Annotated in this window: 56 protein-coding genes and 1 tRNA gene (2 of these 57 only partly in view); 23 read left to right on the top strand and 34 right to left on the bottom strand. The window is 70.8% G+C overall.

Annotated elements, in window-relative coordinates:
• From EYW49_RS06955 to EYW49_RS06980, 6 genes are all read right to left on the bottom strand, one after another.
• Window positions 1-1,083, bottom strand: partial view of an AAA family ATPase gene (locus EYW49_RS06955; protein WP_131307583.1) — the 5' portion only. The gene continues 174 nt to the left of window position 1, outside the view; only the first 1,083 of its 1,257 coding nucleotides appear in the window; it begins with the start codon at window positions 1,081-1,083; its stop codon lies beyond the left edge, outside the window.
• Window positions 1,083-1,820, bottom strand: coding sequence for a CpaD family pilus assembly protein (locus EYW49_RS06960; protein ID WP_131307584.1), 738 nt, complete (start codon window positions 1,818-1,820; stop codon window positions 1,083-1,085). The genes EYW49_RS06955 and EYW49_RS06960 overlap by 1 nt, the downstream gene beginning before the upstream one ends.
• A gap of 14 nt (window positions 1,821-1,834) precedes the next feature.
• Window positions 1,835-3,367, bottom strand: coding sequence for a type II and III secretion system protein family protein (locus tag EYW49_RS06965; protein ID WP_131307586.1), 1,533 nt, complete (start codon window positions 3,365-3,367; stop codon window positions 1,835-1,837).
• Between the two features lie 63 nt (window positions 3,368-3,430).
• Window positions 3,431-4,240, bottom strand: a complete 810-nt coding sequence (cpaB, locus tag EYW49_RS06970) for a Flp pilus assembly protein CpaB (protein ID WP_165498162.1) — start codon at window positions 4,238-4,240, stop codon at window positions 3,431-3,433.
• Window positions 4,241-4,395: 155 nt separating this feature from the next.
• A complete protein-coding gene (locus tag EYW49_RS06975; protein WP_131307590.1) occupies window positions 4,396-4,929 on the bottom strand; it encodes an A24 family peptidase in 534 nt (177 codons plus the stop codon).
• Between the two features lie 113 nt (window positions 4,930-5,042).
• The gene (locus tag EYW49_RS06980) at window positions 5,043-5,198 is read right to left on the bottom strand and encodes a Flp family type IVb pilin (RefSeq protein WP_407695465.1); all 156 of its coding nucleotides are present in this window, start codon (window positions 5,196-5,198) and stop codon (window positions 5,043-5,045) included.
• A 404-nt stretch (window positions 5,199-5,602) separates the two neighbouring features.
• On the opposite strand from EYW49_RS06980, the gene EYW49_RS06985 reads away from it, so the two are divergent.
• From EYW49_RS06985 to EYW49_RS06995, 3 genes are all read left to right on the top strand, one after another.
• Window positions 5,603-6,067 carry a pilus assembly protein N-terminal domain-containing protein gene (locus EYW49_RS06985; protein ID WP_131307594.1) on the top strand — a complete coding sequence of 155 codons (465 nt, stop codon included), beginning with the start codon at window positions 5,603-5,605 and terminating at the stop codon, window positions 6,065-6,067.
• Between the two features lie 135 nt (window positions 6,068-6,202).
• A complete protein-coding gene (locus EYW49_RS06990; protein ID WP_131307750.1) occupies window positions 6,203-6,775 on the top strand; it encodes a TadE/TadG family type IV pilus assembly protein in 573 nt (190 codons plus the stop codon).
• Entirely contained in the window at window positions 6,769-7,386 is a 618-nt protein-coding gene (locus EYW49_RS06995) for a TadE/TadG family type IV pilus assembly protein (protein ID WP_131307596.1), read from the top strand. Before EYW49_RS06990 ends, EYW49_RS06995 begins: the two co-directional genes overlap by 7 nt.
• Here the strand turns inward: EYW49_RS06995 and EYW49_RS07000 are convergent.
• The 4 genes from EYW49_RS07000 to upp form a co-directional block, all read right to left on the bottom strand.
• Entirely contained in the window at window positions 7,331-8,317 is a 987-nt protein-coding gene (locus tag EYW49_RS07000) for a phosphate/phosphite/phosphonate ABC transporter substrate-binding protein (protein ID WP_165498164.1), read from the bottom strand. The two genes, EYW49_RS06995 and EYW49_RS07000, sit on opposite strands and share 56 nt — an antisense overlap.
• 166 nt (window positions 8,318-8,483) lie before the next feature.
• Window positions 8,484-9,047: a retropepsin-like aspartic protease family protein gene (locus EYW49_RS07005; protein ID WP_131307600.1), complete on the bottom strand. Its 564-nt coding sequence runs from the start codon at window positions 9,045-9,047 to the stop codon at window positions 8,484-8,486.
• A 127-nt stretch (window positions 9,048-9,174) separates the two neighbouring features.
• Window positions 9,175-10,092: a PfkB family carbohydrate kinase gene (locus EYW49_RS07010; RefSeq protein WP_131307602.1), complete on the bottom strand. Its 918-nt coding sequence runs from the start codon at window positions 10,090-10,092 to the stop codon at window positions 9,175-9,177.
• A gap of 22 nt (window positions 10,093-10,114) precedes the next feature.
• Window positions 10,115-10,750 carry a uracil phosphoribosyltransferase gene (gene upp / locus EYW49_RS07015; RefSeq protein ID WP_131307604.1) on the bottom strand — a complete coding sequence of 212 codons (636 nt, stop codon included), beginning with the start codon at window positions 10,748-10,750 and terminating at the stop codon, window positions 10,115-10,117.
• 225 nt (window positions 10,751-10,975) lie between these two features.
• Between upp and thiM the strand changes: the two genes are divergently transcribed.
• The 3 genes from thiM (at window position 10,976) to EYW49_RS07030 (ending at window position 13,881) form a co-directional block, all read left to right on the top strand.
• Entirely contained in the window at window positions 10,976-11,833 is an 858-nt protein-coding gene (gene thiM / locus EYW49_RS07020) for a hydroxyethylthiazole kinase (RefSeq protein WP_131307606.1), read from the top strand.
• Complete coding sequence (thiE, locus tag EYW49_RS07025) at window positions 11,830-12,471, top strand: thiamine phosphate synthase (RefSeq protein WP_228259533.1); 642 nt, start codon at window positions 11,830-11,832, stop codon at window positions 12,469-12,471. Before thiM ends, thiE begins: the two co-directional genes overlap by 4 nt.
• A 147-nt stretch (window positions 12,472-12,618) precedes the next feature.
• The gene (locus EYW49_RS07030; RefSeq protein WP_131307608.1) at window positions 12,619-13,881 is read left to right on the top strand and encodes a URC4/urg3 family protein; all 1,263 of its coding nucleotides are present in this window, start codon (window positions 12,619-12,621) and stop codon (window positions 13,879-13,881) included.
• A gap of 3 nt (window positions 13,882-13,884) precedes the next feature.
• Here EYW49_RS07030 and EYW49_RS07035 read toward each other — a convergent pair whose 3' ends face one another.
• The 8 genes from EYW49_RS07035 to EYW49_RS07070 form a co-directional block, all read right to left on the bottom strand.
• Window positions 13,885-15,114: a phosphopentomutase gene (locus EYW49_RS07035; RefSeq protein ID WP_131307609.1), complete on the bottom strand. Its 1,230-nt coding sequence runs from the start codon at window positions 15,112-15,114 to the stop codon at window positions 13,885-13,887.
• 27 nt (window positions 15,115-15,141) lie between these two features.
• Window positions 15,142-16,452, bottom strand: coding sequence for a thymidine phosphorylase (gene deoA / locus EYW49_RS07040; RefSeq protein ID WP_131307611.1), 1,311 nt, complete (start codon window positions 16,450-16,452; stop codon window positions 15,142-15,144).
• Between the two features lie 82 nt (window positions 16,453-16,534).
• Window positions 16,535-17,341: a purine-nucleoside phosphorylase gene (locus EYW49_RS07045; protein ID WP_131307613.1), complete on the bottom strand. Its 807-nt coding sequence runs from the start codon at window positions 17,339-17,341 to the stop codon at window positions 16,535-16,537.
• A 6-nt stretch (window positions 17,342-17,347) separates the two neighbouring features.
• Entirely contained in the window at window positions 17,348-17,767 is a 420-nt protein-coding gene (locus EYW49_RS07050; protein WP_131307615.1) for a cytidine deaminase, read from the bottom strand.
• 18 nt (window positions 17,768-17,785) lie between these two features.
• Window positions 17,786-18,772 carry an ABC transporter permease gene (locus EYW49_RS07055; protein ID WP_131307617.1) on the bottom strand — a complete coding sequence of 329 codons (987 nt, stop codon included), beginning with the start codon at window positions 18,770-18,772 and terminating at the stop codon, window positions 17,786-17,788.
• 10 nt (window positions 18,773-18,782) lie between these two features.
• Entirely contained in the window at window positions 18,783-19,889 is a 1,107-nt protein-coding gene (locus EYW49_RS07060) for an ABC transporter permease (protein ID WP_131307619.1), read from the bottom strand.
• Entirely contained in the window at window positions 19,886-21,451 is a 1,566-nt protein-coding gene (locus tag EYW49_RS07065; RefSeq protein ID WP_131307621.1) for an ABC transporter ATP-binding protein, read from the bottom strand. Before EYW49_RS07065 ends, EYW49_RS07060 begins: the two co-directional genes overlap by 4 nt.
• Window positions 21,452-21,587: 136 nt before the next feature.
• Window positions 21,588-22,583, bottom strand: a complete 996-nt coding sequence (locus EYW49_RS07070; RefSeq protein ID WP_131307623.1) for a BMP family lipoprotein — start codon at window positions 22,581-22,583, stop codon at window positions 21,588-21,590.
• A 314-nt stretch (window positions 22,584-22,897) separates the two neighbouring features.
• Here EYW49_RS07070 and EYW49_RS07075 point away from each other — a divergent pair, with 314 nt between their 5' ends.
• Window positions 22,898-23,941: a glucokinase gene (locus EYW49_RS07075; RefSeq protein WP_131307625.1), complete on the top strand. Its 1,044-nt coding sequence runs from the start codon at window positions 22,898-22,900 to the stop codon at window positions 23,939-23,941.
• A 57-nt stretch (window positions 23,942-23,998) separates the two neighbouring features.
• Window positions 23,999-24,286, top strand: a complete 288-nt coding sequence (locus EYW49_RS07080) for a DUF3303 domain-containing protein (protein ID WP_131307627.1) — start codon at window positions 23,999-24,001, stop codon at window positions 24,284-24,286.
• Window positions 24,287-24,292: 6 nt separating this feature from the next.
• Here the strand turns inward: EYW49_RS07080 and hrpB are convergent, their stop codons facing one another.
• Complete coding sequence (hrpB, locus tag EYW49_RS07085; RefSeq protein WP_206365410.1) at window positions 24,293-26,767, bottom strand: ATP-dependent helicase HrpB; 2,475 nt, start codon at window positions 26,765-26,767, stop codon at window positions 24,293-24,295.
• A gap of 230 nt (window positions 26,768-26,997) precedes the next feature.
• Between hrpB and EYW49_RS07090 the strand changes: the two genes are divergently transcribed.
• Complete coding sequence (locus EYW49_RS07090; RefSeq protein ID WP_131307632.1) at window positions 26,998-27,348, top strand: MarR family winged helix-turn-helix transcriptional regulator; 351 nt, start codon at window positions 26,998-27,000, stop codon at window positions 27,346-27,348.
• 3 nt (window positions 27,349-27,351) lie between these two features.
• Here the strand turns inward: EYW49_RS07090 and EYW49_RS07095 are convergent, their stop codons facing one another.
• Genes EYW49_RS07095 through fmt form a run of 3 tightly spaced genes read right to left on the bottom strand, consistent with a single transcriptional unit; the run spans window position 27,352 to window position 29,526 of the window.
• Complete coding sequence (locus EYW49_RS07095) at window positions 27,352-27,804, bottom strand: low molecular weight protein-tyrosine-phosphatase (RefSeq protein WP_206365415.1); 453 nt, start codon at window positions 27,802-27,804, stop codon at window positions 27,352-27,354.
• A 52-nt stretch (window positions 27,805-27,856) separates the two neighbouring features.
• A complete protein-coding gene (truA, locus tag EYW49_RS07100) occupies window positions 27,857-28,594 on the bottom strand; it encodes a tRNA pseudouridine(38-40) synthase TruA (protein WP_131307636.1) in 738 nt (245 codons plus the stop codon).
• A 5-nt stretch (window positions 28,595-28,599) separates the two neighbouring features.
• Window positions 28,600-29,526 (bottom strand): methionyl-tRNA formyltransferase, encoded by a 927-nt coding sequence (gene fmt / locus EYW49_RS07105; RefSeq protein ID WP_206365416.1) that lies wholly within the window; start codon window positions 29,524-29,526, stop codon window positions 28,600-28,602.
• Between the two features lie 211 nt (window positions 29,527-29,737).
• Here fmt and EYW49_RS07110 point away from each other — a divergent pair, with 211 nt between their 5' ends.
• Window positions 29,738-30,439 (top strand): acid phosphatase, encoded by a 702-nt coding sequence (locus EYW49_RS07110; protein ID WP_131307640.1) that lies wholly within the window; start codon window positions 29,738-29,740, stop codon window positions 30,437-30,439.
• 52 nt (window positions 30,440-30,491) lie between these two features.
• Here EYW49_RS07110 and EYW49_RS07115 read toward each other — a convergent pair whose 3' ends face one another.
• The 7 genes from EYW49_RS07115 to ubiT form a co-directional block, all read right to left on the bottom strand.
• Window positions 30,492-30,707 carry an alkylphosphonate utilization protein gene (locus EYW49_RS07115; protein WP_131307642.1) on the bottom strand — a complete coding sequence of 72 codons (216 nt, stop codon included), beginning with the start codon at window positions 30,705-30,707 and terminating at the stop codon, window positions 30,492-30,494.
• Between the two features lie 102 nt (window positions 30,708-30,809).
• A tRNA-Lys gene (locus tag EYW49_RS07120) sits at window positions 30,810-30,885 on the bottom strand.
• Window positions 30,886-31,095: 210 nt separating this feature from the next.
• Window positions 31,096-32,706 carry a 2-isopropylmalate synthase gene (locus EYW49_RS07125; protein ID WP_131307644.1) on the bottom strand — a complete coding sequence of 537 codons (1,611 nt, stop codon included), beginning with the start codon at window positions 32,704-32,706 and terminating at the stop codon, window positions 31,096-31,098.
• Window positions 32,707-33,077: 371 nt separating this feature from the next.
• Window positions 33,078-34,151 (bottom strand): acyltransferase family protein, encoded by a 1,074-nt coding sequence (locus EYW49_RS07130; protein WP_131307646.1) that lies wholly within the window; start codon window positions 34,149-34,151, stop codon window positions 33,078-33,080.
• 94 nt (window positions 34,152-34,245) lie between these two features.
• Window positions 34,246-35,172, bottom strand: a complete 927-nt coding sequence (gene ubiV, locus EYW49_RS07135) for a ubiquinone anaerobic biosynthesis protein UbiV (protein ID WP_131307648.1) — start codon at window positions 35,170-35,172, stop codon at window positions 34,246-34,248.
• Window positions 35,169-36,173 carry a ubiquinone anaerobic biosynthesis protein UbiU gene (ubiU, locus tag EYW49_RS07140; protein WP_131307650.1) on the bottom strand — a complete coding sequence of 335 codons (1,005 nt, stop codon included), beginning with the start codon at window positions 36,171-36,173 and terminating at the stop codon, window positions 35,169-35,171. Before ubiU ends, ubiV begins: the two co-directional genes overlap by 4 nt.
• Window positions 36,170-36,733, bottom strand: a complete 564-nt coding sequence (gene ubiT, locus EYW49_RS07145; protein ID WP_131307652.1) for a ubiquinone anaerobic biosynthesis accessory factor UbiT — start codon at window positions 36,731-36,733, stop codon at window positions 36,170-36,172. The genes ubiU and ubiT overlap by 4 nt, the downstream gene beginning before the upstream one ends.
• Window positions 36,734-36,953: 220 nt before the next feature.
• Between ubiT and EYW49_RS07150 the strand changes: the two genes are divergently transcribed.
• Together EYW49_RS07150 and EYW49_RS07155 are read left to right on the top strand one after the other, a co-directional pair.
• A complete protein-coding gene (locus tag EYW49_RS07150; RefSeq protein WP_131307654.1) occupies window positions 36,954-37,778 on the top strand; it encodes a DeoR/GlpR family DNA-binding transcription regulator in 825 nt (274 codons plus the stop codon).
• Between the two features lie 37 nt (window positions 37,779-37,815).
• Window positions 37,816-38,985: an MFS transporter gene (locus tag EYW49_RS07155; protein WP_206365411.1), complete on the top strand. Its 1,170-nt coding sequence runs from the start codon at window positions 37,816-37,818 to the stop codon at window positions 38,983-38,985.
• 10 nt (window positions 38,986-38,995) lie between these two features.
• Here the strand turns inward: EYW49_RS07155 and EYW49_RS07160 are convergent, their stop codons facing one another.
• From EYW49_RS07160 to EYW49_RS07175, 4 genes are all read right to left on the bottom strand, one after another.
• A complete protein-coding gene (locus EYW49_RS07160; protein WP_131307656.1) occupies window positions 38,996-41,353 on the bottom strand; it encodes a Tex family protein in 2,358 nt (785 codons plus the stop codon).
• Window positions 41,354-41,462: 109 nt separating this feature from the next.
• Window positions 41,463-42,410, bottom strand: coding sequence for a sugar-binding transcriptional regulator (locus EYW49_RS07165; RefSeq protein WP_131307658.1), 948 nt, complete (start codon window positions 42,408-42,410; stop codon window positions 41,463-41,465).
• A 110-nt stretch (window positions 42,411-42,520) separates the two neighbouring features.
• Complete coding sequence (locus EYW49_RS07170; protein WP_131307660.1) at window positions 42,521-43,213, bottom strand: D-lyxose/D-mannose family sugar isomerase; 693 nt, start codon at window positions 43,211-43,213, stop codon at window positions 42,521-42,523.
• 45 nt (window positions 43,214-43,258) lie between these two features.
• Entirely contained in the window at window positions 43,259-44,761 is a 1,503-nt protein-coding gene (locus EYW49_RS07175; protein WP_131307662.1) for a sensor histidine kinase, read from the bottom strand.
• 498 nt (window positions 44,762-45,259) lie between these two features.
• Here EYW49_RS07175 and rpmH point away from each other — a divergent pair, with 498 nt between their 5' ends.
• From rpmH to argB, 5 genes are all read left to right on the top strand, one after another.
• The gene (gene rpmH, locus EYW49_RS07180; protein WP_131307664.1) at window positions 45,260-45,394 is read left to right on the top strand and encodes a 50S ribosomal protein L34; all 135 of its coding nucleotides are present in this window, start codon (window positions 45,260-45,262) and stop codon (window positions 45,392-45,394) included.
• Between the two features lie 205 nt (window positions 45,395-45,599).
• Window positions 45,600-46,031, top strand: coding sequence for a ribonuclease P protein component (gene rnpA, locus EYW49_RS07185; protein ID WP_131307666.1), 432 nt, complete (start codon window positions 45,600-45,602; stop codon window positions 46,029-46,031).
• A complete protein-coding gene (yidC, locus tag EYW49_RS07190) occupies window positions 46,028-47,884 on the top strand; it encodes a membrane protein insertase YidC (protein WP_131307668.1) in 1,857 nt (618 codons plus the stop codon). Before rnpA ends, yidC begins: the two co-directional genes overlap by 4 nt.
• Before the next feature lie 113 nt (window positions 47,885-47,997).
• Window positions 47,998-48,639 (top strand): GTP-binding protein, encoded by a 642-nt coding sequence (locus EYW49_RS07195; protein ID WP_228259534.1) that lies wholly within the window; start codon window positions 47,998-48,000, stop codon window positions 48,637-48,639.
• 32 nt (window positions 48,640-48,671) lie between these two features.
• Entirely contained in the window at window positions 48,672-49,574 is a 903-nt protein-coding gene (gene argB, locus EYW49_RS07200; protein WP_131307672.1) for an acetylglutamate kinase, read from the top strand.
• On the opposite strand, the gene EYW49_RS07205 is transcribed toward argB, so the two are convergent.
• Window positions 49,564-50,103: a GNAT family N-acetyltransferase gene (locus EYW49_RS07205; RefSeq protein WP_131307674.1), complete on the bottom strand. Its 540-nt coding sequence runs from the start codon at window positions 50,101-50,103 to the stop codon at window positions 49,564-49,566. The two genes, argB and EYW49_RS07205, sit on opposite strands and share 11 nt — an antisense overlap.
• A gap of 146 nt (window positions 50,104-50,249) precedes the next feature.
• Between EYW49_RS07205 and EYW49_RS07210 the strand changes: the two genes are divergently transcribed.
• The 6 genes from EYW49_RS07210 to dapE all read left to right on the top strand — a co-directional run.
• Window positions 50,250-51,005: a pyrimidine 5'-nucleotidase gene (locus EYW49_RS07210; RefSeq protein WP_323052983.1), complete on the top strand. Its 756-nt coding sequence runs from the start codon at window positions 50,250-50,252 to the stop codon at window positions 51,003-51,005.
• Window positions 51,006-51,102: 97 nt separating this feature from the next.
• Window positions 51,103-51,960: a 2,3,4,5-tetrahydropyridine-2,6-dicarboxylate N-succinyltransferase gene (gene dapD, locus EYW49_RS07215; RefSeq protein WP_131307678.1), complete on the top strand. Its 858-nt coding sequence runs from the start codon at window positions 51,103-51,105 to the stop codon at window positions 51,958-51,960.
• Window positions 51,961-52,076: 116 nt separating this feature from the next.
• Complete coding sequence (locus tag EYW49_RS07220; RefSeq protein ID WP_131307680.1) at window positions 52,077-52,652, top strand: DUF805 domain-containing protein; 576 nt, start codon at window positions 52,077-52,079, stop codon at window positions 52,650-52,652.
• 111 nt (window positions 52,653-52,763) lie between these two features.
• Window positions 52,764-53,396, top strand: a complete 633-nt coding sequence (locus EYW49_RS07225; protein WP_131307682.1) for an FMN-binding negative transcriptional regulator — start codon at window positions 52,764-52,766, stop codon at window positions 53,394-53,396.
• Between the two features lie 231 nt (window positions 53,397-53,627).
• Window positions 53,628-53,972 carry a TM2 domain-containing protein gene (locus EYW49_RS07230; protein WP_131307684.1) on the top strand — a complete coding sequence of 115 codons (345 nt, stop codon included), beginning with the start codon at window positions 53,628-53,630 and terminating at the stop codon, window positions 53,970-53,972.
• A gap of 52 nt (window positions 53,973-54,024) precedes the next feature.
• Window positions 54,025-54,844, top strand: the 5' portion of a protein-coding gene (gene dapE, locus EYW49_RS07235; RefSeq protein WP_131307686.1) for a succinyl-diaminopimelate desuccinylase. 362 nt of this gene lie beyond the right edge of the window; only the first 820 of its 1,182 coding nucleotides appear in the window; it begins with the start codon at window positions 54,025-54,027; the stop codon falls past the right edge of the window.

A 54,844-nucleotide genomic window follows, 5' to 3' on the forward strand; every position in this document is an offset into this window, starting at 1 on the left:
GAACAGCGCCGCGTCGAACGGCACCGTCGCGGTGATCGGCAGATCGAGCGCCTTGGCGAATTCGTCGAGCTTGATCTCCGGCCGCTTCGGCATCCCGACCATGTTGAACACAAGCCGCGGCGGCGCGTCGTTGGGCCGCGACGAGCGCAGGCCGTCGACCAGATTCTTGGCGTTGCGCAAGTTGGCGAGATCGGGGGCGGCGACCACCACCACTTCGTCGGCCTCGCGCAACTGCCGTCGGGTCCAGCCGCTCCATTGGTGCGGCATGTCGATCACCACCACCGGCACGCTCGACCGCGCCACCTCGATCAAGGGATCGAACGACAGTTCCTCGAAGTCGTAGATCCGATCGAGCAGCGCCGGCGCGGCGAGCACGCTCAAGCGGTCGGAACATTTGGTCAGCAGGCGGTCGAAGAAGGTCTCGTCGACCCGCTCGGGCGAGGTCAGCGCCTCCAACGTGCCCTGGGTCGGGTCCTGGTTGAAGTCGAGCGCCGCGGTGCCCCAGGCGAGGTCGAGGTCGGCGACCACCACGTCGTTGTCCCAAGTCGTGGCGATCGACCAGGCGACGTTGTGGGCCAGCGTCGAAGCGCCGCAGCCGCCCTTGGCGCCGATGAAGGCGATCGAGCGGCCGACCGGCGCCGCTTCCGGCCGGTGATAGAGGTCGCCGATGGTGCGCAGCACGTCGAACAGATCGAGCGGCGCCACCACATATTCGCTGACCCCGCGGCGGATCAGTTCGCGGTAGAGCAGAACGTCGTTGATGTGGCCGATCACCAGCACCTTGGTGCCGGGATCGCAGACGTCGGCCAGTCCGTCGAGATGGCCGAGGATGTCCTCGCCCTTGCCCGAGGATTCGACGATCACCAGGTTGGGCGTCGGCGCGCTACCGTAGAACTCGACCGCCGCGGCGAGCCCGCCCATCTGGACCTTGACGTGGGCGCGCGACATGCGCCGGTCGGCGGCGGCCCCTTCGAGCGCCGCCACCACGGCTTCCGTCTCGCAGAACGCCTGGATGGCGATGCGCGGGATGTGGCGGGCGTCGCTGGACGGGGKGTGCACCGGTCTCTCGGGGTTACGGGTCATCAATCGCCTCCGGAGGACGAGGTCTTGGTCGACGCCAGACCGAAGTCGGACTTGGTCTTCTGACCCTTGCGGTACTTGTCGATCACGTTGACCGCGCGCGTGGTGTCGGCCGGGCCGATCTCGGCGGGCGAGATCAGATCGGTCGGCTCGGCCACTTCCGCGGCGAGATTGGCCTGGGTGGCGCAGCCGAAGTTCCAGTAGCTGCCGTTGTCGAAGCCGGCGAACGACCCGACAACCTGGTCCGGCCACTGGCCGCAAGGGTGCGCCACCCGCGCCACCACCCGCGGATAGGTGAGGCGGATCGGCGCCGCGTCCTGGGCGCCGAGCGCCCCGTAGGGCCGGCGGGTGATCGCATGGGCCGGCAGGCCGGCCCGCTGCAGCGCCGCCGACACTTCCGCTGCGGCGTTGCGCGCCGCCACTTCGTTGGTGGAACCGCTCGGCACCAGAATGGTGATGCCGCTCGCCCGCCGCTCCAGCGCGGCGCGGCCGAAACTCTCGACGGTCCGCGCCATGCGCGGCGTCAGATGGGCGACGTCGATCCCGACCGGCAGATCGAGCGTCTCCTCGCCCTCTTCGACGATGATCGGGTGACGTTGGCGATAGCCGTCCTGATCGATGCTGCCGGTGGCATCGGGATCGGTCCGGGTCGCGCAGCCGCCGAGCGTGGCGATCGCGGCGAGGCCGAGCAGCAGCGCCGGGACGAGGCGCGACCGGGACGGGAGGGGCGTCGGGCTCATGGCGTGGGGTTCCCTCACTCGTAGATGTAGCCGACGCGGCCCCGGTAGGAGCCGCCGGGCGTGCGATCGGCCGCGCGGTAGATGCGATTGAGCCGGCCCAGGAAATAGCCCGCGGCGTCGTTGGCCGGCTGGAAGTTCTGGTCGGGTCGCTGCAGCTTGGAGGCCGCCACCGGCCGCACCAGGACCGGCTGGATGAAGATCGCCAGTTCGCTCTGCGACTGCTGAAAGTCGCGCGATCGGAACAGGGTGCCGAGAATCGGGATGTCGAGCAGGCCCGGGGTGCCGGAGATCGCCTGTTTGACGTCGTCCTTGATCAACCCGCCGAGCACCATCATCGCGCCCGACGGCATCTCCAGGGTGGTCGAGGCCCGCCGGATGCGCAGCGCCGGGATGGTGATGCCGCTGACCGTCACCGCGCCGTCCGAGGTCAGTTCGGAGACCTCGGTCTTCACCGTCAGGCTGATGCGGTCGTCGGCCAGCACCACCGGCTGGAAGTTGAGGGCGATGCCGTAGTTCTTGAACTCGACGGTCATGGCGTTCTGGGTGACGATCGGCACCGGATATTCGCCGCCGACCAGGAACTGCGCCTGCTCGCCCGACAGCGCGGTCAGGTTCGGCTCGGCCAGCGTCTTCATCAGGCTCGCCTGTTCGAGCGCCTGAAGCCGGGCCCGCAGCTTGAAGCCCCCGGCATCCCAGCTGAACCGCTGGTCGAGCGCGGTGGTCACCCCGGAATTGATCGGGAAGGAATTGGTGGTCACCGCATTGGTGCCGAAGTTGCCCGACGATCCGAGCAGGCCGGTGAGCAGGCCGTTGGCGGCGGTGCTCTCGGCGGTGCCGGTGTTGGTCAGGTTGATGCCGAGCATCTTGACCGCCTGGCGCTGGACCTCGGCGATCGTCACCTTCAGCATCACCTGGTCTTTGCCGCGGATGGTCAGCGTGTTGACCACCTGCACCGTCGACCCGGCCGAGCTGCTGCCGCCGGTGGTGGCGCTGCCGCCGCTCGCCGCGCCGCCGCCGGAATCCGGCTGATTGCCGACGAAGCGCGTGGCGACTTCGTAGGCCTGGACCGCCTCGCTGGCGCTGCCGACCGCTCCCGACAGCACCACCGTTCCGGCGACCGCTTCGGCGCGGATGTCGCTGCGCGGCAGGAGCCGCTTGAGCAGGCCTTCGAGGCTGCGGGTGTCGAGCTGGACCTGGAGTTCGATGTTGGCGATCGGCCGCCCGGAGGCGCCGAACACCACGATGTTGGTGGTGCCGAACTTGTTGCCGATCAGATAGAGGCGGCGCGACGAGCGCACCACCGCGTCGGCGATCTTCGGGTCGGAGACCAGCACGTCGCGGATCTCTTCGTCGAAGTCGAGCACCTGCGACTTGGACAGCGGCAGCTGCACCACCCGATCGCCGCGGGGCAGCGACGCCTGGGTGCGATCGAGACGCACCGCGGCGGCGGGCTCGGCCGCCTGGGGCGCGGGGACCGCGAGGCACGCCCCGACCATCGCCGCCACGGCGAGGGCAGTTCTGCGCAAGTGGACCAGACTCCCGGACATACCCAAATCCTCGACATTCGCACCTGCGCCACGTCGGTGGCGCTCGAGTAGAGCTGCGCCGCGTCAGCGGCGCATGTTGACCGTCGACGACACCCCGTAACGGACCATCTTGACCGAGCCGCCGGCCGCGGCCTCCGGTTCGTCGACCACCGGGCCTTCGTGATCGCGCAGGGCCCGAAGCGCCAGCGACACCACCCCGAGCTGCTGCGACTGGGCCATGGTCTCGGCCTGATGCGGCGTCAGCTCGAGGGTCACCGTGTCCTTGACCAGCATCGAGGCCTCGCCCTTGGATTCGGAGACCTGCTGATCGACCGCCAGGACGCGGATGTTGGTGAGGATCGTGTCGCTGACATAGGCGTCGTTGGCGCCGGCGCCGCCCTTCGGGGCGGCCCGGGTGAGGATCACGTCGACATGATCGTTGGGCAGGATGAAGCCGCCGGCGGTGCCGGCCGCCTTGACCTCGACCGCCGCGGCCCGCATGCCGGGGGTCAGGATCACCGACATGAAGCCGCGTTCGGCGCGCATCAGCCGCTGTTCGCGCACCGGCTCGCCGGTCAGGAACGGCGCCCGCGCCACCATGCCGACCCACTCCTCGGCCGCCTTGGGGCGGGCCGCGCGGATCACATAGGCTTCGACGACACCGGATTTGGGGAAGGCCTGCCAGGCGAGATCGCCGGCGATCAGCCGGGTGCCGGTCTGGATGTCCCGGGCGGCGACCAGTACGTCGACGGTGTCGAGGCGCGGGGCCTCGGTCGGCGTCGCCACCACGACCGGCGGCGGCGGCTCGCGATTCGACATCTTCACCGCCAGCAGCGCGGCGACGATGCCGGCGCCGAGCGCGATGGCCAGAACGAGAAGACGGGTGACCTGCATGACCTCGATCCGAACTGCGCAAGGAACGTCCACGACGTCCATGGCATCGGAGTTTCGGGCACGAGTGGTTCAGGTATGGTTAACGAGATCTCTGCAAATGCGGTGAAGGGATCGTGAAGACCGTCGCGACGACGGGTTTTCGCCCGTCGGACACCTCACAGAAACACCCGCATCCAGTCGCTCTGGGAGAAGATCTGCAATCCCGCCGCCGACAGGGCGATGCCGTAGGGCACGCGGCGATGTTCGTGGAAGCGCGCCAGGAAGCCGAACTTCAGCACCGGCAGCGGATCGAGCAGGCGGTCGGAGGCCAGCACCAGGAGCGTCAGGCCGCCGCCGAAGATCGACACCGCGAGGCCGAAGTCGAGCATGTGCGGCCAACCCAGCCAGAAGGCCACGGCCGCCGCGAACTTGACGTCGCCGCCGCCCATCCAGCCGAAGGCGAAACAGGCGAAGCCGATCGCGAACACCACGCCGGCCGCCGCGAAATGGGCACCGACCTCGGCCGGCGACCCGGCGGTCAGCGCCACCGCCGCCAGACCCACGGCGAACAGGCCGATCGACACCCGGTTGGAGATGGTCATCGAGAAGAAATCGGTCACCGCCGCATGGACGACGAGCACCGGGAACACCGCGGTCACCACAGCCGGCAGTACCTGCATCAGTCCCTCCTCGCGCAGCGATGCGATCACGATGGCGCATCGTCCCTGAAGGCGGCGTAAACGCCGGGTTGGGCGCCGCCGCAAACGACGAGAGGCGGGAACGCCGGTCCCCGCCTCTCGAATTCGGTCCGCGTGGAACCCGCTCACTTCATGTTGGCGGCGAGGTTCGTGAAGGTGCGGTTCAGGTTGGTGCCGAGCGCGGTGGCGCCGGTGATGATGGCGACGGCGACCAGCGAGGCGATCAGGCCGTACTCGATGGCGGTGGCGCCGGACTCGTCCTTGAGGAAGCGGGTGAACATGGTCATCTGTCTAGCTCCTTGGTATTCACACGGGTCAACAGAGCTTCGGTGCACCGATCCTTCTGGCTGCTCGAAGTCTGATCCGACCATAGCGCCCGCCTTCTAAGACCCGGTAAATTTGATTGGTTATCATTGTGTCTATCGCTGGAACTCCGGCGATGCCTAACGATCCGTGACCCCGATCGTCGACCGACGGCGAAGCGGGAGCTCGGCCGAGAACTTTTCCGTGCCCGCACTTTCCTCGATGGCAAGCGGTACTGACATGTCCGCGCGCCTCGCCGTCGAGCCTCCGCAACCGCCGCCTGCCGTTGCGTCGCCTCGCGACCCCGCCGCCGGCCTTTAAGCGTTCCTTCACCAAACCCGCACAACATGCCGGGACCGATCTCCGACGGAGTGTGCCTGCCGTGTCGCAATCAACCGCCATCCTCGCCGGCCTGATCTTCGCCGCCGCCGCGACGGTGTCGGGCACAGGCCTCGCCAAGGATCCGATCTCGGTCACCATCGACCGCGCCAAGGTGATGCGCATCTCCGCGCCGGCCGCCACCGTGGTGATCGGCAATCCGGCGATCGCCGACGCCTCGATCCAGGACCGTCAGACCCTGGTGATCACCGGCAAGGCCAGCGGCATCACCAATCTGGTGATTCTCGACGGCAAGGGCCAGCTGATCGCCGACGAGACGATCAACGTCGAGAAGCCCCAGGTCGGCTATGTCACGGTGCAGCGCGGCGGTGCCCGCTACACCTATTCCTGCACGCCCAACTGCAATGCGGCGATCGAGCCGGGCGACACCGCCGATTATTTCGGCGCCGCCAACTCGCAGATCACCACCCGCAACGGCTTCGGCCAGCAATCGGCGGGCACGCCCTGACGGCGGTGACCGCTGCGCGCCGAATCTCTTGAACCGATTCTTCAGGCTTTTCCGCGAAGCTCTCGGTCACGGCCGCGGCGGCCGGCGGCCACAGGGTCGTGGCGCCCGCCCCGGCAGAGGGAGTGCGTGACCGGAATGACGCGCGACGTCGATCCCCAGCGACTGCCGACCCCCCGGAGCGGCCCGCGACGGTGGCTCCTGCGCGCCTTCCTCGCCGATCGGCGCGCCTCCACCGCGGTCGAATTCGCCATCATCGCGCTGCCCTTCCTCGGTCTGCTCGGCGCCATCTTCGAATCCGCCATTGCCTTCCTGGCGGGGCAGATCCTCGACACCGCGGTCGCCGACGCCGGCCGCCTGATCCGCACCGGCCAGGCCCAGCAGGCCGGCTACAGTTCGAGCGCCTTCGCCACCCAGGTCTGCAATCGCCTCTATGTCCTTTTCGATTGCAGCGGCCTGACCATCGATTCGAAGGTCTATACGAGCTTCAGTTCGGTGGTGACGACCTCGCCGATCGATGCGAGCGGCAACTTCGTCACCACCGGCTTCACCTTCAACATGGGTGGATCGTCCGACATCGTGGTGGTGCGGGTGTTCTACCAGTTCCCGGTGACCTTCAACTATCTCGGCCTCAACCTCGCCAATCTCGGCAACGGCAAGCGCCTGATCTCCGGCGTCGCCGCCTTCCGCAACGAGCCCTTCCCATGGTGACGGCGCCGCTCCCCGCTCCCGCGACCCCCGTCCGCGCTTCGCTGGTCGCCCGCGGTCGCGCCGCGCTGCGGCGTCTGGTCGCGGATCGGCGCGGCGTCTCGGCGGTCGAGTTCGCGATTCTGCTGCCCTTGATGCTGACCCTGTTCATCGCCGGCAACGAGGTCTCGCAGGCGATGACGATCTATCGCAAGATCAGCCACACCGGCGCCACCCTCGGCGACCTGGTGTCGCAGGTCAGCTCGATCAGCTCGTCGGACATGACCAACATCCTCGCCGCCGCCAATGCGGTGATGGCGCCCTATGACGCCTCTCAGGCCAAGCTGGTGGTCTCGGCGGTCAACTACACCACCTCCGGCGGCTTCGTCACCGCCTGGAGCGTCGCCAGCAACACCACCGCCTGGACGGTCGGCTCGACCCCGCCGATCACCATTCCCTCGGGTCTGGTGACCAACGGCCAACAGCTGATCGTCACCCAGGCGCGCTACGACTACGTCTCGACCTTCTCGACCTTCATGGCCGACATCTGGGGATCGGGCACGATCACCCTGAAGGACGTCACCTATCTGCGGCCGCGCGTGTCGACGACGGTGGCCTATCCGTCTCCGAACTGACCGCTCCTGCCGGCACCGCCCCGGTGGTCGCAGCCGGCGCCGGGGGCGGTTCGATCAAATCGAGATAGGGCGCATAGGCCGAGGCGCCGATTCGCAGAAATCCGCCGCCGTGGACCGGTTCGATCGCCTCGTAGGCGGCCGGATCGACGTCGGCGAGATCGATCAACATCTCGCCGAGCGCCCGCCGCCGTGCCTCGTCGAGGCGGCTCTGCACCACCTGCGGCCCGTGCGGCAAGACCGGCGACGTCCAGATCACCCGGAGATCGGCCATATTGGCCTCGCCGGCGGCCACCGCATAGTGCAGCGTGCCGCGGCCGTAACCTTCGGTGACGTCGCCTTCGAGCGTCGACCACACCATCGCCGCCTCGACCCGCCCGGCGATCAGCGCGGCGAGCGCGGCGCGCGGCCCCTCGACCGTCTCCAGTCGCGGCGTCACCGCCGATCCGGCGTCGCGGGTGAGCAGCGCGGTGGCGAGCCTCCGCCCGACGATCGCCCGCTCGCCGGCGACCGCCAGCCGTCGTCCGTCGAGGTCGCGGGGCGCGGTGATCGGCGAGCCGGTGCGCACCACCACCACGGCGTGGAAACCGGCCGAGCCGTCGGCGGCGCGCGGCACCACCAGCGGTTCGACGCAGCCGCAGGAGCGCCGCGCGGTGGCATAGCCCGCCCCCGACAGGCCGGCCTGATCGATCCGTCCGGCGACCAGGGCGGCGACCAGCGCCCGCTCGTCGGGCAGCCGTTCGACCCGCGCCTCGACACCCAGGACCTCGCCGACCCGTCGCCGGTAGGGCTCGAGCCGGTCGAGCGCCGCGTCCGAGCGGGCCGGCGCGACGATGCCGATGCGGAAGGGTTGCGGCGGCCGCGCCCGCGGCTTGCCGCGTTCGATCGCCGCCACGCCGACGGGGCCGCCGACGAGCGCCAGGGCGATCGCCACGACCGGAAGACGGCGTCGGAGGGAGGCGTGCGGCATCGGCGAGGCGGCCCGAGACGGGGAGGGGGCGACGGTCGGCGACCGCCGCACATCGATTCGCCGGCAGGATCGACCGCGGCGCGTGGCCGTGCAAGGCCCGCGCGGCCGTCCGTCGTTCAACCGGCCTCGATCATTCGTGGAAGGTCAGGCGGCTGCCGACCATTTCGACGTTCGACAGGCGGCGAATGAAGCTCATGCCGAGCAGACTGGTACCGAGCGACTTCTCCGGCATTACCAGCGCCTCGACGTTCTTGACCCGCACGTCGCCGATCCGCACCTCGTTGAGGGTGACGCGGGCGGCATGCGCGGTGCCGTTGGCGGTGGCGATCGGCACGGTATAGGCCGACGGCAGCACAGGGCGCAGGCCGAGGCGCATCAGATCTTCCTGGCGCAGCGCCACCGAGGTCGCGCCGGTGTCGACCATCACGTCGATCGCCCGGCCGTTGATCGTCGCCTCGGTCTGGAAATGTCCGCGCGGATCGGCGCGCAGGGTCACGCTGCGACCGGAACTCTCGGCCGCCCGGCTCGGCGCGCCGGCGCCTTCCTCGACCCGGTAGCCGACGGCCCTCGTATCGACGGTCACCGGCCGTTCGGTCACGAAGGCCACCACGTGCAGCAGCGCCGGCATGTAGGCCGGCGACATCAGCACCAGGAGGCAGAGCAGCAGAGCCGCGCGCAGCGTGTTCCTGAACATCCGTCCCATCCCGTCGAAGCGGGAGAAGGATACGGACTTCGCGCTAACAACCCTTGAAGGCGAGGGCGTGGATTCGCGCTTGCGCTCCTTGCCGGCGGCGGGACGACGGGGGCTGCGGCGCTTCGGCTCAGGCATCGCGGGTGAGCACCGCGCGCGTCGCCGCGTCGCGGATCGCGGCGAGGTCGGCCAGTCCCGATTGGGCGCCGCTCTCGCGGCAGGCCAGAGCGCCGGCCGCCAACCCTTCGCAGAGCGCCGTCTCGAGGCCGTCGCCGCGGTCGAGTGCCGCGGCGAGCGTGCCGCAGAAGGCGTCGCCCGCCCCGGTGGTGTCGATTGCCGTGATCGGCGGCGGCGTGCCGTGCCAGGCCCGTCCGTCCGGGGTCGCCGCGACCAGACCGGCGCCGCCCAGCGTCACCACCGTGACCGCGTCGAAGCGGACCGCGAAGGCCCGGGCGAAGGCGGCGGGATCGGCGGGAAGGCCGAAGCGCACCGCGAGCTCGCGGGCCTCGTGCTGGTTGACCACCACCACCTCGGCCGAGGCGAAGCTCGCGTCCTCGGTGCCGTGGACCGGGGCGGCGTTGAACAGGATGCGCGCGCCGGCGGCTTTCGCCGCGGCGATCGCCGCGGTGACCGCCTCGGGGGACAGGGAGTTCTGGGTCAGGAACACCACGCCGGGGCCGAAGGCACCGTCGAGCTGAGCCGCAGACGCCGCCAGATTGGCCGAATCGGCGCCGATCATCATGTTCTCGGCCGACGGATCGACGGCGACCATGTGGGCCCCGGTGGCCATCTCGACCACCGCCACCCGGGTCAGGTCGACCCCCGCCGCCGCGACCCCGGCGAGCGCCAGCGTCGCGAAGGGATCGTCGCCGACCGCCCCGACCAGCGCCACCCGCGCTCCGGCGCGCACCGCGGCGAGGGCCTGATTGGCGCCCTTGCCACCCGGCGCCAGCCGGTAGCTGCGGCCCTTGACCTCTTCGCCCGGCCCCGGCAGGCGCGGCACGCGGGTGACCATGTCGACGTTGATGGTGCCGAACACGACGATCACCGGCCGCTCCCCCGCCGACGGCTCATTTGGTGCCGTAGATGCGGTCGCCGGCGTCGCCGAGCCCGGGCACGATGTAGCCGTGGTCGTTGAGGTGGTCGTCGATCGCCGCGGTGATGATCGGCACGTCGGGATGCGCCGCCCGCAGCCGCGCCACCCCTTCCGGCGCCGCCAGCAGGCAGACGAAGCGCACGTCCTTGGCCCCGGCCTGCTTCAGCCGTTCGATCGCCGCGGTCGCCGAATTGGCGGTGGCCAGCATCGGATCGAGGACGATGACCATGCGGTCTTCCATGTCCTCGGGCGCCTTGAAGTAATATTCGATGGCGGTCAGCGTCGCCGGGTCGCGGTAGAGCCCGACATGGGCGACGCGGGCCGACGGCACCAGATCGAGCATGCCCTCGAGCAGGCCCATGCCGGCGCGCAGGATCGGCGCGAACACCAGTTTCTTGCCGGCCAGCGTCGGCGCCTGCATCGTGGTCAACGGCGTCTCGATCTCGATCGAGGTCAGTTCGAGGTCGCGCGTCGCCTCGTAGGCGAGCAGCAGGGCGATTTCGCGCAGGAGCTGGCGGAAACTCTTGGTCGAGGTGTCCTTGCGACGCATGATCGTCAGCTTGTGGGCCACCAGCGGGTGAGCGATCACCGTGACGCCGTCGGAAGACATGGCTCGAAACTCCGGTACGAGGGAACGAAAGTCGGACGCCGAACTTAGCCGACCACGAGCGTCCCGCAAGCCGCCCCGGTGCGGATCGCCCGCCCCGTAGCCCGATTGCCGTCGCTCGTCCACCGTTCTATTGTCGCTCCCGCTCCTGGGGTGCCCGCTTGGTGCGGGCTGAGACGATACCCATGGAACCTGGCCGGCCCTGCCCGGCGAAGGGAGACGAGCACCATGACCACCGATCCGACTTCCATCCCCGCCATCCCGGCGGCCGCCTCCGACGTCGCCGCGATCGGCGCCGACGTCGGCCGCCGCCTCGCCGCGCTGCGCCTCGCGCGCCCGCTGGTCCACAACATCACCAACTACGTGGCGATGGATCTCTCCGCCAACGTCCTGTTGGCGATCGGCGCCTCGCCGGCGATGGTCCATGCGATCGAGGAGGTCGAGGAATTCGTCGCCTTCTCCGGCGCCCTGGTGATCAACATCGGCACGCTGTCGGCGCCGTGGATCGACGCCATGGTCGCCGCCGCCGCCGCCGCCCGCCGCAAGGGCATCCCCTGGGTGCTCGATCCGGTCGGTGCCGGCGCCACCACCTTGCGCGATCGCGCCGTCGCCCGCCTGATGGCCGAGAAGCCGACCGTGGTGCGCGGCAACGCCTCCGAGATCCTGGCGGTCGCCGGCGCCGCGGGGGCCGCCGCCAAGGGCGTCGACAGCGGCAATTCCTCCGACGAGGCCCGCGCCGCCGCCGTGGCGTTGGCGCGAGCCAGCGGCGCCGTGGTGGTGGTCACCGGCGCCGTCGACGTGATCACCGACGGCACGCGTCTGGTGGCGCTCGCCGACGGCGATCCGCTGATGACCCGGGTCACCGCGACCGGCTGCGCCCTGTCGGCGGTGGTCGCCGCCTTCCTGGCCGGTCCGTCCGACGCCTTCGCCGCGGCGGTCGCGGCGGTCGCGGTCTACGGCGTCGCCGGCCGCCTCGCCGCCTTCGACGCCGACGGCGGCCCCGCCACCTTCCGCACCGCCTTCGTCGATCGCCTCGCCCGCATCGGCGCCGAGGAGGTGGCGTTCGCCGTCACGGTGGTGCCGTGACCGCCCCGCGCCTCGCGCCCGCGGCGCTGCGCCTGATGCTGGTCACCGATCGCGACATGATCGGTGCCCGCTCGCTCGACGTCGTGGTCGACGCCGCGGTGTCGGGCGGCGTCGGCTCGGTGCAATTGCGCGAGAAGAGCGCGCCGACCCGCACCTTCGTCGATCTCGCCCGGGCGCTGGGCGCTCGCCTCGCCGCCCGCGGCGTGCCGCTGTTCGTCAACGATCGCGTCGACGTGGCGCTCGCTGCCGGGCTCTCCCATGTCCATGTCGGCCAGTCCGACATGCGGCCGGCCGACGTGCGAGCGCTGATGGGACCGGCGGCGGTGATCGGCCTGTCGATCACTGCGCTTTCCGACCTCGATGCCGACGATCTCGCCCGGGTCGACTATCTCGGCGTCGGCCCGGTCTTCGCAACCGCCACCAAGCCCGATGCCGCGCCCGCCCTGGGGCTTTCCGGCCTCGCGGCGATCCGGGCGGCGACGTCCTTGCCGATCGTCGCCATCGGCGGCGTCACCGCCGACACCGTGGCGGGCTTGCGGGCCGCCGGCGCCGACGGCGTCGCTGTGGTCTCGGCGATCATGACCGCCGCCGATCCCGCCGCCGCCGCCGCCGCCTTCGTGCGGGCCTTCGGCGCCTGACCCGGACCGCGACGTAGGACACCCGCGTGCGGTCCGCTCGACCCCTGTCGAAAAGAGCGGCAGACTCGCACGCGAGGGCTGCGCTCGACCGATTCGCGCCCTTCGGTGCCGGCGCCGGCCGTCTCCGCGCCAGAGGACGTTTCCGCGATGACCGACGCCGTCTCCCCCGCCCAGGACCCGGCCGCGGTCGCCGCTGCCCGCCGGCTGCTGTCGGCCGGCGAGGTGCGGTCGCGCGCCAACCACCTGTTCGACCTCGCCCTGATGGATCGGCTCGAGCATTTCACCATCGATCTCGGCCGCCTCGATCCGGTCGCCGATCTGGTCCTGCGCCAGATCCGCTCGGAGCACCCGTCGCTCGAGGTGCCGCCGCATTCGCGCTGGCGCAACTTCGAGGCCGGTGCCTGCGACCGCTGGGGCATGCTCGCCGCCTCCCGCGACTGGGAGAGCGAAGCCGAATTCGGTCGCGCCGCCATCGACCTCGCCACCGTCGGCGTGCTGCTCGATGCCGGCGCCGGGCCGCGCTGGACCTATGCGGAAGCCGCGACCGGCGAGACCTGGACCCGCTCCGAGGGTCTCGCCGTCGCCTCGCTGGTGATGTTCGCCAGCGGCATCTTCTCCAGCGAGCCCTTCGATCCGCTGCGCGCCGACGCCCGCGCACTCGCCGGTCTCACCGCCGAGGAACTGGCCGACGGCCTCCAGGTCTCCGCCTCCAATCCGCTGGTCGGCCTCGACGGCCGCCTCGGTCTGGTCAATCGCCTCGGCCAGCAGATCGCCTATCGCTCCGACGTCTTCGGCACCGAGGACGGCGCCCGTCCCGGCGGTCTGCTCGACCATCTGACGCGGCGCTTCCCCGACGGTCGGGTGCCGGCCCCGACGGTGCTGGAGATCCTGCTCGATGCCCTCGGCCCGATCTGGCCGGGCCGCTTTCAACTGGCCGGCGTGGCGCTCGGCGACGTCTGGCTTCATCCCAAGCTGGTCACCGACGACGCCACCACCGGCCTGGTGCCGCTCCACCAGATGTCGCAGTGGCTGACCTATTCGCTGATCGAACCCCTGGTGTGGGCCGGTCTCGACGTGGTCGATCTCGACGGGCTGACGGCGCTTCCGGACTATCGCAACGGCGGCCTGCTGGTCGACGGCGGCATCCTGCGCCTGCGCGATCCCGCGGCCGCGACCCGCGTCCATGCCGTCGACAGCGAGCTGGTGGTCGAATGGCGGGCGCTGACCGTGGCGCTGATCGATCGCCTCGCCGGGGTGGTGCGACAGGGCCTCGGCCGCAACGCCTACAATTTTCCGCTGGCCTGCGTGCTGGAGGGCGGCACCTGGGCGACCGGCCGCAGGCTCGCCCGCGAACGCCGCCCCGACGGCGGCCCGCCGATCCAGGTCGAGAGCGACGGCACGGTGTTCTGAGCGCTACGCCGGCGTCGATCGGAACATCGGTCGACCATGGACCCCGAGCGCCAGTCCGAGATGGGCGGCGAAGGTCTCGGCGACGTCGGCGAAGGCCCGCGCCCCGAGATCGCCGGGCACCACCTGCGGCCCGAAGGCCAGGATCGGCACGAATTCGCGGGTGTGGTCGCTGCCCGGCCAGGTCGGATCGCAGCCGTGGTCGGCGGTGGCGATCGCCAGATCGTCGGGCCTGAGCCGCGCCTCGATCTCCGGCAGGCCGCGATCGAAGGCCTCGAGCGCCGCGGCATAGCCGGCGACGTCGCGGCGATGGCCGTATTCCATGTCGAAATCGACGAAGTTGGTGACGATCAGCGCGCCGTCGGCGGCGGTGTCGAGAGCTTGAATCGTCGCCGCGAAGATTGCGGCATTGCCCGACGCCTTGACCTTCCGCGTCACGCCGCGGCCGGCGAAGATGTCGGAGACCTTGCCGATCGCCACCACCTCGCGCCCCGCCGCCTGCGCCCGGTCGAGCAGCGTCGGCTCGGGCGGGGGCACGGCGTAGTCGCGGCGATCGGCGGTGCGCTTGAAGGTCTCCGGCGAGGTGCCGTCGAAGGGCCGGGCGATCACCCGTCCGACCCCCAGCGGATCGACCAGCCGCCGGGCGATCTCGCACAGCCGGTAGAGCCGCTCGAGCCCGAAATGCTCGGTATGGGCGGCGATCTGCAGCACGCTGTCGGCGGAGGTGTAGAGGATCGGCCGGCCGGTGCGGATGTGTTCGAGGCCGAGCCGGGCGATGATCTCGGTGCCCGAGGCCGGTTCGTCGCCGAGGATCCCCGGCAGATCGCCCTCGGCGATCAACGCGGCCACCAGCTCCGGCGGAAAGCACGGATGGCGCTGCGGGAAATAGTGCCAGTCGAAATCGACCGGCACGCCCATCAACTCCCAATGGCCCGACGGCGTGTCCTTGCCGCGCGAGCGCTCGACGCCGTGACCGGCGGCCCCGGTCAGCGTCGCCGCCGGGGCGATCGCCGGCACCCGCCCGCTCGCCGCGGCCGCAGCGCGCCCCAGCCCGAGCCTGGCGAGATTGGGCAGCATCAAGGGCCCGGCGCGCAGGCCCGCGCGGTCGCCGCGGCCGTCGGCGCAGGCCGCGGCGATGTGGCCGAAGGTGTCGGATCCGACATCGCCGAAGCGCTCGGCGTCGGCGGCGGCGCCGATGCCGAAGGAATCGAGGACGATCAGGATGGCGCGGGGCATGGGCAGTCCTCTCGAAGTCGACCCGGTTCAGCCGGGAATGCGCGCGGCGATCGCCGGAAGGCCCGGCTCGGCGGTGGCGCCGAAACGGTAGGCGGCGATCAGCCGCGCCGCAGCTCGGTCGGCCGCCGCCTCGTCGGCGGCATGGACCCGGCCGAGCGGCCGCCCCGGCCCGACGCGCGCGCCGAGGCCGGCGAGATCGGCGAAGCCGACCGCCGGATCGATCGGATCGGCGGCGGCGACCCGGCCACCGCCGAGTTCGACCACCGCGACGCCGATCGCCCGCGTGTCGATCGCCGTGACCGCGCCGTCGCCGGGTGCGACCACGTCGCGGATCACCGGCGCCACCGCCAGATGGGCCTCGGGCCGTTCGACGAGATCGGACGGGCCGCCCAGCGCGGCGATCATCCGCCCGAAGGTAGCGGCGGCGCGGCCGTCGTCGAGGGTGGCGACCAGCTTCGCCCGCGCCTCGTCGAGCGAGGCGGCGAGACCACCGACCATCAGCATCTCGGCGCCGAGTTCGACGGTCACCGCTTCGATGCGCGGGTCCCGCCGCCGTCGGGCCAGCAGATCGACCGAATGGCGCACCTCGAGGGCATTGCCGGCGAAGGGCGCCAAGGGCTCGTTCATGTCGGTGACCAGGGCGCGCGACGGCAGACCGGCGCCGATCGCCACCCCGGTCAGGCTCTCGGCCAGGGCGATCGCCGCCTCGAGCGTCGCCATGAAGGCGCCGCTGCCCCATTTGACGTCGAGCACCAGCCCGTCGAGCCCGGCGGCGAGCTTCTTCGACAGGATCGAGGCGGTGATCAGGTCGAGGCTCTCGACCGTCCCGGTGACGTCGCGGATCGCGTAGAAGCGCTTGTCGGCGGGCGCCAGATCGGCGGTCTGGCCGATGATCGCGCAGCCGACTTCGCGGACGACGCGGCGGAACAGATCGTTGTCGGGCGTGGTGCGATAGCCGGGCACCGCGTCGAGTTTGTCCAGCGTGCCGCCGGTGTGGCCGAGGCCGCGCCCCGAGATCATCGGCACATAGCCGCCGCAGGCCGCCACCATCGGCGCGAGGATCAGCGACACGTCGTCGCCGACCCCGCCGGTCGAATGTTTGTCGAGCGCCGGGCCGGGCAGATCCCAGGCGAGCACCGTGCCGGAATCGCGCATCGCCAGGGTCAGCGCCACCCGCTCGTCGAGATCGAGGCCGCGGAAGAACACCGCCATGGCGAAGGCGGCGATCTGGCCCTCGCCGACCGCGCCCGAGGTCAGGCCCTCGACCAGCGCGGCGATCTCGTCGCGGGCCAGCCGGCCGCCGTCGCGTTTGCGGCGGATCAGTTCCTGCGGCAGCATGGGCGGTCCTTTCGAGTGCGAGGAAGAAAATTCGCCGGCGAAGTATCGTGGCGGAGCGCCGGCCCGCCGCATCGCGCGGTCGTCACGCCGCGAGCTCGGCGACGATGCCGGCGACGAGGCGGCGGAAGCGCGCCGCGCCTTCCGCCGCCACGCTCTTGGTCTCGTCGTGCGACAAGGGCCGCCCGGTCATGCCGGCGCCGTGGTTGGTGATCATCGACAGCGCCAGCACCTTCAGCCCGGCGTGACGGGCGAGGATCACCTCGGGCACCGTCGACATGCCGACCGCGTCGGCGCCGAGCACGCGCGCCATGCGGATCTCCGCCGGCGTCTCGAAACTCGGCCCGGTGAACCACATGTAGACGCCTTCGGCGAGCGGGATCTTCGCCTCCTTGGCGACCTTGCGCGCCAGTGCCCGCAGCGCCGGATCATAGGCGTCGACCATCGACACGAAGCGGTCGTCACCGCCGACCCCGATCAGCGGATTGGGTCCGGCCCCGGCGATGTGGTCGGTGATCAGCATCGGCTGGCCCGGGGCGACGTCGGCGAGCAGCGACCCGGCGGCATTGGTCAGGATCAGCGTCTCGACGCCCGCCGCCGCCAGGGTGGCGATCGGCACCGCCATCGCCCGCGCGTCGCCGTGCTCGTAAGTGTGGGCGCGGCCCGACAGGACCATCACCGCCCGCCCGGCGAGCCGGCCGAGCACCACTTCGCCGCGATGCGACGACACGCCGGAAGCGGGAAATCCGGGCAGGTCGGCGTAAGGAATGCGGACCGCGTCGGCGATCTCGTCGGCGAGGCCGCCGAGGCCGGACCCGAGGACGATGGCGGTCTTCGCCGAAAGGCCGGGCGCCCGCCCGGCGATGCGAGCGGCGAGATCATGGGGCTGCATCGATCCTCACAGATGTTCCGGGCCGAAGGAGATCGGCAGGAGGTCTTCGAGCCGTAGGCTGGTCACCGCGCCGGCGGCGTCCTTGAGATGGACGGTGGTCTCGGCGCGGGCGAATTCGCGGATCTTCTGGCGACAGCCGCCGCACGGCGGGCAGACCACGAGGTCGCCCTCGGCCGGGCCGCCGACCACCGCCACCGCCAGGATGTGGCGCCCGCCGGCCGCCACCATCGCCGAGATCGCCCCGGCCTCGGCGCAGACCCCTTCCGGATAGGCGGCGTTCTCGACGTTGCAGCCGACGTGGATGCGGCCCTCGCCGTCGACCACCGCAGCGCCGACGAAGAAGCCCGAATAGGGGGCGTGCGCCCGCACCCGTACGTCGGCGGCGGCTTCGAACAGGGTGTCGAGGGCGATGGTGTGATGGGTCATGGGGTCGGTTCCAATCGCTCAGCGGTCCTTGGTATAGGGCACACCCGACGCCTTGGGCGGCGTCGCGCGTCCGATGAAGCCGGCGAGCAGCACCACGGTCAAGATATAGGGCAGAGCCTGGAAGACTTGTACCGGAACCGTGCCGATTCCCGGCAGCGGCGTGCCCTGCAGGCGGATCGCCGCGGCGTCGAGCAGGCCGAACAGCAGGCAGGCGCCCATCGCGTTGAACGGCCGCCACTTGGCGAAGACCAGGGCGGCCAGCGCGATGAAGCCCTTGCCGGCGGTCATGTCGCGCACGAAGCCGGCCGACTGGGCGACCGCCAGATAGGTCCCGGCGAAGCCGCAGAGAATGCCGCAGACGATCACCGCGCGGTAGCGCAGACCGGCCACCGAGACGCCGGCGGTATCGACGGCGTGCGGATTGTCGCCGACCGCCCGCAGGCGCAGCCCGAAGCTGGTCCGCCACAGGAGGACCCAAGTCAGCGGCACCGCCAGGAAGGCGGCATAGACCAGGAGATTGTGGCCGGCGATCACGTCGCTCCACAGATGGGCCTGCGGGGTGCCGGCACCGAGCAGTCGGCCGATGCCGAAATCGCCCTCGAGGGAAAGGAAGCGCTCGGGGGCTTCGAGCTGCGGCGTGCGCCCGCCCTGGCCGTACCACACCTGCCCGAGCAACACGGTCAGTCCGGCGGCGAGGAAGTTGATCGCCACCCCCGAGACCACCTGATTGCCGCGCTGGCTGATCGAGGCATAGCCGTGCACCAGCGCGAAGGCCACCGACACCAGGATGCCGACCGCCAGTCCCGCCCAGGGCGAGTGCCACTGCGCCGCGGCCACCCCGGAGGCGAAGGCGGCGGCCAGCATCTTGCCTTCGAGGCCGATGTCGACGATTCCCGAGCGTTCCGACCACAGGCCGGCGAGACAGCAGAACAACAGCGGCACCGACAGGCGGATGCCCGATCCGAGCACCGGGGCGGCGACGTCGACGACGGCGGCGATGTCCATCGGCCCCTCCTCAGCGGTCGTCGCGCGGCGCGGACGCGAAGATTCGCGCCAGCGTCGGACGGAACATGTGCTCGAGCGCACCGGCGAACAGGATCACCAGCGCCTGGATCACCACGATCATGTCGCGGCTGATCTTCGGCTTCTCGAAGGCGAGTTCGGCGCCGCCCTGGTAGAGCATCCCGAACAGCAGCGCCGCCAGCACCACCCCGACCGGATGGTTGCGGCCCATCAGGGCCACGGCGATGCCGACGAAGCCGGCCCCGGCGGTGAACTCGAGCAGCAGCCGATGCTGGGTCCCCATCACCTCGTTGACCGCCAACAGCCCCGACAGCGCCCCCGAGATCAACATCACCACGATGACGATGCCGCCCGGATCGATGCCGGCATAGACCGCCGCCGACGGGTTCTGCCCGACGGTGCGCAACTCGTAGCCGAACTTGGTCCGCCAGATCAGCAGCCACACGCCCCAGGCGGCGAGCATCGCCACGAAGACGGTCGGGTTGAGCGGCGACTGGCCGAGATCGATGCCGAACGGCGTCAGGAAGTCGCGCAGGAACGGCAGCCGGGTCGCTTCGGCGAACATCCGCGTCTCCGGCGACATCGCGCCGGGTTTGCCCATCACTTCGACCAGCAGATAGACCATCAGCGTCGCGGCGAGATAATTGAACATGATCGTGGTGATGACGATGTGGCTGCCGCGCCGCGCCTGTGCCCAGGCCGGCAGATACGCCCAGGCCGCGCCGAACAGGGCCGAGGCGGCGATCGCGAAGGGCGCGACCAGCCACCACGGCGCCCCGTCGAAGGTCAGGCACACCAGCGCCACCCCGAGCCCGCCGATCGTCGCCTGCCCCTCCGCGCCGATGTTGAACAGCCCGGCATGGAAGGCGATCGCCACGGCGAGCCCGGTGAACACGAAGTCGGTGGCGTAATAGAGGGTGAAGCCGATGCCTTCCGAATAGCCGAGCGCCCCGGCGATCATGATCCGCACCGCCTCGATCGGGTTCTCGCCGATCGCCAGCACCACCAGACCGGAGACCAGGAAGGCCACGGTGACGTTGACCAGCGGCAGCAGCGCGTAGTCGACGATCGGCGGCAGTTCGCGATGAGGTGCGCTCATGCCCGCCCTCCGCGCGCCGTGCCGTCGCCGCCCAGTCCCGCCATCAGCATGCCGATCTCCGTCTCGCTGGCCTCCGGCCGGCATTCGCCGGTGATCCGCCCCTGACACATGCACAACACCCGGTCGGCGAGCGAGCGGATCTCGTCGAGTTCCGCCGAAACCAGGAGGATCGCCCGGCCGCGGTCGCGCAGATCGATCAGCCGGCGATGGATCGCCTCGATCGCCCCGATGTCGACGCCGCGGGTCGGTTGCCCGACCAGCAGTAGGCGCGGTTCGCGGCCGATCTCGCGGGCGACCACGATCTTCTGCTGATTGCCGCCCGAGAACAGCGCGGTGCGCAGCAAGGGATCGGGCGGGCGCACGTCGAAGTCCTCGAAGGCCCGGGTCGCCGCCGCGCGGATCGCCGTCCGGTCGTAGAGCCAGCCGCTCGACCACGCCGGATCGTCCTGATAGCCGAGGATGACGTTCTCCTCCGCCGAGAAGTTGAGGACCAGGCCCATGCGGTGGCGGTCCTCGGGGATGTGGGCGATGCCGAGGGTGCGGATCTCGGCCGGGTCGAGGGCGGTGATCGCCCGCCCGCCGAGCCGGATCGAGCCGCCGTCGGCGCGCCGGATCCCGGCGATCGCCTCGAGCAGCTCCGACTGGCCGTTGCCGGCGACCCCGGCGATGCCGACGATCTCGCCGGCCCGGACCGTGAACGAAACGTCGTCGACCAGCGACAGGCCGCGCTTGTCGCGCACCGTCAGCCGCGCCACCTCGAGTTCGACCGCGCCCGGCACCGACGGTCCCTTCGACACCTGCAGCAACACCCGGCGGCCGACCATCGCTTCGGCCAGCGTCTCGACGGTGGTGTCGGCAGTGTCGAGGGTGGCGACGATCTCGCCCTTGCGCATGACCGACACCCGGTCGGTCACCGCCTTGATTTCCTTGAGCTTGTGGGTGATGACGACGACCGTCTTGCCCTCGCCCTGGAGGCGCCGGAGGATGCGGAACAGATGATCGACCTCGGCCGGGGTCAGCACCGCGGTCGGCTCGTCGAGGATCAGGATCTCGGCGCCGCGATAGAGCGTCTTGAGGATCTCGACCCGCTGCTGTTCGCCGACCGACAATTCGCCGACCACCGCGTCCGGATCGACCCACAGCTCGTAGTCGCTGGCGAGCTTGGCCAGCGCGGCGCGGGCCCGTCGCTCGGCGGGGCGCAGCCGGAACGAGCCTTCGGCACCGAGCAGCACGTTCTCCAGCACCGTCATGGTGTCGACCAGCATGAACTGCTGATGGACCATGCCGATGCCGGCGCGGATCGCGTCGGCCGAGGAGCGGATCGCCGCCGGGTTCCCGTCGATGCGGATTTCGCCGCGATCGGCCTGATAGAAGCCGTAGAGGATCGACATCAGCGTCGACTTGCCGGCGCCGTTCTCGCCCACCAGCCCGTGGATCGACCCGGCGAGGATCGTCAGATCGATGTCGCGGTTGGCGTGCACCGCGCCGAATCGCTTGTCGATCCCGACGAATTCGATCGCCGGCGGGCGCGGGTCGGACGACCGCGGAAGGCTCTCGAGCATGGAACGGCCCATCGGTTCGGCGGCGCGACCGTCGGGTTCGCTCGGGAACCCGGTCGCGGCCGCCGGCCACACGTCACGAGACGCCGGCCCCGCCCCGGGCGGCATGCCGCGGGACGAGGCCGGATCGTGCGAGGTCTCAGTAGGGGCAGGCCTTGTCGGCCATGTAGTCGTGCACCACCACCTTGCCGGAGACGATGTCGGCCGCCGCCTTCTCCACCGCGGCGCGCGCCTCGGCGGTCACCAGGGCCTTGTTGTTGGCGTCGTCGGCCCAGCCGACCCCGCCTTCCTTGAGGCCCAGCACCTTGACGCCGGCGGTCCACTTGTCGGCCTTGGCGTCGGCGAAGGCGTCGTAGACCGCGACGTCGACGCGCTTCAGCATCGAGGTCAGGACCTTGCCGGGATGCAGATGGTTCTGGTTGGAATCGACGCCGATGCCGAGCTTGCCGGCGTCCGCGGCGGCCTGCAGCACGCCGAGGCCGGTGCCGCCGGCCGCGTGATAGATCACGTCGGCGCCGCGGTCGATCTGCGACTTGGCCAGTTCACCGCCCTTGACCGGATCGTTCCAGGCCGCGCCGGTGGTGCCGGTCATGTTCTGGAACACCTCGATCTTGGGATCGATCGACTTGGCGCCGCCGACGTAGCCGCAGGAGAACTTGCGGATCAGCGGGATGTCCATGCCGCCGACGAAGCCGAGCTTCTTCGACTTGGAGGCCTGGGCGGCCAGCACGCCGACCAGATAGGAGCCTTCCTGTTCCTTGAACACGATCGAGCGGACGTTGGGCAGATCGACGACCATGTCGACGATCGCGAACTTGAGGTCCGGGAACTCCTTGGCGACCTTCTCGATCGCCGTCGCCTGGGTGAAGCCGATGGCGACGATCGGCGAGTTGCCCTTGCGCGCGAAGTTGCGCAGCGCCTGTTCGCGCTGGGCGTCGTTCTGGATCTCGAAGTCGCGGAACTCGACCGAGGTCTCCTTGTGGAACTTCTCGGCGCCGTTGAAGGCGGCTTCGTTGAACGACTTGTCGAACTTGCCGCCGAGGTCGTAGAGGACGGCCGGCTGGATGTCGGCCGCGAGAGCCGGAACCGCGACGACTGCGGCGAGAGCCGCCAGGCCGAGAGACGTCTTGCGCATCGGAACGATCCTTGTATTGGGGGTTGAGTGCAACCCGAAGAGCGGGCGCCGCCCCCCGGCGGTACCCCGTCGAGGCGGGAGATTGGCACGGTCGACGCAGCCGCGCACGTGGTTTTTGTTCACCCGGTGCGGGACCGCGCGGGACTTCCTGCCGCCCCGGAGCGTCGGTGCGGAAGGATCCCGCCGCGCTCGCGCGGGGCCTCGGGAACGCGCGACGCCGTGCCCGCGTTTCCTCGCGGGGCGGTGATCGCCTTCCCGGCGAAGACGCGCTATAGCTGCCTCGCCCGCTCAGGACTTCGTCGAGGACAGCCCGCGTGTTCGCTTCCTTTCCCTTCCCCGTCCTCGTCGCCGACATCGGCGGCACCAACGCCCGCTTCGCCCTGATCGAGACGCCGGCCGACGACTATCGCCTGCTGCCGCAGATCGCCACGGCCTCGGCCGCAGGCGTCGCCGAGGCGATCCGCCGCGCCGCCTTCGCCACCCCCGGGCCGCGGCCGAAGACCGCGATCATGGCCATCGCCGGGCCGATCACCGGCGACCGTGTACCCCTCACCAACTGCCCCTGGGTGATCGAACCGAAGCGTCTGATCGCCGAATTCGGCTTCGACAGCGTGGTGCTGATCAACGACTTCGAGGCCCAGGCCCTGGCGCTGCCGCATCTCGGCCCGGCCGACGTGGTGACGCTCGGCGGCGGCAGCGTACGCCCCGACGCCACCAAGGCGGTGGTCGGCCCCGGCACCGGCCTCGGCGTCGGCATCCTGGTCCATTCCGAGGGGCGCTGGATCCCGGTCCCCGGCGAGGGCGGCCACGTCACGCTGGCCCCCGAGAGCGCCCGCGAGGCGGCGATCTGGCCCCATCTCGTCGCCGTCCCCGACGACGGCGTGCCGCCTGCGCTGAGCCGCCCGCGCATCACCGGCGAGAGCGTGCTGTCCGGTCAGGGCCTGGAGAATCTCCACCGGGCGATTCTCGCCTGCGACGGCCGCCCGCCCGCCGATCTCACCGCCGCCGAGATCAGCCGCGCCGCGGGTGCCGGCGACGCCGCGGCGATCGAGGCCTTCCATCTCTTCGCCGCCGGGCTCGGGCGGCTCGCCGGCGATCTGGCGCTCACCGTGCTGCCGCGCGGCGGCGTCTACATCGGCGGCGGCATCTCGCCGAAGAATCTGCCCTTCCTCACCGACGGGATCTTCCGCGCCGCCTTCGAGGCCAAGGCGCCGCACCGCGCCCGCCTCGCCGAGATCGCCACCGCGGTGGTGGTCCATTCCCATCCGGCGATGGTCGGCCTCGCCGGCTGGGCGCGCCATCCCGACCGCTTCGTGGTCGATCTCGATGGCCGCCACTGGACCGCCGCCGGGGCGTGAACGATCCTCGCGCGGCATCGGTCGAATCTCCGACCGCAGCCGATGGAGGAAGGGACGATGCTGTTCATGGTGGTCGAACGCTTCCGCGACAACGACATGGTGCCGGTCTATCGCCGTCTGCGCGGCGCCGGGCGGTCGCTGCCGGAGGGACTGACCTTCATCGACAGTTGGGTGCGCGCCGACTTCGCCGGCTGCTTCCAATTGATGGAATGCGACGATCCGCGCCTGCTCCAGTCCTGGGTCCTGTCCTGGCGCGGCACCGGGGCGACCTTCGAAATTCTGCCCGTCGTCCGCGGCGCCGACACCAGCGAAATCGTCGGTCCGCATCTCGACCGCGAGGCCTGATCGCGATCACGTCCCGCGCGGTTTGGCGCGGGTGGTCGGCGCCGCCGCCGCCGGGTCGTCGGGCCACAGATGGCGCGGATAGCGGCCCTTCATCTCGGCCTTGACCTCGCGCCACGAGCCGCGCCAGAAGCCGGGCAGATCGCGGGTCACCTGGATCGGCCGATGGGCCGGCGACAGCAGCTCGACCACCAGCGGCACGCGGCCGCCGCACACCGTCGGATGGCGGTCGAGCCCGTAGAGTTCCTGGACCCGCACGGCGATGGTCGGCCCGGCCTCGGCCTCCCAGTCGATCGCCACGTTCGAGCCGGTCGGCGCGGTGAAGTGCGACGGCGCCGCCGCGTCGAGCCGCCGCTCGGCCGCCCAGTCGACCAACCCGGCGAGCCCCGTCGCGACCGCGCCCTCGGAAATGTCGCCGATCGCCGTGACGCCGCCGACCTGCGGCGACAGCCAGTCGTCGAGCGAGGCGAGCAACGCCGCCTCCGAGAGATCCGGCAGATCCTCGACGCCCTGGGCGCGGACCCATTCGACCCGCTGTCGCAAGCGCAGGGCGCCGCGGCTCCATGGCAGCACCGCGAGCCCGCGCGCCCGCACCGCCGCCATCAGGGCGCGCGACACGGCTTGCGCGTCCGGCCGTTCGATCGGCTTTTCCGACAGAACCACCCGCTCGTAACGGCGGATCCGCCGCGCCTTGACCCGGCCCGCCGCGTCGTCGAAGCGGATCTCGTCCTCTTCGACGAGGTGGGCGGCGAAATCCGTCTCGAGGTCGAGAAGCGTCAAGGGCGCGGCGAGCCGGATCCGCGCCTCGCGCGCCGCCCCTTGCAACTCGGCGACCGCCAGGAACGGCGCCCGCGCCAGACCCTCGTGCGCCTCGACCCGGCCGCCGCGGCCGTTGGCGAGGCGGAACGATCCGGGCGCGCCGCGCGCCTGGGCGATCCGGTCGGGATAGGCCAATGCCAAGATACGGCCGCAGTCGGCGAGCCCGCCGGCGAAGTCGTCGCCCGAGCTGCGCGGCGCCAGATCGGCCCAGCGCGCCGCCAGCCGCCGCGCCTCCTCGGCCCGGCCCGAACGGTCGGAGCGGAACCGCCGCACCCGCTCCTCGAGGTCGACTTCGGTGCCGCCGAGACCGCGTTCGGCGACGATCGCCGCGATCTCCGCCGCGAGCCGCCCCGCGCCGCCCTCCGCCGCCCGCACCACCATGTGGGCGAGACGCGGATGCAGCGGCAGGCGCCGCAGCGCCCGGCCCTGCGCGGTCAATCGGCCGGTCGCATCGAGTGCGTCGAGGCCGGCGAGCAGCGCCACCGCCTCGTCCCAGGCGGGCTTGGGCGGCGGATCGAGGAAGGCGAGGCCGTCGGGCGCGGTCACCCCCCATTCGGCGAGGTCGAGGACCAGTCCGGCGAGATCGCTCTCCAGGATCTCCGGCCGGTCGAAGGGCGCCAGCGCCGCGGTCTGCGGTTCCGACCACAGCCGCCAGCACACCCCCGGCTCGGTGCGGCCGGCACGGCCTCGGCGCTGATCGGCGGCGGCGCGCGACACGCGGATGGTCTCGAGCCGAGTCAGACCGGTGTCGGGCTCGTAGCGCGGCACCCGCGACAGCCCCGCGTCGACGACGATCCGCACGCCCTCGATGGTCAGCGAGGTCTCGGCGATCGCCGTCGCCAGCACCACCTTGCGCCGCCCGGCCGGCGCCGGCCGCAGCGCCCGATCCTGCTCCGCCGGGGTCAATCCGCCGTGCAGGCCCACCACGTCGACGTCGCCGCCGACCCGTCCGGCCAGCGCCTCGCCGGCCCGGCGAATCTCCGCCTGTCCCGGCAGGAACACCAGCACCGAGCCGGCGTCGGCGTCGAGCGCCTTGAGCACCGCCGCCGCGACGTCGGCCTCCAGCCGTCCGTCGGGACGCCGCGGCAGATAGTGGGTGACGACCGGGTGCGAGCGCCCTTCCGAGACGATCTCGGCGGCGTCGCCGAGCAGGCTCGCGACTCGCGCCCCGTCGAGGGTCGCCGACATCACGATCAGCCTGAGGTCGGGGCGCAGCGCCCCCTGGCTCTCGATCGCCAGCGCGAGGCCGAGGTCGGCATCGAGGCTGCGCTCGTGGAATTCGTCGAACAGCACCGCCGCGACCCCGTCGAGGCTCGGATCCTCGAGGATCATCCGGGTGAACACCCCCTCGGTGACCACTTCGATACGGGTCGCCCGCGACACCCGCGCGTCCATCCGCACCCGGTGGCCGACCAGCCCGCCGACCTCGCCGCCCAGCGTCGCCGCCATCCGCGCCGCCGCGGCGCGCGCCGCCAGCCGTCGCGGCTCCAGCACGATGATCCGCCCGTCGTCGCGCCACGGCGCATCGAGCAGGGCGAGCGGCACCCGCGTCGTCTTGCCGGCCCCGGGCGGCGCCATCAGCACCGCCCGCGGCCGCGCGATCAGCGCCGCCAGGAGATCCGGCAGCACCGCTTCGATCGGCAGGTCGGAAGGGGGAAGCGCCATGGGCGGGGACCGGATCGGACCGCGGGGGCGGTCGGGGAGGGGAGGGCCGCCGCAGCGGCGGCAGGCGTGATGCCCGGGGGGCGAGGCCCGGATATAGTCGCCGCCCGCCGGCGCCGCCAGGGGCCGTGACCACGGCGTTCACCACGTCGCGCGACCGCGACCCCGCCGCCGTTGTGCCCCTCGACGGCGGGGCCTACTATTCCGCTTCCGAAACGAACCCGCGAACCCCCATGCCGGTCGAGATCCGACCCAGTCAGGCCCTGAAGCTCTGGCACGACGTGACGCTCGATCTCGTCCGCGACGGCGAGACCGATCTCACCGCGCGCCAGATGACGATTCTCCTGACCGTCTATCTCGAGCCGCCGCCGCACACCGTGCGCGGATTGGCCGCCAAGCTCGGGGTGACCAAGCCGGCGATCACCCGGGCGCTCGACACCATGGGCGCGATGGGCATCGTCGACCGCCGCCGCGACCCCGTCGACCGCCGCAACGTGCTGATCCAGCGCACCGTCGACGGCGCCCTGTGGGTCGAGAGCCTCGGCGACGTGATCGTCAAGCGCGCCAAGGGCCTGCCGCGCTGAGCCTCACCCCTCGCCCTTCAGCTTCGCCGCCAGCCCCCGGGTGCCGGCGACCACGTCGGACCAGGTGATCTCGAAGGCCTCGTCCGGCTTGTAATAGGGATCGGCGACGGCGTCGCCGGCCCGGCCGGGAGCGTGATCGAGCAACATCGACAAGAGCGCGGTCGAGGGATTCGGGCGGATCTGCTTCAGCTCGGTGAGGTTGCGCCAATCGAGCGCGACGATGTGGTCGAAGGTCAGGAAGTCGGCCGGTTTCACCTGCCGCCCGCGCTGGCCGGAAATGTCGACGCCGTGCCGCGCCGCCACCGCCTGCGAGCGCGGATCGGGCGGCTCGCCGACGTGCCAGGGCCCGATGCCCGCCGAGGCGACCCGGACCTGGAGCCCGATTCGCGCGGCTTCCGCCCGGAACGCCCCTTCGGCGAGCGGCGAGCGACAGATGTTGCCGAGGCAGACGAACATCACCGAGAGAGGCGGACTCACGAGGCGGTTCTCCTTTCCCGGCCCGCGGCCGTCAGTAGTCGACTCTGGTGAGGATCAGTCCGGCCGCCGGCGCCACCGCGCCGCAGGCCTCGCGGGTGCGGGCGTCGAGGGCCGCGACGACGCGGGCGACGTCCCATTTGCCCTCGCCGACCAGCTTCACCGTCCCGACCATCGATCGCACCTGATTGTGAAGGAACGAGCGCGCCGAGGCGCGGATCTCCACCGTGTCGCCGATTCGTGTGACATCGAGCCGGTCGAGGGTCTTCATCGGGCTCTTCGACTGGCAGTGGGTCGAGCGGAAGGTGGTGAAGTCGTGGTGGCCGATCAACACCTGCGCCGCCGCCTGCATCGCCACCTCGTCGAGGCGGGTGCGCACGTGCCAGGCGCGGTTCTGCTCGAGCGCCAGCGGCGCCCGCCGGTCGACGATCCGGTAGAGATAGTGCCGTGCCTTGGCCGAGAACCGGGCGTCGAAGTCCTCGCCGACGATCGCCACCTCCAGGATCGCCACCGGATGGGGCTTCAGATGGGCGTTGAGGGCGTCGCGCAGCTTGTCGGCCGACCAGTCGCGCGGGAAGTCGACATGGGCCACTTGGCCCGTGGCATGGACGCCGGTGTCGGTACGTCCGGCGCCCTTGAGCGTCACCGGCCCGCCCTCCAGCCGCAGGAAGGCGGTTTCGATCGTGCCCTGCACCGACGGTCCGTTGGCCTGGCGCTGCCAGCCGCAATAGGGGGTTCCGTCGTACTCGACCAGGAGGCGGTAGCGCGGCATGGGCGTCAGCCGAGCTTCGCGCCGGTCGACAGGCCGACACCGCGCCGGAACACCTCCGCCGCCATCGGCCGCCCGCCGGCCCGCTGGACTTGGGTCAGCCGCAGCGCCCCCGTGCCGCAGGCGATCACCAGCCGGTCGTCGAGAATCGTGCCGGGCTCGCCCGCCCCTTCGGCCAGCGTCGAGCGCAGCAGCTTGAGCCGTTCGACCTTGCCGCCGATCGTCGCCTCGCACCACGCCCCGGGCATCGGCGACAATCCGCGGATGGTGTCGTGGACCTCGCGCGCCGGCCGGCTCCAATCGATCCGCGCCTCGGCCTTCTCGATCTTGCGGGCATAGGTGATGCCCTCGGCGGCCTGGGGCGTGGTCGCGAAGCTGCCGTCCTCGAGCGCCGCCAGCGCCGCGACCATCAATTCGGCGCCGAGATCGGCGAGGCGGTCGTGGAGATCGCCGGTGGTCTCGTCGGCGCCGATCGGCGTCGGCGCGCGCATCGCCACCGGCCCGGTGTCGAGCCCCGCCTCCATCTGCATCACTTCCACCGCGGTCTCGGCGTCGCCGGCCATGATCGCCCGCTGGATCGGCGCCGCCCCGCGCCAACGCGGCAGCGCCGAGCCGTGCAGGTTGAGGCAGCCGAATCGCGGGATCGCCAGGATCGTCGGCGGCAATAGGAGGCCATAGGCCACCACCACCGCGACGTCGGCACCGTGGGTTCCGAAGGCCGCCGCCGCCTCGTCGCCCTTCAGCGATGTCGGGGTCATCACCGGCAGGCCGAAGGCCTCCGCCGCCGCGTGGACCGCCGAGGGTCGCATCTCGAGCCCCCGCCCGGCCGGCCGCGGCGGCTGGCTGTAGACCGCGACGACCGTATGCCCGGCCGCGACCAGCGCCCGCAGCGTCGGCACCGCAAAATCGGGGGTTCCCATGAAGACGATGCGCAGGGTCATGACGGCGGGTTCCCGGGCGGGCGAAGGGCAGGGCAGGGAATGCTCCCACCGGTCGACGAGGTCAAGGGCCGCGCCCCGTGCGGGTCTCGCCGCCGAGGACGGCGGGCGTCATGAAATCGACATGCGATCGTCATCGAACCCGTGTTGGTGTGCGACGATGCGTTCGCCGCATCCCCGTCACCGTTCTCCAAGACAGGTTCGACCCATGTCCCTCACCCGCCGCCTCGTCCTCGCCGCCGGCCTGTTCTGCGCCGTCGCAGCCCCGACCTTCGCCGCCGATGCACCCTATCTGACGGCCGAGAAGCTCGACCTCCGCAACTTCCTGCCGCCTGCGATCGTCGCCGGCAGCCCCGCCGATCTCGCCGAGCGCACCGCCGTGGTCGCCGCGCAGAAGGCCGCGAGCCCCGAGCGCATCGCCCTCGCTCAGCACGACGCCGACGAGACCGTGTGGGTGATCTTCGGCAAGACCCTCGGCGACAAGTTCACCGCCGCCGCGCTGCCGCTCACCGATCGCTTCTTCGCCCGGGTCGGCGACAGCGAGGATCTGGTGGTCGACCCGGCCAAGCCGTTCTTCGGCCGGGTTCGTCCGTTCCTCGCCGCCCCCGACGAGATCAAGCCGCTGGTCAAGGCCTCGAAGAGCGGGTCCTATCCCTCCGGCCACACCACCCGCGGCACCATGGAAGGCATCATCCTGGTGTCCATGTTGCCCGAGAAGCGCGCCGAGATCTGGGCGCGGGTCGACGAATATGCCGAGAGCCGGATCGTCGGCGGCATGCATTATCCGGGCGATCTGGTCGCCGGCAAGCGCGCCGGCTCGGCGATGGCCGCGGCGATGTTCGCCGATCCGGCCTTCGTCGCCGATTTCGAGGCGGTCAAGAAGGAAGTCCGCGCCGCGCTCGGCCTCTGATCGGAGCTTCGACCGTCGTCCGGGCGACCGGACGGCGGTCGGGTCCCTCGGATCAGGCCTTCTTGAGGAACTCGGTGCGCAGCACCAGACCCTTGACCTTCTCGGCGTTGCATTCGATCTGCGCCGGGTCGTCGGTCAGGCGGATGTTCTTGACCAGCGTGCCGCGCTTCAGGGTGACCGAGGTGCCCTTGACCTTGAGATCCTTGATCAACGTCACGGAATCGCCGTCGGCGAGCAGGGTTCCGTTGCTGTCGCGCACGTCGGTCATCGTCGTCTCTCCGGGGTGAGGGTCTCGCCCCGCCGGCCGCGGGGTGTCCTGAAAACGAAGAAGCCGCCCGGAAAGGCGGCTTTCGTCTCTCCCGAGGGAGAATGGTGGGCGCAACAGGATTCGAACCTGTGACCCGCTGATTAAGAGTCAGCTGCTCTACCAACTGAGCTATGCGCCCTCTCGCGAGAGGCGACCGTGGCCGCCCCGCCGGGAAGGCCCTCCATATAGCGGGGCTCGTCCGAAGACGCAACACCGCGCGGCGAGAAATCTCGCGGCGCCGGCAGACCCGTGGAAAACCGCCGCAAACCCTTGGGGAAAAACGCGGACCGGCCCCCGTGGGGTCTCCCCGGGGGCCGGTCCGGACGTCGTCGTCCGTCGCTTCGACGGCTCAGATCCGCTCGCCGACGGCGATCGGCGAGCTCGCGGGAGCTTCCGTGGCGCCGACCTCGACGAGCTTCTGACGGCGGATCGACAGCTTGTTCAGCGCCGCCACATAGGCGCGCGCCGACGACACCAGCGTGTCGACGTCGGCGCCGCGGCCGGTGGCGACCTGACCACCCTCCTGCAGGCGCACCGAGACTTCCGCCTGGGCGTCGGTGCCTTCGGTCACCGCATGGACCTGATAGAGCTGCAGCTTGGCCTCGTGCGGCACCACCGCCTTGATGGCGTTGAAGGTGGCGTCGATCGGCCCGGTGCCGTTGGCTTCCTTGGTGATGTGCTGGCCGCCGACGTCCATGGTGATGATCGCCTTCTGCGGTCCGCCGGTGCCGGCGATGACCGTCAGGGCAATCACCTTGACGCCCTTGGCGGCGGAGGTGATCTCGTCCTCGACCAGGGCCTCGATGTCCTCGTCGTAGACGACCTTCTTGCGATCGGCCAAGGCCTTCATGCGGTTGAAGGCCTCTTCCAGGGCGTTCTCGCCCAGGTCGTAGCCGAGGTCCTTCAGCTTCTCGCGGAAGGCATGGCGGCCGGAGTGCTTGCCCATCACCAGATTGGTCTCGCGCACCCCGACGTCCTCGGGCCGCATGATCTCGTAGGTCTCGACGTGCTTCAGCATGCCGTCCTGATGGATGCCGCTCTCGTGGGCGAAGGCGTTCTTGCCGACGATCGCCTTGTTGTACTGGACCGGGAAGCCGGTCACCGTCGACACCAGTTTGGAGGCCTGGGTCAGCATCGGCGTGCGGATGCCGGTGGTGAAGGGCAGCACGTCGGAGCGGGTGCGGATCGCCATGACGATCTCCTCCAGCGCCGCGTTGCCGGCCCGCTCGCCGAGCCCGTTGACGGTGCATTCGATCTGGCGGGCGCCGCCGATCACCCCGGCCAGCGAATTGGCCACCGCCATCCCCAGGTCGTTGTGGCAATGGGTCGAGAACACCGCCTTGTCGGCGTTCGGCACCCGCTCGATGATCGAGCGGAACATCGCCGAGTATTCATCCGGCGTGGTGTAGCCGACCGTGTCGGGCAGGTTGATGGTGGTCGCGCCGGCGCGGATCGCGGCCTCGACGCAGCGCGCCAGGAAGTCCGGCTCGGTGCGGGTGGCGTCCTCGGCCGACCATTCGACGTCGTCGGTGTGGCTGCGCGCCCGGGTCACCGAGGCGATCACCTTCTCCAGGACCGCGTCGGCCTCCATCTGCAGCTTGTACTTCATGTGCACCGGCGAGGTGGAGATGAAGGTGTGAATGCGGAAGGCGCGGGCGTGGCGCAGAGCGTCGGCGGCGCGGTCGATGTCCTTGAAGGCGGCGCGGGCGAGGCCGGCGGGGATCGCCGTCTTGACGCGCCGGGCGATCTCCGAGACCGCTTCGAAGTCGCCTTCCGAGGCGATCGGGAAGCCGGCTTCGATCACGTCGACGCCCATCGCGTCGAGCAGCTCGGCGACCTGGATCTTCTCGTCGAAGGTCATCGAGGCGCCGGCGGACTGTTCGCCGTCGCGCAGGGTGGTGTCGAAGATCACGATGCGGTCGCGGGCGGGGGTCGGTACGGAAATCGGGACGATGGTCATGGAAGGGTATCCTCGGGATCGCTGGCGCTCGGCGGTTCCATGGGTCGGAACACGACCTTCGGCGCCGATGGGTTCGGTGGCCGGTCTGACGTCGGGTCCCCCTGAATGCCCGCTTCCCGCATGGGAAGCTCGTCGGCGCTCAGGGGCCGGTAAGCAGCAGAAGCGAGGAAAGGAGAAGGGCGAACGAACCCGTGGCGCCCTGCGGCGCGTCGATCGTCGGCTGAGAAACGTCTCGCGCGATCATCCGGGATGGAGCCTTCACGACTCGATGGTTCGTCACGTGCCCCGTCGCGCAGGCCGCGCGACCGAGGACACCCTTCCGAAATACCGGGCTCGACGCTCCGGCGCAAGCCCCTTCTCGCGCTCGGGCGTCAGCCCGCGGCGCCGAACCGGTCCTTGAGCGCCAGAAACTTCGCTTCGACCAGGAAGAACGACGCGGCGGCCACCGCCACCGACAGGGGCGCCATCACCGCGAAGTCGATCAGATTGCGCGGCAGACCGCTCGCCAGACTCCACGCCTCGAGCGGCAGCCAGCGTTCGGCGAAGACGCCGATCGGCAGATGCACCACGTAGAGCCCGTAGGAGATCAGGCCGAGGAACTTCAGCGGCCGCGTCTCGAGGATCCGCACGGTGAACCCGTCGGGGCGCTGGAGCACATGGATCATGACGACCGACAGGGCGCTCGCCGACGCCGCGACCAGCACCGCATAGGGCAGATGGAAACCGACGGTGCGCTCGGCCACCGGATAGGCGGCGAGCGCGACGATTCCCCCGCCGGCCAGCGCCAGCGCCGGCCGCGAGCCGAGCAGGGCCGGCAGGCGCTCGCGCTCCAGGGTCATCAGCGCCCCGGCGCCCATGAACACGAAGCCGGTGATCGGCGCGGTGTAGAGCGAGATCATCTCGAAGCCGATGGCGTTGAGGCCCTGGATCGCCACCAGACACAGCACGATGGTCGCGACCATCAGCGCCGCGTGGCGGCGCGCCGCCACCACCACCACCAGCGGCGCGAAGAACACGTAATACTGCTGCTCGACCGCCAGGCTCCACACATGGGTGAAGTCGCCCCAGGCGTGGGTGACGAAGCCGATCAGCACGTTCTGGGTATAGGTCAGGTACCAGCCCAGTTCCGGCACGATCGCCCCGTCGCGGAAGGTCACGTCGAGGACCACGAACACCCCGAGCCACAGGTAATAGGCGGGGAAGATCCGCAGCGCCCGGCGTATCCAGAAGTCGGTCAGCGCCGCGCGGACGGCGGTGCGCCCCGCCTCGATCGCCAGCCGGGCGCGATGCAGGATGCCGGTGATCAGGAAGCCGGAGAGGATGAAGAACAGGAACACCGCGAGGCCGCCGATGTCGGTGCCCATCAGCAGCGAATGGTGGATCACCACGGCGAAGGACGCCGTTCCTCGGAGCCCGTCGAGCCCCGCATACCGTCCCACCGCCATTCCGACCCCTTCCGCTCGACCGAAGGCCCCCTATACGCGGAGCGCCGCCGCCGCGAAACCCTCCGCGGCGACGATCGGTGCGGGGAAGAGAGGGTCAGGCCCGCGGTGCGCCGGCGGTGGCCGGCCACGAACCGCTCATCATCGGCACCCCGAGCGGCGGCTTCAAACCGGCCGCGACGATCGCCGCGCGCGCCTCAGTCCCGTCGATGGTGCCGGCGAGCCGCGCCCGGAAGGCCGCGGCGACCGCCACCATGTCGCAGTCCTGGGGGCTCAGGCGGAAGGCACCGACGCCGGCGGCGATCAGCCGCTCGGCCTCGTCGAGGGCGGCGACGCAGCTCTGGCTGAGGGTCTGGACGCCGTTGATCGCCAGGAAGGCTTCGCCGTCGAGCGTGTCGACGTCGAGCCCGTCGGGATCCTCGGCGCAGACGTAGCGGCAGCTGTCCTTGGCCAGTCCCTGGATGCGGGCGTGGTAGCAGCGGCCGGAGATCGCCAGCGGCAGGCGACCGAAGGCGAAGATCTGGGTCTCGACGCCGAGCGCCGTGCCGGCCGCGGCCATCGTCGCGATCGAGGCGAAGGGCAGTTCCGGCGGCAGGCACACCGACCACGCGCCGCGCGCGGCGAGCCAGCCGAGCGTGCCCTCGTCGTAGACGTTGACCAGCGGCGACACCGCGAAGCGCCGGTCGGCGGGCAGCGAAGCCAGCGGCGTGAAGTCGTTGATCTCGATCTCGACGCCGTCGAGCCCGGCGAGATCGGCGACCAGCGCGCGCTCGCGCTTCAGGGTCACCAGGGCCAGGGTGTCGACGACCACGGTCTTGCCGCCGCGCTGCAGACGCTCGATCACTTCGGGTAAGCGATCGGCATAGAAGGGTTCGCGCTTGGAGCACACGACTTCGCCGACATGGACGCGGTCGACGTCGGCTTCGTCGGCGATCCGGGCCAGGAAATCGGCCCATTTGTCGACCGGCCAGTTGAACAGCAGCGGTCCGAGCACGAGGGCGGGACGGGTCTCGGACACGGTCATCTCCAGGTCTTCTTGTAGGCGCCGGCGGTGGTGGTCTGGCCTTCGGCGAGACGGCGGGTCATGTCGGCGGCGATCGGCCGGCCGGCGAGATGGTCGTCGACCGCCTTGCGGAAGGCGGCGACCACCGCTTGGGTATAGGCACGGCTGCGCTGACGGCCCTCGATCTTGAAGGCGGTGACGCCGGCGTCGACCAGCGGCGGGATCAGCATCGCCGCATCGAGACTGACCGGATCCTCGAACACGTGGCCCTGATAGGTGCCGGCGGTGAAGCGACCCTTGCACAGGGTCGGGTAGGGCGCGGCGACGCCCTTCGGGGTGCGGTCGATGGTGTAGGCGCCGAGCTTGGCGACCAGATCGTCGCCCTCTTCCTTGTAGACCACGTGCGACGGCGGCGAGCACACGCCCTGCATGTTGGGCGACTTGCCGGTGGCGTGGGACGACAGCGAGCAGCGGCCCTCGGCCATCACGCACAGCCCGCCGAACACGAAGACCTCGGTCTCGCAGGTGATCTCGGCGTTGATCGCGGCGATCTCGGCGACGCTGAGGATGCGCGGCAGCACCACCCGGCGGATGCCGAAGGTCTCGACCCAGAAGCGGATCGCATCGGGATTGGACGCCGCCGCCTGCACCGACAGATGCCGGCGCAGGTTCGGGTGCTTGACCGCGGCATGGGCGACCAGACCCAGATCGGCGAGGATCACCGCGTCCGCCCCGGCGTCTTCGGCGTCGGCCACCGCCTTGTGCCACAGCGCCGTGGCGCCGGCCCGCGGGAAGGTGTTGATCGCCACCAACACCTTGGTGCCGTGGTCGTGGGCGAAGCGGATCGACTGGGCGAGCTCGCTGCGATCGAAGTTCAGGCCGGGGAAGTTGCGGGCGTTGGTCTCGTCGCGGAAGCCGCAGTAGATGGCGTCGGCCCCGGCCTCGACCGCGGTGCGGAAGGCGGCCGGGGTGCCGGCCGGGCAGACCAGTTCGGGGCGGGTTTTGGCGAGCGGGGCGTTCACGGGGCGAATCCTCCGGAGCGGACGAGCGCGACGCCGGTCAGCCGTTCGGCGACCGGGGCGGCGCGGCGGATGACTTCGGCGACGAAGCCGGCGGCCGGGCCGGTCATCGCCGCGACCTCGCCGGCGAGATCGAGCTCGGCGTCGTCGACGGCGTTGCGCAAGCCCAGCACCGCCTCGGTGTCGCCCTCGATGACGATGTCGCGTGAGAAGAACAGGGCGTCGCCATCGAGCGCGCCGTGCACCATACCGACCAGCGCGGCGAGCGGCCCGGCGATGCGGGCGTCCCACTGGGCGTCGATGGTGCCGTCGGCGTCGCGTTTGATCGCCTCCAGCCGCGGCATCGCCGGGTCGGGGCGCAACAGGAAGCCGAAGGACACGTCGACCGGATCGATCAGGAAGCGCTTTTCCGCCTGATCGCCGAGTCGCGAGAACAGCGACGGATGGCGGTCGGCGAGCGAGGTGATGAACCGGCGGAGCGCCAGATCGAGCGGCAACGTCGGCAGTCGGCCGAGGACACGGTCGACGAGACGGGGGAAGCGGGGCAAGGGAGCATCGGTCATGGTGCGATCCCATGCCACACCCCGATGGCCGCGGTCCTTGCGGTCGATCAACGCACCCCGGCGTTCGGGCCTCGGCGGTGACGAATTTTCGTCTTTCGTAGGATATGGGCATCACCATCGCGCCGATATGTGCACAAATACCGCACGAAAATAAATGATATCGCACGAGGTTGCACGTTTAGGTCGATGATGCTAGACCAGTGTCGCCGGAGGATCCCCGATGACCGACGCCCCGTTCGCCGCCGAACCCGTTCCGCCCGATCGCGACGCACTCCCGCCGCTCGGCGATCTCGGGCCGGAAGAACGCCGCGATCGCATCGTCGAGTTGCTCGCCGCCCACGACCGCCTGCCGGTCGCCGATCTCGCCCGGCGCTTCGCGACCTCCGAGGATTCGATTCGCCGCGATCTGCGGCGCCTCGAAGGGGAGGGGCGGATCCGCCGCGTCCATGGCGCGGTGCTGCCGTTGGCGGTGCTGACCCCGTCGCTCGAACAGCGCGCCGAGCTCCACCTCGCCGAGAAGCGCCGGATCGCCGCGGCGATCGTCGAGCGCTTCGTCGACGGCGAGACCCTCGTGCTCGGCGGCGGCACCACCGCCATCGAAATCGCCCGCGCCCTGCCGCCGTCGCGCCGCCTGACCGTGGTCACCACCGCCCCGGCGGTCGCCCTGGTGCTCGCCGAGCGGCCGTCGGTCGAGACCATCCTGGTCGGCGGCCGCCTCGACGCCGCGACCTGCACCGTCACCGGCGCCCGGGCCGTCGCCGCCTTCGCCGATCTCCGCGCCGATCGCGCGATCGTCACCGCCTGCGGCGTCGACGCCGCCCTCGGCCTCACCGTCTCCAGCCACGAAGAGGCCTTCGTGGCCCGCGCCATGATCGACGCCGCCGCGACGGCGATCGTCGCCGCCACCGCCGACAAGCTCGCGACTACCGCCGCCCATCGCATCGCGCCGCTCACCCGCTGCGGCGAACTCGTCACCGACCGCCGCGCCGATCCCGCCGTCGTCGCGGCGATCCGCGCCCTCGGCGTCGCCGTCACCCTGGTGTGAGTCGCCGCGCCCCGCCGCCATCCTTCGGGAGAGTCCCGTGTCCGATCTGCCGCAATCCGCCCTCGCCCTGCCCGTCGATCCGATCGCCCGCGCCCGCTGGGCGGTGTCGGCGATGTTCTTCGTCAACGGCGCCGGCGTCGGCAGCTGGGCGCCGTACATCCCCCTGGTCCAGACCCGCCTCGGCCTCTCCGCCGCCGATCTCGGCCTGGCGCTGCTCGCCGCCGGGGTCGGGGCGCTGATCGCCATGCCCTTCGCCGGCCGGCTCGCCGCCCGCCACGGCTCGGGTGCCGTCACTCGCCTCGCCGCCGTCGCCGTGCTCGCCAGTTTCCTGCTGCCGGTGCTCGCCCCGACCGCGACCGTGCTGGCGATCGGCCTGTTCCTGTTCGGCGCCGGCAACGGCCTGATGGACGTCGCCATGAACGCCCACGGCGTGCTCGTCGAGCGCCGCCTCGGCCGGCCGATCATGTCGTCGCTGCACGCCTGCTGGAGCCTCGGCGGCCTCTCCGGCGCCGGCCTCGGTGGCCTCGCCCTGGCCGGCATGGCGCCGCCGCTGCACGCCGTGGCGGTGGTCGTGGTGCTCGGGGGGATCGCCGCCCTCGCCGCCAGCGCGCTGCTCGGTCCCGAGGACCGCGCCGCCGCCGCCGGCCCGGCCTTCGCCCTGCCGGGGCGCCGCACTCTCGGCATCGGTCTCCTGACCTTCGCCTCCTTCGTCGCCGAAGGCGCCATGCTCGACTGGACCGGCGTCTATCTCGCCGGCTCGCTCGGCACCACCGCCGCCTTCGCCGCCTCCGGCTATGCCGCCTTCTCCGCCGCCATGACGCTCGGCCGCCTGACCGGCGACCGCGTCCGCGCCGCGGTCGGCGCCCTCGTGATGGTGCGCGCCGGCGGGGTCGTCGCCGCCGTCGGCCTCGGCCTCGGCCTGGCTGTCGGCACGCCCTGGGCGGCGGTCGCCGGCTTCACCCTCGCCGGCCTCGGCCTGTCCAATCTGGTGCCGGTGTTCTTCGGGGCCGGCGGCCGCGCCGAAGAGGGCTCCGGCCACGGCATCGCCGCCGTCGCCACCATGGGCTATTTCGGCTTCCTGATCGGCCCGCCGGCGATCGGCGGCCTCGCCGAGATCCTCGGCCTGCCGCTCGCGCTGGGTCTGGTCGCCGCCGGTGTCGGTCTGGTCGGGGTCTTCGCCGGCCTCGTCCGCGACGCCGACGCCTGACCCTCCGCGGTCAGCGCTTGCCCCGCAGCGCGTCGAGCAGCGCCGCCCCGAGCGCTCCGGGGGCGGCCGGCGTCGCCGCAGGCGGTTGCCGCGACGGGCCGCCCGAGCGGCCGCGGCTGTCGCCGCCCGCCGGGGCTCCGGCATTGCGCGGTGCCCGCTCCGGACTGCCGTCGTCGCGCCGCATCGACAGGGCGATGCGCTTGCGCGCGACGTCGACCTCGACCACCCGCACCGTCACCACGTCGCCGGCCTTGACCACCTCGCGCGGATCCTTGACGAAGCGATCGGCGAGCTGGCTGACGTGGACCAGACCGTCCTGATGGACGCCGATGTCGACGAAGGCCCCGAAGGCGGCGACGTTGGTCACCGTGCCTTCGAGCGTCATGCCCGGCGTCAGATCGGAGAGCTTCTCGACCCCTTCGGCGAAACGCGCCGTCTTGAAGCTCGGGCGCGGATCGCGGCCCGGCTTCTCGAGCTCGGCGAGGATGTCCTTGACCGTCGGCAGGCCGAAGGTCGGATCGACGAAGGCCCGCGGATCCAGCCCCTTGAGCAGCGCCCCGTCGCCCATCACCGTCCGGAGATCCCGCCCGCAGGCGGCGACGATGCGCTTGGCCAGACTGTAGGCCTCCGGATGCACCGACGACGCGTCGAGCGGCTCGTCGCCGTCGCGGATCCGCAGGAACCCGGCCGCCAGTTCGAAGGTCTTGGGCCCGAGCCGCGCCACCTCGAGCAATTGGCGGCGGCTGCGGAACCGCCCGGCCGCCTCGCGATGGGCGACGATCGCTTCCGCCAGCGACGCCCCGAGCCCCGACACCCGGGCGAGCAGCGGCGCCGATGCGGTGTTGAGATCGACCCCGACGGCGTTGACCGCGTCCTCGACCACCGCGTCGAGGGCCTTGGCCAACCGCGCCTGATCGACGTCGTGCTGGTACTGGCCGACGCCGATCGACTTGGGATCGATCTTGACCAGTTCGGCCAACGGATCCTGCAGGCGCCGGGCGATCGACACCGCGCCGCGCAAGGACACGTCGAGGCCGGGCATCTCGGCGGCTGCCAGCGCCGAGGCCGAATAGACCGAGGCCCCGGCCTCCGACACGGTGACCTTGATCGGCTTGGGCGGCGCCATCTCGGCGATCAGCGCCGCGACCAGGCGATCGGTCTCGCGCGAGCCGGTGCCGTTGCCGATCGCCACCAGCTCGACCTTGTGGCGGACGATCAACTGCTTCAGCTCGGCGATCGTCCCGGCCACGTCGTTGCGCGGCGGGAAGGGATAGACCGTGGTGGTCGCCACCACCTTCGACGTGGCATCGACCACCGCCACCTTGACGCCGGTGCGGATGCCCGGATCGAGGCCCAGGGTGGTCCGCGCCCCGGCCGGCGCGGCGAGCAGCAGGTCCTTGAGATTGTGGGCGAAGACCCGGATCGCCTCCTCCTCCGAGCGCTCGCGCAGCGTCCCCATCAGTTCGACCGACAGGGACAAGGACAGCTTGACCCGCCAGCACCAGCGCGCCACGTCGAACAGCCAGCGGTCGGCGGCGCCCGGCTCGCGGTTGGCGGTCGGCAGCGCGATGCCGAAGGCCTCGGCGATGATTCGCTCGACCGGCTTGATCGGCTCGGCGACGTCGGCGTCGACCTCGAGCTCCAGGCCGAGGATCTCTTCGTTGCGGCCGCGCAGCATCGCCAGCGCCCGATGGCTCGGCACTTCGGCGAGCCGTTCGACGTGGTCGAAGTAGTCGGCGAACTTCTCTCCGGCCGCCTGCTTGCCGTCGATCACCTTGGCGCGGATCCGCGCCCGCGTCGTCATGTGGGCGCGCAGGCGTCCGACCAGATCGGCGTTCTCGGCGAACTGCTCGGTGAGGATGTCCCGCGCCCCGTCGAGCGCCGTCTTGACGTCGGCGACCGCCTCGCCGACGAAGCCGGCGGCCAGAGTCTTGGGATCGACGGTGCGGTCGGTGAAAATTTTCTCCGCGAGCGGCCCGAGGCCCTTCTCGCGGGCGATCTCGGCCCGGGTCCGCCGCTTCGGCTTGAACGGCAGATAGAGGTCTTCGATCTCGGCCTTGGTCGTCGCCGTGGCGAGCCTCAGGGCCAGTGCGTCGTCGAGCTTGCCCTGGGCGGCGATCTGGGCGGCGACCGCGGCGCGCCGAGTCTCGAGCTCGCGCAGATAGCCGAGCCGTTCCTCGAGGGTGCGCAACTGGGTATCGTCGAGACCGCCGGTCGCCTCCTTGCGGTAGCGCGCCACGAAGGGCACCGTCGCGCCTTCGTCGAGCATCGCCACCGTCGCGGTGACCTGGGCCGGACGGCAGCCGATCTCCGCGGCGATGGTACCGGCGATGCGCTGGACGACGGTGGGATCGAGGGCGACGGTCATGGCGGCACTCCGAAACGGCGAGGGGCCGCGACCATAGGAGGCGACGCCGCGCCTGACCAGAGCGTCGCCGCCGTTCTCCCCGTCTCCTGCCGTCGGACGAGCGCCGCGCTCAGCGCAGGCGCAGCAGTTCTTCCGCGGTCTCGGTGTCGAGCCCGACCGCGTTGATCCAGCCGCCGACCAGCGCCGCTCGCAGCGCCGCCGCCTTGGCGACGTGCATCGCCACGCCGATTCGCAGGGGCACCGCGCGCAACACGTTCGGCGCCACCGAAAGGGTGCGATCGTCGAAGGCGCTGGGGATCACCGTCCCGTCGGCACCGTAGAAGCGGCCGCAGATCGTGCCGACCGCGCCGCTCGCGGCGATCGTCTCGATGTGCGACTGCGGGATCACGCCGTGGCGGAACACCGTGGCACGCGGGCTGATCGCCCCGACCCCGACCAGCGCGATGGTGCAGCGGGCCATCAGGTCGAACACCCCGCCGACCGTACTGGTCTGCGCCAAATGCGCCGCCGCTTCGGCGCTGTCGACGATCGCCGGCACCGGCAGTTGCCAGGCCCGCGCCCCGAGGCCGAGCGCCAGGGTGCGGCAGACCTCGCTCGAATGCGAGGCGATCTGCGGCGCTCCGACCCCGCCGATCAACGACACCACGTCGACGTCGGTGCTCTTGGCGCGTCGCGCCGCCGCGGCCACCGCCGCCACCGTGTCGCCGTCGGAGACGCCGACCACCGAGCCGTTGGCCACCCGCTCTTCCAGCACGCGGGCCACCGCACGGCCGAGCACGTCGGCGAGCGACGCCCCGCCGGCCCGCGACTGCACCACCACCGCGAATTCGACGCCATAGGCATGGCCGAGACGGCGCTCGAGGGCGAAGTCGCGCAGGCCCGTCGGCGAGATCTGGATCTCGACGAAGCCGAGATCCATCGCCGCCTTCAGGGCCCGGCTGACCGTCGATTCCGACACCTCGAGGATGCGGGCGATCTCGTTCTGGGGCATGCGCTGATCGTAGCGCATCTGCGCGATGCGCAGGATCGTCTCGTCGTCTCGTCGATGTCGCGCCATGTCGTCCGCTGACCACCCAAGGGGAAAGCGCTTCGATACCACATCGAAATTCGCTCGTCAGTCCCAACCTCTACCATCTGCGGCCGACCCGGACCGCGATCGCGGCGGTCTCACACCCCGAGGCCGAGCGCGGCATAGTCGCGCACGATCGGCCGATGGATCGGCTCGTCCTCGTCGACGGTGGGGAATCGCGCCACCGGCTCGATGAAGTAGTTGTCGGTCTCGTCGTCGTTGACCGTCGACACCTCGCCGATCAACGTGTCGCCGCCGTCGCCCCAGAAGGCATGGACGTGGCCGGGCTCCAGCGTCACGCTCTCCCCCGGGGCGAGACGCACCACGCCGCCGGCCGCCACTTCGCGCATCACCCCGTCGCAGGCCAGCCGCACCGGCCGGGTCCGGTCGAGGCCGCCGTCGGCGTCGAGGTTGAACAGCCGCACCGCCAGCGGCGCGCCGCCGCGGCAGATGATGTCCTCGGTCTTGACCTTGTGGTGATGCAGCGGCGTCAGCTGATCGCGCCGCGAGATCATGATCTTCTCGGCGTAGACCATGCCGCCGCCCTTGGCGAGATTCTCCGGCAAACCGTTGCGGACGGTGAACAGCAGGAGCCCGGTCTTGAGAAATTCGCCGCGCCCGAAGTCGGTGATGTCCCACCCGAGCCGCGGCCGCACGATCCGCTCGAGCCCGCCCGATCGTTCGCGCCAATCCTCGACGCTCCAGTCGGCGAAGGGCGGCAGGTGAAATCCGAAGGACCGGATGAAGGCCTCGCCGTCGCGGATCAGGCTGTTGAGGTGGGAGCGTCGCATGGGGGGAGGTCCTGGGAGGCGGGTGCCGGCGGCCGGCCGGCGAGGTCAGGGCCGCTGCGACCGACGACGGTCGAAACGGGCGAGGTCGATCACCCGGTCGGGAATCGACACCGCGAAGGTCGCGCCGGGTCCGTCGTCGACCAGTTCGATGGTGCCGCCGTGGGCGCGCACCAGTTCGGSGCAGATCGCCAGCCCGAGGCCGGTGCCGCCGCGCCGGAATCCGCCCTGGAACGGGCGGAACAGATTGTCGCGGGCCCGCGCCGGCACGCCCGGCCCGGTGTCGCCGACCCGCAGCGTCACCACCGTGCCGCGGCGCCGCGCCGAGACGGTGATTCGCCGCACCAGGGTGCGGTCGGCGTCGGCCTCGAAGGCCTGCATGGCGTTGCGTACCAGATTGAGCAGCACCCGGAACAACTGGTCCGGGTCGGCGTCGATCTCCAGGCCCGGCGGCACGTCGATGCCGAAGGCGATGCCGTCGTCGAAGGTCGGGCCGTGGCCGCCGTCGCGCGCGCCGAGCAGCTCGCCGACGTCGGCGACCAGTCGCGCCACGGCGATCAACCGGCGCTCCGGCGGCGCCTCGCCGGTCTTGCCGTAGTCGAGCACGGCGCGCGAATAGGCGATCGCCCGGTCGAGGGTGGCCACCAGCTTGGGCGCGAAACGCTGCACCGTGCCGTCGGGAATGGCGCTCAGGCGGTCGGTGATCAACTGGGCCGAGGCCAGCATGTTGCGCAGGTCGTGGTTGATCTTCGAGACCGCCACGCCGAGATCGGCGAGGTGCTTCTTCTGGGCGAGCGAACCGGCGAGTTCCGCCTGCATCTCGGCGAGGCGGCGCTCGGCGTCGCCGATCTCGTCGCCCCGGGTCGAGGGGCGGATCACCCGCTCCGGGTTCTCCGGGTCGGCGGCGAAGTCGGTCATCGCCCGGGTCAGCCGGCGCAACGGCACCAGGAACAGTTGCCGGAGCCCGAGGAACACCAGGAACGCCACGGTCCCCAGCAGCGCGACCGACAGCACCAGCAGTCGTGAGGCGAAGACCAGCGTCGCCGTACGGATCGGCGTCTCGGCGACCACCAGATCGACCACCTCACCCTTGTCGTTGGGCGGACCGATGATGCGCAGGCGCCGACCGTCGCCGGCTGCCAGCATATCGAGCGCCCCTTCGATCGACCGCCACGCTCCGACGTCGGCGAGATCGACGGTCCGGTCGATGCCGGCCGGCTGCTCGGCCATCGCCACCAGCCGCCGCATGTTGCCGCTGCGCACGGCGATCGCCGAGGCGTCCATCGCCGCCAGCAGGTCGTTCTGGAGCTTGCGGTCGATGTCGCGGGTCTTGCCGATCGACAGGATCACCAGATCGGCGCGACGGATCGTCTCTTCGATGCGGTTGAGCCGGAAATGGGCGATCGACGGCACGAACACCAGGATCTCGGCGAGCACCACGAAGCACAGGGTCAGCGCCAACAGCTTGGTCGACAGGCGTGCGCCGCCGCGCGGCGCCTCGCCCGCCGGCCGCCCCGCCCGATCCTCGCCGGTCGCCGGCTGCTCCGCCATGTCCGCTCTCTCTCCGGATCGCCCTGTCGGCACGCACCGTCGGCGGGATTTCGCAAACCGCACGCCCGCGCGCGATCGAAACACCCACCGAACCCCCATGCTAACGCCGACCTGCGCCCAATCACAGCGCCGATCGCAGCGGAAATGCGGCATTTCACGCGATATCCTACCTCCGCCGCGGCATTTCCGATGCCGGTCGTGGGGACGAGCTCCGGCGCACGCCTGCGTGAGGCAGGCGATTCGGCGGCGTCGAGACCGCGCTTCGCGTTGACAGGACCGGTCCCCCCCCCTATAAGCCCCGACGACCGGGATCTTCGCCCTCTCAGGCCGCACGGCGACGTGCGCCCGTCCCTTGCGCAGCGACTGTGGCGACCCTCGGTCGCCCGTCCGAGCGACAGGGGAACGGGCCGAGGTTTCCCTCTTCGCATCCGTCCGCCGGGTTCGGCGGGCATCGCATCACTCGAGACCAGGGGGCCGCTCTTCGGGCGGCGACGACCCATGAAGCGCACTTACCAGCCCTCCAAGATCGTGCGCAAGCGCCGCCACGGTTTCCGCGCCCGTTCCGCCACCGTCGGCGGCCGTGTGGTGCTCGCCCGTCGTCGGGCCCGCGGCCGCAAGCGCCTGTCCGCCTGATCGCCGTCCGGAGGCTCCCCGCCCTCGGTCGGGAGCCGCCGCCTCGGGCCGGTCGGACCACGGACGCCCGGGATGTCCGCGCCGCTCGTCAGGGCGGCGTTTTCGATGGCCCGTCGGGATCCGGACCGGTCGGCCGATCGAAGCGGGCGGGCGCCCCGCGCGCCACCCGCGCCGGGTGGATCGAACCGCCGGAGGTCGCGACCGCATGGACCGACTGAAGAAGCGCGCCGAGTTCCTGGCCGTCGCCCGTGGGGTGCGGTCGCCGCGCCACGCCTTCGTGCTCCAGGCCGCCCTCGCGCCCGATCCTGCCGCCGCGCCGCGCTGCGGCTTCACCGTGACCAAGAAGGTCGGCAACGCCGTGGTGCGCAACCGCATCCGCCGCCGACTGCGCGAAGCGGTCCGCCTGCAGTCCGATGCGCTCGGCCGCGCGGGCTGCGACCACGTGCTGATCGGTCGCCGCGAGGCCCTGTCGCAGCCCTTCGCGACGCTGGCCGCCGACCTCGTCTCCGCCTTCCGACAGGCTCACAAGCGCCTGCCCGCCCCGCCCTCCACCGTCGGCGCGTCCCTTCGCGTCGATGGCCCCGATCCCGCCGCCCCTCGGCATCCGCGCGGCGAAACCCCTGGACGGACCCGATGATCGAGAATCGGAACTACATCGTCGCGATCGCCCTTTCGATCGCCGTGCTCCTCGGGTGGCAGTATTTCGTCGCCGGTCCGCGCCTCGAGGCGGAACACCAGCGCCAGCTGATCGAACAGGCCGCCAAGGCGCCGCCGCCGGCCGCCGCCGGGATCGCCACCTCGGTGGCGCCGACCGCGCCCGCCGGAACGGCAGGAACCGCCGGCACCGCCCCGGCCGGGGCCTCGGCCACCGTCGCCGTCGATCCCGCCGCGGTCACCGCGACCCTGACCCGCCCGCAGGCGCTCGCCGCCCATCCGCGCGTCGCCATCGACACCCCCGTCCTCGGCGGCTCGATCGATCTGGTCGGTGGTCGCATCGACGACGTCGGCCTGAAGCACTATCGCGAGACCGTCGACCCGACGAGCCCGCCGATCGACGTGCTGTCGCCGGTCGGTACCAAGGAACCCTATTTCGCCGACTTCGGCTGGCTCTCCGACGCCGGCACCCCGGTCAAGGTGCCCGGCCCCGAGACGGTGTGGACCCAGAAGGGCACCGGCGCGCTGTCGGTCGACCGTCCCGTCGTCCTGACCTGGGACAACGGCGAGGGCCTGGTCTTCGAGCGCACCGTCTCGGTCGACGACAAGTACATGTTCTCGATCACCGACCAGGTGACCAACGGCGGTGAGCGCCCGACCACGATCTATCCCTGGTCGGCGCTGTCGCGTTTCGGCACGCCCACCACCGCCGGCTACTACATCCTCCACGAAGGCGCGATCGGCGTGTTCGGCGACGAAGGCCTCAAGGAGATCAAGTACGCCGATCTCAAGGAGAAGCTGAAGATCGAACCGAACCGGGTGTCCGGCGGCTGGATCGGCTTCGTCGACAAATACTGGGCCTCGGCGCTGATCCCCGAGCACGGCGCCCGCGTCCAGCCGCGCTTCGCCGCCGCGCCCGCCGCCGCCGGTCGTCCCGACGTCTATCAGACGTTGATGCTCGGCGAAGGTCTGGCGCTGCCGGCCGGTGGCAAGGCCACCACCACCACCCGGCTGTTCGCCGGCGCCAAGGAAGTCGCCACCGTCGACGGCTATGCCCAGAAGTACGACATCGCCAAGTTCGATCGGCTGATCGACTGGGGCTGGTTCTACTTCCTGACCAAGCCGCTGTTCTTCGTCATCAGCTGGCTGCATCAGATGGTCGGCAACTTCGGCATCGCCATCCTGATCGTCACGGTCTTCATCAAGGGCATCTTCTACCCGCTCGCCTCGAAATCCTACGAGTCGATGAGTAAGATGAAGAAGGTGCAGCCCGAGATGAAGGCGCTGCAGGAGACCTACAAGGACGATCGGACCAAGCAGCAGCAAGCTCTGATGGAGCTGTACAAGCGCGAGAAGATCAATCCGCTCGCCGGCTGTCTGCCGATCGTCATCCAGATCCCGGTGTTCTTCTCGCTCTACAAGGTGCTGTTCGTCACCATCGAGATGCGTCAGGCGCCGTTCTACGGCTGGATCCGCGACCTCGCGGTGCCCGACCCGACCTCGCTGTTCAATCTGTTCGGGTTGGTCCCCTTCACGCCGCCGCACATGCTGATGATCGGCGCCTGGCCGCTGATCATGGGCGTCACCATGTTCGTGCAGATGAAGCTCAATCCGCCGCCGCCGGATCCGACCCAGAAGATCATGTTCGACTGGATGCCGGTGCTGTTCACCTTCATGCTCGCCAACATGCCGGCCGGTCTGGTGATCTACTGGACCTGGAACAACACCCTGTCGATCGCCCAGCAGGCCTGGATCATGAAGAAGAACGGCGTCCGGGTCGAACTGTGGGACAACGTCCGTTCGCTGTTCCGCCGCTCGCCCCCGGCCGCTCGGTGACGGCGAAGGGTGTGGGGACGATGACCGAAGGCACGGACGACGGGCGGGTGGGCGCCGGGTTCACGGTCGAGGAGAAGGTTCGCCTGCTCTTCGCCCGGCCCTGGGCCTTCGCCATGGGCGCCGTCGACCTCGAGCGGCTGCCCCCGGCGGTCGGTTCGGAGATCGCCTTCGCCGGTCGATCCAACGTCGGCAAGTCGAGCCTGATCAACGCGCTGGTCGATCAGGCCGGGCTCGCCCGCACCTCCAACACCCCCGGCCGCACCCAGGAACTGAACTACTTCGTGCCGGCGGTGCTCAACGAGCGCTCCAAGAAGACCGAGCGCATGACCTCGGGCGCGCCGCGCGACGTCGTCGACGTCGGCTTGACCCTGGTCGACATGCCCGGTTACGGCTTCGCCCAGGCGCCCAAGTCGCAGGTCGAGACCTGGACCAAGCTGGTCTTCGCCTATTTGCGCGGTCGTCCCAACCTGCGCCGGGTCTATGTGCTGGTCGATTCGCGCCATGGGCTCAAACCCGTCGACAACGAAGTCCTCGATCTCCTCGACCCCGCGGCGGTGTCCTACCAGATCGTCCTGACCAAGGCCGACAAGATCTCCCGCACCCTCGACGGCGCGCCGGTCGCCGCGGTGGTCGCCGCCACCGCCGCCGCGATTCGCAAGCGCCCGGCCGCCCATCCCGAAATTCTGGTGACCTCCAGCGAGGCCGGATGGGGCATGGACCGGTTGCGCGCCGAGATCGCCTTCTTCGCCGCCTGACGTTCCGACCCGCCCCTGCTGGGAGATCTGCGATGACCACCCCCCACAAGTCCGAGGCCGAGATGATCGCCGAGGCGTCGATCCTGTCCAAGGCGCTGCCCTACATGCTGCGCTACGACGACAAGACGGTGGTGGTGAAGTTCGGCGGCCATGCCATGGGCGACGCCGCGCTCGGCAAGGCCTTCGCCGAGGACATCACGCTGCTCAAGCTGTCGGGCCTCAACCCGGTGGTGGTCCACGGCGGCGGGCCGCAGATCAACGCCATGCTGTCCAAGCTCGGCATCAAGTCGGAATTCGCCGGCGGCTTCCGCATCACCGATCGCGCCACCGTCGAAGTGGTCGAGATGGTCCTGGCCGGGTCGATCAACAAGGAGATCGTCCAGACCATCACCGAGGCCGGCGGCCGGGCGATCGGGCTGACCGGCAAGGACGGCAACATGGTCACGGTGGCCCGGGTCACCCGCACCGTGGTCGATCCCGATTCGATGATCGAGCGGGTGGTCGACCTCGGCTTCGTCGGCGAGCCGACCGAAGTGCGCACCGAGGTGCTCGAGGTCCTGAAGAAGTCCGAGATCATTCCGGTGCTCGCCCCGGTCTGCGCCGGCGCCGACGGCGAGACCTACAACGTCAACGCCGACACCTTCGCCGGGGCCATCGCCGGCGCTCTCAAGGCCACCCGCCTGTTGTTCCTGACCGACGTGCCCGGCGTGCTCGACGCCGACAAGAACCTGATCAAGGAACTGTCGCGCGCCGAGGCGCAGCGGCTGATCGACGAGGGCGTCATCTCCGGCGGCATGATCCCCAAGGTCGAGACCTGTTTCGAGGCGCTCGACCGCGGCGTCGAGGCGGTGGTCATCCTCAACGGCAAGGTGCCCCATTCGGTGCTGCTCGAGCTGTTCACCGAACACGGCGCCGGCACGCTGATCACCCCGTGACGCCGCCGGCGGTCCGCTCCATCAGGATCACCGGGTCGCCGTGATGGTCGCTGCGCGCGAACTCGCGAAAGCCGAGTTTCGTCGCCACCGCGATCGACGGCGTGTTGCCGGTCGAGATCATGCAGGTCTGCCGCCGCCCGGGATGATGGGCATCGCACCAGACCAACGCCGCCTCCATCGCCTCGCGGGCGAGACCGCGCCCCTGGGCGATCGCGGCGAGCCCCCAGCCGCATTCGATCGTGCCCTCGAGCGAGGGGACGATCGCGCGCCGCAACTCGTGAAAGCCGCATTCGCCGAAGAAGGTGCCGTCCGTGCGGTCCTCGACGACGAAGAACCCGAAGCCGAAGTGATACCAGACCCCGATCTGGCGCAGAAACCGGATCCACGCGGCTTCCCGCGACAGCGGCGTGCCGCCGATGAAACGCACCACGGCGGGATCCGCCCACATCCGGGCGTAATCCGTGAAGTCGTCGAGGCGGTAGGGTCTGAGCCGCAGGCGCGGCGTCTCGAGAGTGGGGATGTCGATCATCGCGGGAGCCCTCGGCGTGGATCGGCTACGTCGGCGGCGGCCGCCCGTCGCGTGGCGGCTCGCCGAATAGAGTTCGGACGCCGTTGCCATCGCGCGGCGCCCGGTTCACGGTGTCATTTTTCAGCCGATCGGGAAACCTTCGCCTCATGATGAACGTTCACGACCCCCGCGCCACCGAACTCGACGCCCGGGGGGCACGCTTCGCGCGGGTCGACACCTGGATCTTCGATCTCGACAACACCCTCTATCCGGCCGCCACCGATCTCTTCGCCCAGGTCGACGCCAAGATCCGCGCCTTCGTCATGGAGGCGTTGGGGACCACCCCGGACGAGGCGAAGCGCCTGCAGAAGGACTATTATCGCCGCTACGGCACCACCCTGCGCGGGCTGATGCTCGAACACGGCGTGTCGCCCGACGGCTTCCTCGACTTCGTCCACGACATCGATCATTCGGTGATCCCGCCCGATCCCGATCTGGTGGCGGCGATCCGCGCGCTGCCCGGCCGGCGCTTCGTGATGACCAACGGCACCCGCACCCATGCCGAGAAGGTCACCGCCCGCATCGGCCTGTCCGGCGTCTTCGACGACATCTTCGACATCGTCGCCGCCGATCTCCTGCCCAAGCCCAACCGCGAGACCTACGACCGCTTCCTGCACGGCGCCGGCATCGAACCGACCCGCGCCGCGATGTTCGAGGACCTGTCGCGCAATCTCACCGTGCCCCACACCCTCGGCATGCGCACGGTGCTGGTGGTGCCCGGCCCCGACGAGGCGCTCGGCCGCGAGGCCTGGGAATCCGAGGGCGCCGACGCCCCTCACGTCGAATGGGTCACCCACGATCTCGCCGGCTTCCTCGCCGAGGTCAATCCTGCCGCCCGGCAGATCGCCCCCGAGATCGATTGACAGCACCCGGAGCGCCGGTATGGTCCCCGGCGAACCGCGCGCCGAGCGACGCCCCGCGCTCGCCGGCCCGCCGCCGACCTCCATTCGGGAACCCGCCATGTCCCTCGCCGCTGCCGACCTCGCCGCCCTGGCCCAGACCATCGACGACGCCTTCGAGCGCCGCGCCGAGATCGGGGTCGCCACCACCGGCCCGGTCCGTGACGCCGTCGTCGCCGCCCTCGCGCTCCTCGACAAGGGCGAGGTCCGGGTCGCCGAGAAGCACGGCGACGACTGGATCGTCAACCAGTGGCTGAAGAAGGCGGTGCTCCTGTCCTTCCGCCTGGCGCCGATGGAGATCATCGGCGGCGGTCCCGGCAACGCCGTGTGGTGGGACAAGGTGCCCTCGAAGTTCGACGGCTGGACCGCCGCCGAGTTCGAGGCCGCCGGCTTCCGCGCGGTGCCCGGCGCCGTGGTCCGCCGCTCCGCCTACATCGCCCCGAACGTCGTGCTGATGCCGTCCTTCGTCAATCTCGGCGCCCATGTCGGCGCCGGCACCATGGTCGACACCTGGGCGACGGTCGGCTCCTGCGCCCAGATCGGCAAGAACGTCCACCTCTCCGGCGGCGTCGGCATCGGCGGCGTGCTGGAGCCGCTGCAGGCCGGCCCGACCATCATCGAGGACGACTGTTTCATCGGCGCCCGCTCGGAAGTCGTCGAAGGCGTCATCGTCGGCCAGGGCTCGGTGCTGGCGATGGGCGTGTTCCTCTCGGCCACCACCAAGATCGTCGACCGCGCCACCGGCGAGATCTTCGTCGGCCGCGTGCCGCCCTATTCGGTGGTGGTGTCCGGTTCGCTGCCGGGCAAGCCGCTGCCGGGTCAGAACTGGGGCCCGTCGCTCTACTGCGCGGTGATCGTCAAGCGCGTCGACGCTCAGACCCGCTCCAAGACCTCGATCAACGAGTTGCTGCGCGATTGAGGCCCTTCGGGTAATCACCCGGAAACGATGCTTCGATCGCCCGGCGACGTCCTGACGGACCGTCAACCATTGCCCGCCATCCTGCGCGACGTTTCGTCGTCGTGCAGGGAGGCGTCATGCCCTTCTCCTCGTGGTTTTCCTTCTCCGGTCGCAGCGGCCGCCTCGCCTTCTGGGGCATCGGCCTCGTCCAAATGGTGTTCCTGATCGGCCTCGGCGTCGGTCTCGGTCTGGTGGCGGGTGCCGCAGCCGGCGGTACCGAGGCCGGCGGCTTGACCGAAGCGCCGTTGCCGATCGTGGCGATCTGGGGCCTCGGTCTGCTGCTCGTGGTGTGGACCGGCCTCGCCGCCACCACCCGACGCTGGCACGACCGCGGCAAATCGGGCTGGTGGACCCTGCTGCAACTGGTGCCGGTGATCGGTCCGCTGTGGATCTTCGTCGAACTCGGCTTTCTGCCCGGCACGCCGGACGTCAACCGCTTCGGCCCGCCGCCGGGCAGCGGCGGCGACGGCGGCGCGACCGACCGCGATGCCGAACTCGATCGCGCCGTCGAGAAATGGCGCTCCGGCGCCGCGGCCTCGCAGGACCTTCCCGCCGGCGCGTCCGCCCGTCGCGACCCCTGGGCGGCGCCGAGCGCCGGCTCCGCGCCCCCCCGTGCCGCCGCCGGCGGCTTCGGCCGGCGCGGTCTGACCTGAGGCGGTACCGGCGCGAGCGCCCACCCGCGCCGTTCGGATGCGGCGAGTGCGATCGCCGCGGTCCGCTGCTAGAGTGGGCGCCCCGACCCGATCCACCCTCGAGGACGCCCGATGTATCGCCCGCCGGCCTTCGACGAGACCCGCCTGCCGCTGCTCCATGCGGCCATCGCCGCGGCGCGCCTCGCCACCCTCGTCGCCCACGACGGTGACGGCCTCCTCGCCGATCACCTGCCGCTGCTGCTCGATCCGACCCGCGGCCCCTTCGGCACGCTCTCCGGCCATCTCGCCCGCGCCAATCCGCAAGGCGCGCCCGCCGCCGAGGGTCGCCCGGTGCTGGCGATCTTCGCCGGCCCCGACGCCTATGTCTCGCCGTCGTGGTATCCGTCCAAGGCCGAGACCCACAAGGTCGTGCCGACCTGGAACTACGTCGCGGTCCATGCCCACGGCCGCCTGCGCTTCTTCGACGATCGCGACCGCCTGCTCGCCCTGGTGACCCGCCTCACCGAGGCCCACGAAGCCGGCCGCGCCGCGCCGTGGTCGGTCGCCGACGCGCCGCCGGACTTCATGGCGAGTATGTTGAAGGGCATCGTCGGTTTCGAGATCGAGATCGAGCGGCTGGAGGGCAAACGCAAGCTCGGCCAGAACCGCACCCCCGCCGATCGCGCCGGGGTGATCGCCGGCCTCGCAGCCGAGCCCGGCGAAGCCGCGAAGGCGACCGCCGCGGCGATGGGGGCGGCGGAGTAACCGCCGCCTGCGGCAGGGTAGCAACGGCGGCGCCGGTGGGATCGACGCCTCGATGGCGGGACCGGTGCAATTGTGGATGGTGCGGCATTCTCCGCCTGTTCCATCGCAGATATTGCGCGCTGCAGTTGGGGTGGATACCAATGTGCGGAACACGCGGAGCGCGTGCGGCGACATCGGCGCCTACGGCTTTGGCTGGGCGGCGGTGAAGCCTATTCATCCGGGGGAGATTCCATGACGATTTCGACGTCCGACGCGGGCCAACCCCTCAGGCAGAATGTCTCCGCCGACGCCAAGGCGATGATGCTGTTCGACGCGAACAAAAAATCGGTGGTTGTTGCTTATTTGTTTTGGTTTTTTCTCGGTGGGTTCGGGGCTCATCGCTTTTATTCCGGGCGCACGGGGAGCGGAATCGCTCAGCTGATTCTCGTCATCGTCGGCATTGTTCTCGCCGGCGTTGGAATCGGTTTGCTTCTGCTCCTTCCACTCGCCATCTGGGTCCTGGTGGACGCCTTCCTGATTCCCGGCTGGATCAGCAACCACAACAACCTTCTGGCGCACAGTCTCCTATCGGCTTGAGAGTTCACTCGCCCGGTTGACGCCGTCCGTCCCGTGGGGCTAATCGCGGGGCATGACCATGCTGCCCCCCCTCGACGATCCCGTCGCCATCGCCCGCGCCCTGCTGATGTGCCCCTCGGTGACGCCGGCCGACGGCGGCGCGCTGGCGCTGGTCGAGGCGATCGCCGAAGCCCTCGGCTTTGCCGGCGAGCGGCCGGTGTTCACCGCGCCCGACACCCCGGACGTCGAGAATCTGTTCGCCCGCCGCGGCGACAGCGGCCCGCATCTGGTCTTCGCCGGCCACACCGACGTGGTGCCGCCCGGCGACGTCGCGCGCTGGCGCCACGATCCCTTCGCCGGCGCGATCGACGACGGCCACCTGTGGGGCCGCGGCGCCGTCGACATGAAGGGCGGCATCGCCGCCTTCCTCGCCGCCGTCGGCCGCCTGGTCCGCGACGGGCGCATGCCCGAGGGCCGTGTCTCGCTGCTGATCACCGGCGACGAAGAGGGACCGTCGATCAACGGCACGCCGAAGCTGCTCGCCTGGGCGCTGGCACGGGGCGAACGCTTCGACGCCGCGGTGGTCGGCGAGCCGACCAACCCGGAGGCGATCGGCGACGCGATCAAGGTCGGCCGCCGCGGCTCGCTGTCGGGCACCGTCACGGTCACCGGCCAGCAGGGCCACGTCGCCTATCCCGACCTCGCCGACAACCCGATCCCCAAGCTCGTCCGCCTCGTCGCGGCGCTCGGCGATGAACCGCTCGACACCGGCAACGACCGCTTTCCGCCGTCGAACCTCGAATTCGTCTCGCTCGACGTCGGCAATCCCGCCTGGAACGTCATCCCGCGCGACGCCCGCGGCCGCTTCAACGTCCGCTTCAACGACATCTGGA

The organism is Siculibacillus lacustris, from assembly GCF_004328075.1.
Classification (GTDB): domain Bacteria; phylum Pseudomonadota; class Alphaproteobacteria; order Rhizobiales; family Ancalomicrobiaceae; genus Siculibacillus; species Siculibacillus lacustris.

Bases quoted from the DNA above. Each gene is read 5' to 3' on its own strand.
- EYW49_RS06960 (WP_131307584.1), bottom strand. From the start codon at position 1,820: ATGAGCCCGACGCCCCTCCCGTCCCGGTCGCGCCTCGTCCCGGCGCTG.
- EYW49_RS06965 (WP_131307586.1), bottom strand. From the start codon at position 3,367: ATGTCCGGGAGTCTGGTCCACTTGCGCAGAACTGCCCTCGCCGTGGCG.
- cpaB (WP_165498162.1), bottom strand. From the start codon at position 4,240: ATGCAGGTCACCCGTCTTCTCGTTCTGGCCATCGCGCTCGGCGCCGGC.
- EYW49_RS06980 (WP_407695465.1), bottom strand. From the start codon at position 5,198: ATGTTCACCCGCTTCCTCAAGGACGAGTCCGGCGCCACCGCCATCGAG.
- EYW49_RS06990 (WP_131307750.1), top strand. From the start codon at position 6,203: ATGACGCGCGACGTCGATCCCCAGCGACTGCCGACCCCCCGGAGCGGC.
- EYW49_RS06995 (WP_131307596.1), top strand. From the start codon at position 6,769: ATGGTGACGGCGCCGCTCCCCGCTCCCGCGACCCCCGTCCGCGCTTCG.
- EYW49_RS07005 (WP_131307600.1), bottom strand. From the start codon at position 9,047: ATGTTCAGGAACACGCTGCGCGCGGCTCTGCTGCTCTGCCTCCTGGTG.
- upp (WP_131307604.1), bottom strand. From the start codon at position 10,750: ATGTCTTCCGACGGCGTCACGGTGATCGCTCACCCGCTGGTGGCCCAC.
- thiM (WP_131307606.1), top strand. From the start codon at position 10,976: ATGACCACCGATCCGACTTCCATCCCCGCCATCCCGGCGGCCGCCTCC.
- EYW49_RS07030 (WP_131307608.1), top strand. From the start codon at position 12,619: ATGACCGACGCCGTCTCCCCCGCCCAGGACCCGGCCGCGGTCGCCGCT.
- EYW49_RS07035 (WP_131307609.1), bottom strand. From the start codon at position 15,114: ATGCCCCGCGCCATCCTGATCGTCCTCGATTCCTTCGGCATCGGCGCC.
- deoA (WP_131307611.1), bottom strand. From the start codon at position 16,452: ATGCTGCCGCAGGAACTGATCCGCCGCAAACGCGACGGCGGCCGGCTG.
- EYW49_RS07045 (WP_131307613.1), bottom strand. From the start codon at position 17,341: ATGCAGCCCCATGATCTCGCCGCTCGCATCGCCGGGCGGGCGCCCGGC.
- EYW49_RS07050 (WP_131307615.1), bottom strand. From the start codon at position 17,767: ATGACCCATCACACCATCGCCCTCGACACCCTGTTCGAAGCCGCCGCC.
- EYW49_RS07055 (WP_131307617.1), bottom strand. From the start codon at position 18,772: ATGGACATCGCCGCCGTCGTCGACGTCGCCGCCCCGGTGCTCGGATCG.
- EYW49_RS07060 (WP_131307619.1), bottom strand. From the start codon at position 19,889: ATGAGCGCACCTCATCGCGAACTGCCGCCGATCGTCGACTACGCGCTG.
- EYW49_RS07065 (WP_131307621.1), bottom strand. From the start codon at position 21,451: ATGCTCGAGAGCCTTCCGCGGTCGTCCGACCCGCGCCCGCCGGCGATC.
- EYW49_RS07070 (WP_131307623.1), bottom strand. From the start codon at position 22,583: ATGCGCAAGACGTCTCTCGGCCTGGCGGCTCTCGCCGCAGTCGTCGCG.
- EYW49_RS07080 (WP_131307627.1), top strand. From the start codon at position 23,999: ATGCTGTTCATGGTGGTCGAACGCTTCCGCGACAACGACATGGTGCCG.
- hrpB (WP_206365410.1), bottom strand. From the start codon at position 26,767: ATGGCGCTTCCCCCTTCCGACCTGCCGATCGAAGCGGTGCTGCCGGAT.
- EYW49_RS07090 (WP_131307632.1), top strand. From the start codon at position 26,998: ATGCCGGTCGAGATCCGACCCAGTCAGGCCCTGAAGCTCTGGCACGAC.
- EYW49_RS07095 (WP_206365415.1), bottom strand. From the start codon at position 27,804: ATGTTCGTCTGCCTCGGCAACATCTGTCGCTCGCCGCTCGCCGAAGGG.
- truA (WP_131307636.1), bottom strand. From the start codon at position 28,594: ATGCCGCGCTACCGCCTCCTGGTCGAGTACGACGGAACCCCCTATTGC.
- EYW49_RS07110 (WP_131307640.1), top strand. From the start codon at position 29,738: ATGTCCCTCACCCGCCGCCTCGTCCTCGCCGCCGGCCTGTTCTGCGCC.
- EYW49_RS07115 (WP_131307642.1), bottom strand. From the start codon at position 30,707: ATGACCGACGTGCGCGACAGCAACGGAACCCTGCTCGCCGACGGCGAT.
- EYW49_RS07125 (WP_131307644.1), bottom strand. From the start codon at position 32,706: ATGACCATCGTCCCGATTTCCGTACCGACCCCCGCCCGCGACCGCATC.
- EYW49_RS07130 (WP_131307646.1), bottom strand. From the start codon at position 34,151: ATGGCGGTGGGACGGTATGCGGGGCTCGACGGGCTCCGAGGAACGGCG.
- ubiV (WP_131307648.1), bottom strand. From the start codon at position 35,172: ATGACCGTGTCCGAGACCCGTCCCGCCCTCGTGCTCGGACCGCTGCTG.
- ubiT (WP_131307652.1), bottom strand. From the start codon at position 36,733: ATGACCGATGCTCCCTTGCCCCGCTTCCCCCGTCTCGTCGACCGTGTC.
- EYW49_RS07150 (WP_131307654.1), top strand. From the start codon at position 36,954: ATGACCGACGCCCCGTTCGCCGCCGAACCCGTTCCGCCCGATCGCGAC.
- EYW49_RS07160 (WP_131307656.1), bottom strand. From the start codon at position 41,353: ATGACCGTCGCCCTCGATCCCACCGTCGTCCAGCGCATCGCCGGTACC.
- EYW49_RS07165 (WP_131307658.1), bottom strand. From the start codon at position 42,410: ATGGCGCGACATCGACGAGACGACGAGACGATCCTGCGCATCGCGCAG.
- EYW49_RS07170 (WP_131307660.1), bottom strand. From the start codon at position 43,213: ATGCGACGCTCCCACCTCAACAGCCTGATCCGCGACGGCGAGGCCTTC.
- rpmH (WP_131307664.1), top strand. From the start codon at position 45,260: ATGAAGCGCACTTACCAGCCCTCCAAGATCGTGCGCAAGCGCCGCCAC.
- rnpA (WP_131307666.1), top strand. From the start codon at position 45,600: ATGGACCGACTGAAGAAGCGCGCCGAGTTCCTGGCCGTCGCCCGTGGG.
- yidC (WP_131307668.1), top strand. From the start codon at position 46,028: ATGATCGAGAATCGGAACTACATCGTCGCGATCGCCCTTTCGATCGCC.
- EYW49_RS07195 (WP_228259534.1), top strand. From the start codon at position 47,998: ATGGGCGCCGTCGACCTCGAGCGGCTGCCCCCGGCGGTCGGTTCGGAG.
- argB (WP_131307672.1), top strand. From the start codon at position 48,672: ATGACCACCCCCCACAAGTCCGAGGCCGAGATGATCGCCGAGGCGTCG.
- EYW49_RS07205 (WP_131307674.1), bottom strand. From the start codon at position 50,103: ATGATCGACATCCCCACTCTCGAGACGCCGCGCCTGCGGCTCAGACCC.
- EYW49_RS07210 (WP_323052983.1), top strand. From the start codon at position 50,250: ATGATGAACGTTCACGACCCCCGCGCCACCGAACTCGACGCCCGGGGG.
- dapD (WP_131307678.1), top strand. From the start codon at position 51,103: ATGTCCCTCGCCGCTGCCGACCTCGCCGCCCTGGCCCAGACCATCGAC.
- EYW49_RS07220 (WP_131307680.1), top strand. From the start codon at position 52,077: ATGCCCTTCTCCTCGTGGTTTTCCTTCTCCGGTCGCAGCGGCCGCCTC.
- EYW49_RS07225 (WP_131307682.1), top strand. From the start codon at position 52,764: ATGTATCGCCCGCCGGCCTTCGACGAGACCCGCCTGCCGCTGCTCCAT.
- EYW49_RS07230 (WP_131307684.1), top strand. From the start codon at position 53,628: ATGACGATTTCGACGTCCGACGCGGGCCAACCCCTCAGGCAGAATGTC.